The following is a 55488-nucleotide window of genomic DNA, read 5'->3' on the forward strand; positions in this document are numbered from 1 at the left end:
CAAGCAGCAGCCGACCGCGGAGGGCGGTTGGATCGCCACCTACGAGGATGTCACCCAGCGCTACGAGGCGGAAGCGCGGATCATCACCATGGCGCGCAAGGACGCGCTGACGGGGCTCGCCAACCGCATGGTGTTCGGCGAACGCCTGGAGGAGGCCGCCGCGCGTCTTGCCGAAGGGGACGGTGCCGGGTTTGCCACGCTCTGCCTCGATCTCGACCGGTTCAAGGAAGTCAACGACACGCTCGGCCATCCCATCGGTGACGGCCTGCTGCGCAGCGTTGCGGAACGGCTGCAAGGCTGCCTGCGCGAGACCGACCTCGTGGCGCGGCTGGGGGGCGACGAGTTCGCCATCGTCCAGGCCGGCACGCATGCGCGGCGGGATGCGAGCGCCCTCGCCAAGCGCCTGATCGCGGCCTTCCAGCAGCCCTTCCTCCTTGATGGGCACACTGTGACGGTGGGGCTCAGCATCGGAATCTCGCTCGCCCCCGAACACGGAACGAGCCCGGAGAAGCTGCTCAAGAGTGCCGATCTCGCGCTCTACCGCGCCAAGGCGACCGGACGGGGCTGCTGGTCGTTCTTCGATGAGGGAATGGACGTCGAGCTGCGCAAGCGCCGGGCCCTGGAAAGCGATCTCAAGAAGGCCGTCGGCAACGGCGAGTTCGAACTCGTGTTCCAGCCGATCGTCAAGCTCGACCGGGAGCGGATCGCCAGTTGCGAGGCGCTGCTGCGGTGGAGGCATCCCGAGCGCGGCTATGTCTCTCCCGCGGATTTCATTCCCCTGGCGGAGGAAACGGGCACCATCGGCGAAATTGGCGAATGGGTGCTGCACAAGGCTTGCAGTGAGGCCGCGACCTGGCCCGCCGGCATCGGCGTGGCCGTCAACGTCTCCGCCGCGCAGTTCAGGAATGCCGCGGTCGTCCGGGCAGTGATGGATGCGCTCGCCGCGAGTGGATTGCCGGCGCACCGGCTGGAGCTAGAAATCACCGAATCGGTGCTGCTCAACGACAGCGTGACGACACTGGCGACGCTCCACACCCTGAAGCGCCTCGGCGTGCGGGTGGCGATGGACGATTTCGGCACCGGCTTCTCGTCGTTGAGCTACCTGCAGAGCTTCCCCTTCGACAAGATCAAGATCGATCAGTCCTTCGTGCGCAACCTCGCCGCGACCGGCAATGCGCGGCTGATCGTGCGTTCCGTAGTCGGCCTTGGCCGCAGCCTCGGCATGACGACCACGGCCGAAGGCATCGAGACGGAGGCCCAACTCGACCAGCTGCGCCTCGAAGGATGCGACGAGGGTCAAGGCTATCTGTTCAGCCGCCCCGTCCCCTCGGCCGCGATCCGCGAATTGGTCACGGCACTCGGTCGGAAGGCCGCTTGAACCGCGCCGCGATCGTGGCGTGGAGCCCGTCACGCCGCCATTTCGGAACGTTGCGTGCCATCGCTCTTTCTGGCGACGGACGTCGCGATGAACCTCGAGAATCCGCTGATCAAGGTTCAGGAAGCCGCGGCGGTCTATGTCATCGTCGGCGCCGTGGCGGGCGAGAAGGCAGATCGCTGACTCACAGACGAGCTCGACAGCCGCATCGGCTCCGAGCGACAAGACATCGCGTACCCGGCCGAAGGATTTTGGCCCGGTGCGCGGACAGTTCACCAAGCCGTCAGGGCGGCGTTGCGAGCCAGATGACATGGCGGGGCCCGCTCGAACCGCTGGCCGGGCGACGAACCTCCTCGACGGCGAAGCCGAGACGCTGGAGCCGTGCCTTGAACTTGCGGTCGGGCGTCCCCGACCAGACGCCGAGCGTGCCGCCGGGCTTCAAGGCCCATTGCGCCCGCTTTAGGCCCCACTCGTCGTAGAGTCGGTTGTTCGCGCGCCGCAGCAGCCCCTCCGGGCCGTTATCCACATCCAAGAGGATGGCATCCCACCCGGCAGCCTCGGACTGGATCAGGCGGGTCACGTCCGTCTCGCGCAGTTCGACGCGCGGATCGTCCAGGCAGCCGGCGAAGACGGGCGCAAGCGGTCCCCGCGCCCAGGCGGCAACCGCCGGCACGAGTTCGGCGACGACGATACGCGCGTCCGGTCCGAATTCCCGCAAAGCGGCGCGAAGCGTGAAGCCCATCCCGAGGCCGCCGATCAGGATACGCGGCGCCGGCCGGCTCGTCAGCCTGGCACAGGTCAGCGAGGCCAGAGCTTCCTCCGAGATGCCGCGCGTGCTGTTCATCAGTTCGATGTTGCCGACGACGATGGAGAATTCACCGCCGCGCTGCATCAAAGCGAGGCTCTTGCCGCCGCCGGGCACGTCGCTGGTTTCGAGGTGCACCCAATCGTTCATCGCTGCCTTTCCCGGCCGGGCGCCGGGTGCGACCCCGCATGCGTCCGCCGCCATTGCTCTTTCCGCTGAAGGCCGCCTATCAGCGGGCATGTCCAAACGCACCAAATCTCTACCGCAGCAGCGCGGCTTCGTTCTCTTCGACGTTGTCTTCGAAGACGGCACACGCGCCTCGAACCGGCGTGTCCCGATGGAAATTCTCGGTGGGCTCGACGGTGACGAGCCGGCGCGTCAGCTCATCGCCGAGCAGGAGGCGGAAATCGCGCAGAAGGCCGGCCGGGCACCGCGCGAAATCCAGCAGCTCACGCGCTCGCCGATCGCGAAGCCGGTGATCGCCACCTGATGCCATGGCGCTGCCCCCTGCTCGCTGGCTCGTAGCAGCAGGGGAAGCCCGGCTTGTCTGGCAAGCGGGTCCGACCGGCTCACAGGCGCCAGCCCTGGATCGAGCCAAACGAAGAAGGGGCTGGCTCGGCGCCGCCCCCCTCCAGGCCATGCGAAGTTCGATGGTACCACCGCCCCGGCGCGAACCGGGGGGGGGATCCCTGCAGCGTTCCATGAGCAGGATCGGACATGAGCGCGACCCAGACCACCGAACGATCCGCCGCCGAGTTGCGCAGCCCGCTCCGGTTCGAATAGGGCCTCGGCTTGGACGAGACGACAGTGCGGGCGATTTACGAGGCGCTCGGGCGGGAAGGCGCCGCGGCCGGCGTCAGCGAAGCAGCCAGGTACCCACAAAGCAAAGAGCGGCAGAGTAGACGGGATGCCCGTCCTCGTCGGTCACCAGCACCGTAATGGTTTGGCGCTCACCATCCTTCGGCACCTCGTGTCTTGCGATCGCGGGCAGCAGGATCTTGGCCTCCAGCGCCGCGGCCTGCACGTTGTCACAAAGGGTACCCTCGTCGTCGCGCTCGTGGTGACCGTCATGGACGTCGAAAAAAAAGCGCGGCATGTGACTCTCCGCTCGCTGGGCGGGAGCACATCTGTCTCTCAACCGCGGAAAGCCATAATCCGGACCGCGACCGGATCACCTTAAACGTATGCCGGGCGTTAGCTACAACAAAAACGAGTCATGACATCCGAAGCTTCCATCGCACACACGAAGACATCGCTCGCTGAGTTTGAGAGGGTGATCCAAATGATCGGTGGCGATGCGGCGGGGCGAGCCTCGGAGGAGCCGAGCCAGCAGCGCCAGAAACGAAAAACCCCGCTGCGGCTGGGCCGGGCGGGGCAAGGTAGGCGTGTTGGGAAATGAAGTAAAATAAACCAACGAAGTCAACGCCGGTTGCCTAGGTGCGGGATTTCTGCACCCCATGAGCAGCAACGATTATTTTCGAAGCCTCCCGCACCTCAAAGTCCTGTGACGGACAAGGTCGCGCAGCGCTGGCACAGCGTGCAGCCGCCCCCTTCCCGCGACAAGCGGGCGGCAGTAGCGTCAAGATGCGCCGGAGCCGAAATGGCCGCTGGCGAGCGGAGGGGCGAACGGTGCTGCGATTGGTCACGGCAATCATGCTGGCGTCATGCGTCTCTGCGAAGGCGCAAGGCGATTGCTACGACACCGTCCGCTCCGTCTCGACGCTCACCTTCGCCGAAATCGAGTGCCGGGAGGAGTTCGGGGCGAGCGCGGCAGCGGGAGCCGTCCAGTCCTGCGCCACGGCTCTGTCGGAGCCGGATTTCGATCAGACCACCAGGGAAGCCGACACAGCGTTCCGCTCTCGCGTCGTGAAGGAAGGGCTGGCCGCCGTGTGTGCGGACACGCGGCGCTCTGTGGGCCGATAGCGGAGTGGAGGGGGTGGGAGTACGGACCAACTGTACGGTCCCAGGATGTGGTGTGACGGATCAACCCTGAAGCGTTGGGTCTCTTTGGTCCAAGCTTGGCAGAAGTGTTCGTAGCAGCGTCTTGAGGCGGCGGGGGTGGTTGTAGGCATCCACGAAGAGTTGGAGGTGATCTCTAAGCTGATCGTGGCTGTCATAGCCGATGTCGGCCGGGTCGCGACGACGGCGCAGGGGACGCGATTAAATCTCAGCGCGCCCTAGATACAACGGATGAACAAACAACTTCTCAGACGACGCGTCGTCTTCGCACTGCTGAGCGGCGCATGCTGTGGGCTCGTCGCCCTTGGCACTCTCTGGCTGCTGTGGCCGCAGCAGCTTGCGCCACTCCCTCCCATTGCCGTCGCGCTGGCAGGCGTTCTTGGATCAGCCGGCGGCGCGTTCGCTGCCCTCATCGCGCTGAGCCAGACCAAGTCGGAGCAAAGCCAGCAAGAGTGATGTGCGCTGGTGAGGCACGTTTCGGCGCGGTCCGCTCCACGCGCGGCGCCTGCATCACCTCCACGGTCCTTGAGCACACCAAAAAAACACTGCCGCGGCTGAGCCGGGCGGAGCTATGACAGCGCCAGATCAAAAACGCGTCAGAGACCCACTCTCTGATGGATCGCAGGCTCATTCAGCCGCAATGAACGGCCATGAAACAACCTACATCACTCGGCGACATTCTCGTACTGATCGGTGTTGGCGCCATTCTCGCTGGCTTGGCCCTACACGTGCTGCGTAGCGCCCCAGCTTGGGTAGGCGCATAAAAAGCCCCGCCGCAGCGAGCCGGGCGGGGCAAGGTGGATATCGAGATGGAAGGGTCCGCTGATGGGCGGACGTAGTGTAGACGGGCGTCAGCGGCGTTCAGTCCGGCGGGCCTGACCTGCGCTGGACGCGCGACGCCTGCCAACAAAAACCCCGCACGGCGGGCGCCGGCGGGGCAAGTTGGGTCTTACGAAGCCCGCTGGAGGGCGGGCATGAGGCAGACGAGCTGCGGCGGGTAGATAGTCCGGATCAGCGCCCCCAGGCCGATCACTCCTTCATGATCGCCTCTACGTCCGCCAGGGTGCCCCGAGCGGTCTCCGCGCGCTCGTGCGAGGCCGAGTCGAAACCCCATGCATCGTGCGCCTCAATCCCTCCGTGGGTCGGATAGGCCGGATCGGCCGTGGGCCCTTCATCGCGGATGGTTTCGAGAGCGCCGATCGCCTCAGTGAGGGCGCGCTCACACCGATCAGTCGGGGGATCGCTTTCCACATTCGCTGTCGGATTGGTGCTGACCATGCTGCGCCTCCAGCGGCGGGGGCCCGCCTAAGGAACGAGACTGCACAGACAATTGCATGTTGCATAGCGTTCGATCGCACATCCTGTTTCGATGTGCCGCTCACGGCTTTCGTTCAATCTGAACCTTGACCACGTTCTGCCTCCGTGTGATCGGCCAGTAGTATCGCTGCAGCGGGTTACGGGCGTATTCGGGCGCCGCGTAGTACTCGCCGCCGCCCGGCTCGAATTCCTCCGGCACGGCGAAGCATGTCGTGATGACGCGTCGCCCGAGCCCCTGCGATCGCAAGGCCCGGTGTTAGGGCGTCAAATCGCGAATGACGTATCGCTTGGTGCTTCGGCATCGAAAGCAGCGGCCTTTTCGACGCTGGTAGGTGCCCCTTCCATGAGACGGCTCGTCTCTCGAACCACGTCTTCGTAAAGAATCGTGAGCATGCCCGACAGACAATGGTTGCAGAAGGCTCGCGGGCGCTCCGAGCGCAGCACAACGCGGATACTCATCCATTGGCCCGTCGCCGGCCATTCGGGGTTCGCAGCCATTTGGTCAATCCCACATTCCAGAGTGGGACTGAGCAACCTCCCGGAGGGGTAACGCCTGAGCAGATAAGTTCGGACCGACAAAGCAATAAATATATAATTGCCGAATCCAAAACCTCACTTTTGATCGCCTACAGGATCGCTCGTGCTTTATGTTTCTCTTTTCTCGATATTTATATTGAACGACATTCGTACACTTGCCATTACTGTATTATCGGGCCGACGAATGACGATGACCATTGCCCCGCCATTGCTTCCGATCATTTTCGGATTTACCGAATGGATCGCGGCTACGTGCATTGCATGCAACTTCGCCGCCTCAAAGTCTTCAAGTTCCACGCCAACTTTATCTGTTATGTGAGTGCCATCGTGCACATCGAAGTAATAGAGAGGCACTGTTTAAATCCTGCGATGAAGGCAAGAGCACAAACCTCTCTCAGTCGTCGACGCCCGTAGACGTCAGTCGGCGATAACGAATTGTACGCTAGTTATTCGCGTGCATTGGGGCGGGCAGAGTTGAAAACCTTCGTCCATATTGACGCAGTTCCCCCACACCTCACCCTGGAGGCGGTCCGCCGATCCCAAGCACCTCCGTCCGCCACCATTTCCCGACACCGGGCCGGGCCCGTTCGGTTGCGAGGTTGATGTCCGGACGAGTGGCGAAGATGGCTATGGCAGCGGCGTCGATCCCGAACAATCGACCGTTAAGCGTAGCCCCGCCGCTGCCGCTAGAACAACCGCTGGAGCGAGCTGCGGGCAGCCGAGGAGCTATCGACGATCCGCGCAGGGCCGCATCGGAAGTCGTCGGGGATGTGCTCCTGGCTGTACAATGGCCTACGGCCCAACTCCCACGGCGGCCTACGGAAATAGACGTCTTCGAGGTTCACTCTGCGGAAGGCGCCCCTCGGTCCTGGCACGTCCGACAGAAGCAGGCGCTCGTAGTTCAACTCGCACTCGTCCTCATAATCGATCGTGCGGGCCATGGAGAAGCTCGAGCCGGGCGGCGCGCGGGGTGCCGATGGTGGTAGCACCTCGCAGGACCAGCGCCGGGCCCCGGCGACCGCGCCGAAGTAGAGGGCGAAAAGCACGAGGCAGGCGCCGCCGGACGCGATCCAGCAACAATTCGGCATGTTGGGCGGTGCTTGGCCTTCGGGCGACAGGCTTCAGTCAACGGCTCCAACTCAATCCACTGCGCGTCTGACAGCATCACGTCTCCTCACTTGAAAACGAGAAACCGCCAGACTTCGCAATTCGTTCAGACGACGACAGGCCCTAATTTCGGCCGAGAACGAGTTTTCAACGAGATCGATCATCTCCGGACTCTATCCCCAGACCTCATACCACTTAAGAGTAAATGCAGGGCAAGCCCATCCATGCAAGCTATCTGACCCGGCGTGAGATGATCTTATAGCTTCTGCAGGCTCCGGCCGATGATCCTACAGCAGCAACTGCTCTGCACACTCTTGGAGTAGGACGATGACCGGTGATCGGAAAGAAAATCCGACACGGCACCGTTCAAGTGCCCGGCGTGTGGACGTCGATCAACAAGATGCGAACTCCGAGGCCACAGATGGCGCAACCAGGGTGGGAAATTTCCGGCCGCACTACTCTAGATCAGGTTTTACGAATCACGAAAATGGAACATCGGGTGACAGTCTCTGGGTCACACAGCTTCTCAACCAACTGGACAAGGAGCGAGACGCTCGCCGCACAAGGTCGACGCAAGCGAAGCCGGCAGAGAATCGACACACCGATGGGGCAGAGCTGTCGACTGAAGCCAATCGTGAAATCTGCCGCGGAAATGCGGATACGGGAGAAGTAAGTCAGTCACCGACGCTCAGTCAGGAAAGTTTTGCATCTAACGATCGGCGCACGGCATGGCCATACGCGAAGTGCGGCGTAGCCGCTTTAACTCTGGTGTGCGGGATCACTGCTCTCATCGAGTTTAGACGGCAACAAGATACCCTCGACACGACAGATCGTCAGGCGACTCATTCCCCGATGAGCCCAGCACCCGCCACGCCTTCAGCGGGGTTGCGCAAATTGCTGGACATCCCGCTTACCGAGACCGTCACCGTCCTTGCCCCAGAGAAATTTGCTGAAACGGATGCCTCGCCTAGTTCAGCATCAACATTGAACGGCGATGCTATTGAAGTCGCGGCGATCGTGAGCAGCCCAGGCATTTCGCCCGCCGTGTCAGTCCCCCGCCATGCTCGCATATCCCTACCGCAGGGGCCGACCGTGCGGATCCTGGCTCCCCCGAAGCCGCTCATCACGGACGCAAACCTTTCGGTCGAGGTTACGGCGCACAACGCTGCGAGCGAAGAGGGCCCACCAATCGATCGAAGTCCCGGAGGTGTCCGAACGGGAGCCTCGTCTGATGCCGGCTCCTATCGCGAGGCGGGCCGTCCGACGCAGGGCGAACCAACTAGCGAGGCGGCGAGAACCAGCGAAAGATCGAAACCGCTACGGCCTCGCACTCGATCGCACACAGGAATTGGTTTCAGCAAATTACGGCGCGAAGCCAGACCAGCACTTCCGCATCTCGCCAGAGCGGATCGACTAAGAAACTTCACGTTGCCATCCCTCCTACGACCAACGCCGCACTAGACGGACAGATCATCCTGCAAAATGTATAGGATCCGACAAATGCACGCGAAAATTTTGGCCACCGTCATCAACAGCACCTGGGCTGCCTGCTTAATGCTTGCGGTCGGAGCCGGCGAAGCGAATGCTCGGCCGGGTCACTCAACGCCGAGACTGAAAACATACGCGACATGGACGATGCCGTGGCAGTTGAGCCTTTCTTCCGCCGCCTCGCGGGCGAAGGGTGAGCGGACAATAGTGGTCCGGCTGCCGAAATATGGAAAAGTGCGAGGCACGAAAGTTGCGTTACGCTACGTATTCGCGCCGCTGCCAAAAACGCCGGGCCGAAACTCTCTGGTAAATTCTTGTCGTTCGACGGTCGCTAAATCAGCAAGGAAGCTGGGGGCCATACGGATTGATGCCGCATCGGCTGGTCCTGAAAGGCGAACGAACGGCGGTTCCGCCGCACGAGTCGGTTTTCGCCTAATTTATGCAAGTCTCAAGAAGGGCGAGAACCACGAGGTGCGACAAGGCGTACTGACGTGCAAGGCAGATAGAGCCGGCAAAATCGTCGATGCTTACGCCTAGAGCATCATCCCGAAAGTTGGCTTCCAGCTTTCGGAAAAAGATGATGAAAAAGCGAAAGGTTAGAGCATCGTCCTGGATCCGAGATCCAAGACGATGCTCTAGCTTCCATCGGTCGCATCCGGTCGGCAGATCAATCTCGGCGCTGCATCGATCACCCGGTCTCTGCGTACCAGATCACAAAGTTCAAGGCGGTCCGGGTCTGGGGTGAGGGCTTCGGCCCCCGCTTCCATTCTGAAACTGGTTGCGGCGGTCGGATTTGAATCGGCGACTCTCAGGTTGTGAGCCCAGCGAGCTACCGGGGTGCTCTACGCCACGTCGAACCTGTGCTCCCCGCCGACCCATCACTCTCTCAGTAGAGGCTGAGCGCAACAAGGGGATCTGTGCCGAGGTCGATGAGGGAGACTTTGTCACTCTCTCGCGCTTCCGCTGTTACCCGCATCGGGCGCCCCGTTCGCTCACGTCTACGCCAAGCGCCGACGGTCGCGCCGAGAGGGTGGGGGCTTCATCTTCGTGCACCAGCAGGTTCTGGGAGTCGTTGACTGCGCCGAGATCGACGACCGCGATGGGGACGGGCTGAACAACCGCCGCGGAAACCTCCGCCACCTCACCCATGCCGGGAACATACAGCCTTCGCGATCCGCCGCAACGAAGCGAAAATGGACGTCTGGCTCGTCGAGCAGGGCATCGATCCGAACTGGAAGGCGGAACGATAGCTGAACGATATTTGCCGACTGAACAGCAAACCGGGGCCTGAGCGATGACTCAGACCCCGGCTAACTCACTGAATTGTATGGTACCACCGCCCCGGCTCGAACGGGGGACCCCTAGATCCACAATCTAGTGCTCTAACCAACTGAGCTACGGCGGCACGTGAGGGGGGACTTATCCCGAGGCTCGCGGCATTTCAAGCGCCTTCAATGCGCCTCTTCGCGGTTCGCACCACCGATCCACCGATGTTAGACCGCGGGCGCATGGCCGCCATGGTCTGCGATCCGGCCCCAGCCTCCGCGAGTGCGATGAGCCCGTCTCCGCCCACCACCGCCCCGCTCGTCCAGGCTCCGGTCCGGCTTCGAGCCTGGGTGCGGGGGAACGAGATCGCCCTCGTGGGCCTCGCCGCCGTTACGGGATGCGTCGGGGGGCTCGTCGTCGTCGCCATGAGCGGCGCCACCCAGTTCCTGCGCGAAATCCTCTATCGCCTCCCCGCGGGCCAGCGCCTCAGCAGCCTGACGGACCTTCCGGCCGAGGGGCTGATGGGGGTTCCGTTCCTGGCTCCGGCGCTCGGCGGAGCGATCCTAGGCCTGCTGCTCCTTATCGCAACGAGGGGGCGCGGCAAGGCCAAGCGTGCAGTGGTCGATCCGATCGAGGCCAACGCACTGCATGGGGGGCGGATGTCGCTGCGCGACTCCCTCGACGTGGCAGCGCAGAACGTGGTCTCGAACGGCTGCGGCGCCTCGGTCGGGCTGGAGGCAGGGTACACCCAGGTCGCGGCGGGGATCGCCTCGCGGCTCGGCATCGCCTTCGAGATGCGGCGTTCGGACTTGCGTACCTTAGTCGGCTGCGGCTCGGCCGCTGCCATCGCCGCCGCATTCGGCTCGCCCCTGACCGGCGCGTTCTACGCGTTCGAACTCATCATCGGCACCTACACAATCGCGACCCTCGCTCCCGTCGTCGTCGCGGCCCTGTGCGGAAGCCTTGTGGCGCGGGCGCTTACCCCCCAGGTCGCCCTGGTCGATGTCGGTTCCCTGGCGCTGGCCAAGGATACGGCTTTGGTGGCGGGCGACACGCTGCCGTGCCTCGTCCTCGGCCTCGTCTGCGCCGGCCTGGCGGTGCTGCTGATGCGCGGCGTGACGCTGGTGGAGCAGGGCTTTCGCGCCTCGCGCCTGCCCGCGCCGCTGCGGCCCGTCCTCGGCGGGCTGTGCGTCGGCGGGCTAGCGCTCGCGACGACCCCTCAGGTGCTCGCGGCCGGGCATGGCGCGCTCCACATCACCCTCGCGCCCGAGGCGGCGGTGGGGCTCGGATCGCTCGCCGGCCTCATTGTCGCCAAGGCCGCGGCCTCCGCGATGTCGATCGGGTCAGGCTTCCGCGGCGGCCTGTTCTTCGCATCATTGTTTCTCGGCGCGCTGGTGGGCCGCCTGTTCGCCGGGCTCGCGCCGATGGTCTGGCCCGGCTTCGAGGGGTTCGGCCTCGCTCCGGTCGGCTATGCCGTGATCGGCATGAGCGCCTTTGCCGTCGCCATCGTCGGCGGCCCGCTCACCATGACCTTCCTCGCCATGGAGATGACGGGCAGCTTCCCCGTGACCGGGCTCGTGCTCGCTTCGGTGATCGCCTCGTCGCTCACGGTGCGGAAGACCTTCGGCTACTCCTTCGCCACCTGGCGCTTCCACCTGCGCGGGGAAAGTATCCGCAGTGCCCACGATGTCGGCTGGATGCGCTCCCTGACGGTCGGGCGGATGATGCGCAAGGACATCCGGCCGGTGCCCCTCGACACCCCGATGGCGACGTTCCTGCGCGCGCATCCCCTCGGCTCGCCGTCGCGAGTGGTCATCGTGGACGAACACGATCGCTATGCCGGTATCGTGCTCGTGCCTGAGGCGCACGCGCGGGCGGCCGAGAATGGCGGCGAGACGCCCCGGCTCGCCGACGTCGTGCGCTACCCCGGTTCGTTTCTACTTGCCGACATGACCGTCAAGCAGGCCGCGACCGCCTTCGATGGAGCTGAGAGCGAAGAACTCGCCGTGCTTGACGGTTCGCAGAGCCGCCGGGTCATCGGATTGTTGACCGAGAGCCACACGCTCAAACGCTACAGCGAAGAGCTGGACCGGCAGCGACGCGCCATGCTCGGCGAAGCGGCTTGAGGCGCGCCCGTGCTATGGATCGCGGCATGACCCTGCGCACTCACCTTGCCGGCCTCGCCCTTGTTTTCGCCCTCGGCACAGCCGCGCAAGCGGATTCCTGCGATGGGCTGACCGTGCGGTTGATCCGGGAAACGGGCGTCGCCCTGGCCGGAAGCAGCGGCGCCACCGTCGTGTTCCGCGCCGCCGACGCCGACCGGATGAGCCTCGATTGCGCGACACCGCGGCGGCTCGCGTTCCGCTCGGATCTTCGCGAGCCGCCGCGCGGGTTCTTCGTCCTGATCGGGCTCGCCGCGCATACGCTGGCCGGCGCGCCGGCCGACTCCGTCGAGACGCTTGCCCAGCGCCTGCACCAGGACAGCCTGCTCACCGGCGCGCCGCAGCTCGGCCGCGTCGGCGGCGCGGTGGTGCGCTGTGATCCCGGCGACCGGCCGGACGGCTTCGGCGTCGGCAGCCTGTGCCGTCTGGCGGCGGAGAGGCCGAGCCGCGGTCTTTCCCGCGCGGCGGCGCCGGGCTAGACGGGCCCTATGCCCGAGACCGCACAAACTTCCGGCTCCGTCGTCCAGACCGGCGGCGTCGCCTTCGCCAACCATCTGCCGCTGGCGCTGATCGCCGGCCCGTGCCAGCTCGAAGGGCGAACCCACGCCCTCGAAGTCGCTGCCGCCCTCAAGGAGATGGCGGGCCGGCTCGGCATCGGCCTCGTGTTCAAATCGTCCTTCGACAAGGCCAACCGCACCTCCGGCCGCACCGCCCGCGGCGTCGGCCTCGACGAGGCGCTGCCGGTCTTCGCCGAGATCCGCGAGAGCCTCGGGCTGCCCGTGCTCACCGACGTGCACGAGGCCGAGCAATGCGCGCGGGCAGCGCAAGCCGTCGACATCCTGCAGATCCCGGCCTTCCTCTGCCGCCAGACGGACCTTCTGCTCGCCGCCGCCGCCACGGGCCGGGCGGTCAACGTCAAGAAGGGTCAGTTCCTCGCGCCTTGGGACATGGCCCATGTCGCGTCCAAGGTCACCGAGGCCGGCAACCCCAACGTCATCGTTACCGAGCGCGGCGCCTCCTTCGGCTACAACACCCTCGTCTCCGACATGCGCTCGCTGCCGATCATGGCCCGCGTCACCGGCGGCGCACCGGTGGTGTTCGACGCCACGCACTCGGTGCAGCAGCCAGGCGGGCAGGGCGCCACTTCCGGCGGGCAGCGGGAGTTCGTCGCGGTGCTCGCCCGCGCCGCGGTGGCGGTGGGCGTGGCGGGCGTGTTTATCGAGACCCATCCCGATCCCGACCGAGCCCCCTCCGACGGGCCGAACATGGTGGCGCTGTCCGACCTGCCGGCGCTGGTCGAAACGCTGATGGCATTCGACCGTCTCGCCAAGGCGTAGGGCGTGCGCGAACGGACCGGTTTCAGGTTTCGTTCAGGCGAAAGGCGCGATCTTCGCAGCCAATCGAGAACAACGCGGCTCCGCGTTCAGACTTCGACCCCGATCGGAGTGCGCGGGAACTTCCGGCAAAGCTCGGGTGTTTGAACGCCAAGACGTTTCTCGCAAGATGCTTCTGAATCGGAAAGGACGCTATGCGTAAGCTCGCCCTCGTCACCGCCGCCCTGATCTCGGTCGGCACGCTCACCGCCACCTCCGCCGATGCACGCCCCTACGGCCGCGGCTACGGCCATCACCACGGCCATTATCATGGCGGCGGCTACGGCCGGGGTGCCTATTACGGCGGCGGTCGCCGCCGCGGCATCGGCACCGGCGCGGCCGTGGGCCTCGGTATTGCCGGTCTCGCGGCTGGCGCGATCGCCGCCGGCGCGGCGCGCGACGCCTATGCCCGCGACAGCTACTATGGTCGTCCGGCCTACGGCGGCGGCTACGATTACGGCTACTGAGGCCTGAGCCTCATCTGATGCCGACAGGCGGCCGGGCAACCGGCCGCCTTTTTCGTGCGTGCCGTGTTTCAGATCCGTCGAGAGTTCACCATGGGCACGGAGCGAAATGCACGCCGGGATTGCACCCCCGCCGCCGATGCGACACCTTATCCCGCATCGCAACAGCTATGGGGGAATCATGCCTGTCATCGCGGCCGTCGTCGGGGCGTTCATGACCGGCCTGATGTACTATTTCATCTACGGCAACGGGATGGCGCAGCTCGACCACTTCCTCGGTGATCGGCGCAACGCGAAGCTCAGGGCGAAGAGTGAGGCTGCCTTCCGGGCTGCGCCGCTACGCGCGATCCGCGATCCGGCCGACGCGGCCGGCGTGCTGATGATGCTGGTGGCCCTCTCTCGTGGCACCCCGACCCCGGAGCAGGAGGCCGCGATCGAAGCCGAGATGCGCACGATCACCGGGCCCGACGACGACCACGGGACGCGTATGGCCTATATCCGTCACGCCGCCGCCCAGGCCTCCGACGCCAACACCGCCGTCGATCACCTCGCGCCGCTCCTGCGGGACAAGCTTGACGGCTCCGAGCGCGACGTTCTGGAGCGAATGCTGGAGGCTGTCGCCGTCATCCATGGCGGGCCGATCGAGGCCCAGGAACGGTTCATCGCGCGCACCGTCCGCGTGTTGGCCGAGCAGCACTGACGGCAGCGGCACAATCGCTCAACCCCGGCCGCGATAGGGCGCGACCCCCTGATCCGGCAGCCAGACGGATTTGAGCGGCTCGCCCGTCTGCCAGAACACGTCGATCGGAATCCCGCCGCGCGGATACCAGTAGCCGCCGATGCGCAGCCAGCGCGGTTCGAGCACCGCGACAAGCCGGCGCCCGATCCCCACGGTGCAATCCTCGTGGAACGCGCCGTGGTTGCGGAAGGCGCCGAGGTAGAGCTTCAGCGATTTGGATTCCACGAGCCAGCGGTCCGGCACGTAGTCGATGACAAGCGTCGCGAAATCCGGCTGGCCCGTCACCGGGCATAGCGAGGTGAATTCCGGCGCGGTGAAGCGGGCAAGATAATCGGTGTCGGCGTGGGGGTTAGGCACGCGGTCGAGCTGCGCGGCCTCGGGTGAGGCCGGCAGCGGTGTCTGCCGTCCGAGTTGCTGGGCGTGGGTCTCGATCGAATCCATGCGTGCCTATACCCGGCGGCGCCACCCGCGCCTATGGCACCGGGCGAATGCCAGGGATCCTCCGCGCTCAGAACCGTTCCAGGGACCGGTTCCGGGGAACGTTCTGACCAAAAAAATTGTGGCATCGAGCGGATTTTGTGAAACTTGCTTGACCCCAGGGGCCGGTCGAGCGCTTGCCCGTATCCCGAGGTTGGCGGATAAGCCCGCAACGCAGAGCGTCGCAGGACGCGCGGGCCTCGACGGCATCCGCGAGACGACCCCGCCGCGACGCGCCGCCAAGGAGCGCCCATGACCGCGATCACCAATATCGCCGCCCGCGAGATTCTCGACAGCCGTGGCAACCCCACCGTCGAGGTCGATGTCCTGCTGGAGGACGGCTCCTTCGGCCGCGCCGCGGTCCCCTCCGGCGCCTCCACCGGCGCCCATGAGGCGGTCGAGCTGCGGGACGGCGACAAGGGCCGCTACAACGGCAAGGGCGTGCTCAAGGCCGTCGATGCGGTGCAGAGCGAGATCCTCGACGCGATCGGCGGCATGGATGCCGAGGACCAGGTCGCCGTCGACGAGGCGATGATCGCCCTCGATGGCACCCCCAACAAGGCGCGGCTCGGCGCCAACGCCATCCTCGGCGTCTCGCTCGCGGTGGCCAAGGCGGCGGCCGAGACTGCCGGCCTGCCGCTCTACCGCTATGTCGGCGGCGTGCAGGGCCGGGTGCTTCCGGTGCCGATGATGAACATCGTCAACGGCGGGGCGCATGCCGACAACCCGATCGACTTCCAGGAATTCATGGTGATGCCGGTCGGCGCCACCTCGCTCTCCGACGCGGTGCGGATGGGCGCCGAGATCTTCCACACCCTCAAGAGCGCCCTGAAGAAGGCCGGCCACAACACCAATGTCGGCGACGAGGGCGGCTTCGCCCCGAACCTGCCGTCGGCGGAAGCCGCGCTCGACTTCGTCATGGAGTCGATCAACGCCGCCGGGTTCAAGCCCGGCAGCGACGTGGTTCTGGCGCTCGACTGCGCCGCCACGGAGTTCTTCAAGGACGGCGCCTACCGCTACGAGGGCGAGGGCCAGACCCGCTCGATCGAGGCCCAGGTCGATTACCTTGCCAAGCTGACCGAGGCCTACCCGATCCTCTCGATCGAGGACGGCATGTCGGAGGATGACTGGGAGGGCTGGAAGCTGCTGACCGACCGGATCGGCAGCCGCGTGCAGCTCGTCGGCGACGACCTGTTCGTCACCAATGTCGAGCGCCTCGCCCGCGGCATCGAGACGGGCACGGCCAACTCGATTCTGGTGAAGGTCAACCAAATCGGCTCGCTCACCGAGACCCTGGCCGCGGTCGATATGGCTCAGCGCGCCGGCTACACCGCGGTGATGTCGCACCGCTCCGGCGAGACCGAAGATTCGACCATCGCCGACCTCGCGGTCGCGACGAATTGCGGGCAGATCAAGACCGGCTCGCTCGCCCGCTCGGACAGACTGGCCAAGTACAACCAGCTCATCCGCATCGAGGAGGGCCTCGGCGCCCAGGCGCTCTATGCCGGCCGCAGCGCGATCCGGCAGCTTGCCGGCCGCTGATCGGTCACCGAGTTAGCAGTCGGGGCGCGGCAGGCCGAACAGGTCCGCCGCGCTTTTTTCGTTCACGGACCGGAGGTGAGGGTGATCTCGCCGCGCGGAAACCCTTTCTTCACCTTGTTCGAGTGAAGCTCCCGCTGCCATGGTCATTCGTCGCCGCGTCCGCGCCATCGTCGTTCCCGCCGTCCTCTGGACGGTCTCGGCTCTCGTCGTGGGCTACTTCGTGCATCAGGCCGAGAGCGGAAGCCGCGGCCTCGAAGCCAAGCGGGTGCTCAAGGTCGAAGCCTACGGGCTCACCCAGGAGTTGAACGCCGCCAAGGCCGAGCGTTCGACCTGGGAGCATCGTGTCTCCCTGCTGCGCAGCGAGCAGATCGACCGCGATCTTCTGGAGGAGCGCGCCCGTGTCGTGCTCGGCCGTGTCCACGCCAATGACCTCGTCATCATCGGCCCATAAATTTTATTTCTGCAAGACTAGCTACGATAAATATTCGTTTGCACTGTCCTTGCGATTTATCCACCGGTGCAACCGTGACGGTAACAGCATTTGATGGCTGTCAGCCCGCCCCTCGATTTCCGTAAGTCGCTGCCCTAGAACCCTCTCCAACAACGCGATTGCGGGAGGACACCGATGGGTGCGGGCAGCGAGGCGGGGAAACCTGCGGCGGAAACAGACGCGCCGCAACATCGGCCGGCGCCTAATATTCCGCAGTTCACGAAGGACGAAGACCTTCACGCCTACCGCGAGATGCTGAGTATTCGCCGCTTCGAGGAGAAGGCGGGCCAGCTCTACGGCATGGGCCTGATCGGCGGCTTCTGCCACCTCTATATCGGCCAGGAAGCCGTGGTCGTCGGCATGCAGATGGCCGGCGAGGACGGTGACCAGAACATCACCGGATACCGCGACCACGGCCACATGCTCGCTTGCGGCATGGACCCCAAGGGCGTGATGGCCGAGTTGACCGGGCGCCGCGGCGGTTATTCCCGCGGCAAGGGCGGCTCGATGCATATGTTCAGCCGCGAGAAGCAGTTCTTCGGCGGCCACGGCATTGTCGGCGCGCAGGTGTCGCTCGGCACCGGCCTCGCCTTCGCCGACGCCTACCTTAAGAACGGCAAGGTCAGCTTCACCTATATGGGTGACGGCGCGGCCAACCAGGGTCAGGTCTACGAAAGCTTCAACATGGCGGCTCTGTGGAAGCTGCCGGTGGTCTACGTGATCGAGAACAATCGCTACGCCATGGGCACTTCGGTGGCCCGCGCCTCGGCGCAGACGGACTTCTCCAAGCGCGGCCTTTCCTTCGGCATCCCCGGCGAGCAGGTGGATGGCATGGACGTCCGCACCGTCCGCGAGGCGGCGGCGCGTGCCATCCACCACGCCCGTTCGGGTGAGGGCCCCTACATTCTCGAGATGCAGACCTACCGCTATCGCGGCCACTCGATGTCCGACCCGGCCAAGTACCGGACCAAGGACGAGGTCTCGAAGATGCGTGACGAGCACGATCCGATCGAGATGGTACGCAAGCGCCTGCTCGAGGCGCACGGCGTGCCCGAGGCGGAGCTGAAGAGCATCGACGCCAAGGTCCGCGAGATCGTCAACGAGTCGGCAGATTTCGCGACCCACGATCCCGAGCCCGATCCGTCGGAACTCTGGACCGACATCCTTCTCGAAGCCCGCGCCTGACTGTGTCCCTGACACGCCCCCGAGCCGTCTCGGTTCGGGGGTCCTGAGCGACGCATTCGAAAAAAACACGCCCGACCGTCGACGCACCCGGATCGATAGAGCAGCGCATATGGCGACCGACATCCTGATGCCCGCCCTTTCTCCGACCATGGAGGAGGGAAAGCTCGCCAAATGGCTGAAAAAGGAGGGCGATCCGGTCAAGGCCGGCGACATCCTGGCCGAGATCGAAACCGATAAGGCGACGATGGAGGTCGAGGCGATCGACGAGGGCGTCCTCGCCAAGATCCTCGTTGCGGACGGCACCGAGAACGTCGCCGTCAACACGCCGATCGCCATCATCGCCGAAGAGGGCGAGGACGTGGCGGCGGCCGCTGCCAGCGGCGGCAAGGGCAAGCCCGCCGGTGACTCCGGCGGCACGCCCGCTCCGACCCCCGACATGCAGGCCGAGGGCATGGCCGACTCCTCGGCCGCGACGTCCAAGACCGGCGACGACGCGCAGAAGGCTCCGGCCTCGCCCGCCGTCATCACCAACAAGGCGCCAAACCCGGTGATGGAGGAGTTCCCGGCCGACTCGCCGATGAAGACCACGACCGTGCGCGAGGCCCTGCGCGACGCCATGGCTGAGGAGATGCGCAAGGACGACAAGGTCCTCGTGATGGGTGAGGAGGTCGCCGAGTACCAGGGCGCCTACAAGATCACGCAAGGCTTGCTTCAGGAGTTCGGCGCGCGCCGCGTGGTCGATACCCCGATCACCGAGCACGGCTTTGCCGGCATCGGCGTCGGTGCGGCCTTCATGGGCCTCAAGCCCATCGTCGAGTTCATGACCTTCAACTTCGCCATGCAGGCGATCGACCACATCATCAACTCGGCGGCCAAGACCCTCTACATGTCCGGCGGCCAGCTCGGTTGTCCGATTGTGTTCCGCGGCCCCAACGGCGCGGCCGCCCGCGTCGGTGCCCAGCACAGCCACGACTACGCCGCGTGGTACTCGAACGTGCCGGGCCTCAAGGTCATCGCGCCCTACACCGCCTCCGACGCCAAGGGCCTGCTCAAGGCCGCGATCCGGGATCCCAACCCGGTCATCTTCCTCGAGAACGAGATTCTCTACGGCCAGTCCTTCCCGGTGCCGGAGATCGAGGATTTCGTCCTGCCGATCGGCAAGGCGCGCATCCACCGCACCGGTAAGGACGTCACCATCGTCTCCTTCTCCATCGGCATGACCTACGCGCTCAAGGCGGCCCAGGCGCTGGCCGAGGAGGGCATCGAAGCGGAAGTGATCGACCTGCGCACGATCCGCCCGATGGACAGCGCCACGGTGGTGGAATCGGTCAAGAAGACCGGCCGCTGCGTCTGCGTGGAAGAGGGCTTCCCACAATCGGGCGTCGGCGCCGAAATCGTCGCCCGCCTGATGGTCGATGCCTTCGACTATCTCGATGCACCGGTCCTGCGGGTCACCGGCAAGGACGTGCCGATGCCCTACGCGGCCAACCTCGAAAAGCTTGCTCTGCCCAACGTGGCGGAAGTCATCGAGGCGGTCAAAAGCGTCTGCTACAAGTAAATTCAGGTACATGTCGGAAACGTTTGAAGAACTCGAGATCCCGCCCGACGCTCTGGAACAGGGCGGGATCGAGATCGTGCGTGCCTCCATCGTCGATGGTGCCGTGAGCGTGGCGCTCCGTCGCGCCTTCGACGACCCGGCGATCTGGGGCCGCCTGCTCATCGACCTCGCCCGGCAGGCTGCCCGCGCCTACGCGATGGAAACGGACACCTCGGAGGAGGAAGCCTTCGAGCGCATCCGTGCCGGGTGGGAGGCGGAAAGCCTCGATCCCAACAACGCCCTCAACTGACCCTCCCTCTCAAGGCCGCTCGGGAACGATACGATGCCGATCAACGTCCTGATGCCCGCGCTCTCCCCGACCATGGAGAAGGGCAACCTCGCCAAGTGGCTCAAGAAGGAGGGTGACGCTATCAAGTCCGGCGACGTCATCGCCGAGATCGAGACCGACAAGGCGACCATGGAGGTCGAGGCGGTCGATGAGGGCGTGCTCGCCAAGATTCTCGTGGCCGAAGGCACCGCCGACGTCCCGGTCAACGAATTGATCGCGCTGATCGCCGAGGAGGGCGAGGATCCGGGCAGCGTCCAGGCTCCCAAGGGCGGCGCCGAGGCGAAGACCGCCCCCGTCGAGCCGAAGGGCACGCCCGACCAGAACGCAGCGCCCGACGGCGCCCATGCCTCCTACGCGCGGGTCGATCAGGCGCCGGAAGGGGCTAGGCCGAACGGTGCTGCGCCGCCGGCGGGCTCCGGCGACCGCGTCTTCGCCTCGCCGCTCGCGCGCCGCATCGCCAAGCAGGAGGGCGTCGATCTCTCGGCGGTGAAGGGCTCGGGTCCGCATGGCCGCGTGATCCAGCGTGACGTGCAGGCGGCGATCGAAGGCGGCACCGCGCAAGCCGGTGCGGCGGCCAAGCCCGAGGCCAAAAGCGCCCCCGCGCCCGAGAAGCCCGCGCCGAAGGCGGCTTCCGGCGGCACACCGGCCGGTCTCAGCCTCGATCAGGTCCGGGGCTTCTACGAGAAGGGCAGCTTCGAGGAAGTACCGCTCGACGGCATGCGCAAGACCATCGCCAAGCGTCTCACCGAGGCGATGCAGGTTGCGCCGCACTTCTACCTCACCGTCGATTGCGAACTCGACGCGCTGATGAAGCTGCGCGAGACGCTCAACGGCTCGTCCGGTAAGGACAAGGACGGCAAGCCGCTGTTCAAGCTCTCGGTCAACGACTTCGTCATCAAGGCGATGGGCCTCGCGCTCACCCGCGTCCCCGCCGCCAACGCCGTCTGGGCCGAAGACCGCATTCTGCGCTTCAAGCACGCCGAGGTCGGCGTCGCGGTGGCCATCGACGGCGGCCTGTTCACGCCGGTGATCCGCAAGGCCGACCAGAAGACGCTCTCCACCATCTCCAACGAGATGAAGGATTTCGCGGGCCGAGCGCGCGCCAAGAAGCTGAAGCCGGAGGAGTATCAGGGCGGCGTGACCTCGGTGTCGAACCTCGGCATGTTCGGCATCAAGCACTTCACGGCCGTGATCAATCCGCCGCAATCGAGCATCCTCGCGGTCGGCGCCGGCGAGAAGCGCGTCGTCGTGAAGGATGGACAGCCGACCGTCGCTCAGGTGATGACGGCGACCCTCTCCTGCGATCACCGCGTCCTCGATGGTGCGCTCGGCGCCGAGCTGATCGCGGCCTTCAAGGGGCTGATCGAGAATCCGATGGGGATGCTCGTCTAAGGGCAGCCGACTCGCACCGTCGCTCCCCGCGCGTCGGGCGAGCGGGATGGTGGGGCGGCCCGAGCCGAAGCGCTACGGTGCGATCCGCAGCGAGGCGACTGCCTTCGTCATCCCGTCCGTCACCGCCAGCCGAGCGGCCCGATCCTCACTCTCACCCCCTCCCCGCAAGCGGGAGGGGAGCAGGAGGTCTTGATGTCCGAAACCTACGACGTCCTCATCATCGGCGCGGGGCCTGGCGGCTACGTGACCGCGATCCGCTCGGCACAGCTCGGTTTCAAGACCGCGGTGATCGACCGCGAGCATCTCGGCGGCATCTGCCTGAACTGGGGCTGCATCCCGACCAAGGCCCTGCTGCGCTCGGCCGAGATCTACCACTACATGCAGCATGCCTCCGATTATGGGCTCTCCGCCAAGGAGGTCAGCTTCGACGCGGCAGCCATCGTCAAGCGCTCGCGCGGGGTGTCGGGCCGGCTCAACGGCGGCGTCGGCATGCTGCTCAAGAAGAACAAGGTCGATGTGATCTGGGGCGAGGCCTCGATCGACTCCGCCGCCAAAGGCAACGAGCCCGGCAAGGTCACGGTCAAGGAGACCAAGCGCGCCGAGCCGCCGAAGGGCGCCAAGGGTGCGGGCACCTACTCGGCCAAGCACATCGTCGTCGCGACCGGCGCCCGGCCGCGCGTGCTGCCCGGCATCGAGCCCGACAAGAAGCAGATCTGGACCTATTATGAGGCCATGGTCCCCGAGAAAATGCCCAAGAGCCTTCTGGTGATGGGTTCGGGCGCGATCGGCATCGAGTTCGCCTCGTTCTACCGCACGATGGGCGCCGACGTGACGGTCATCGAGTTGCTGCCGCAGATTCTGCCGGTCGAGGATGCGGAGATCGCCGGTCTCGCCCGCAAGCGATTCGAGAAGCAGGGCATCAAGATCCTCACCGGCGCCAAGGTGACGAAGGTCGAGAAGGGTGCCGACTCTGTCACCGCCACGGTCGAGGACGATAAGGGCAAGACGCAGCAGCTCACCGCCGAGAAGCTGATCTCGGCCGTTGGCGTCGTCGGCAACATCGAGAATCTGGGTCTCGAGAAGCTCGGGGTGAAGATCGAGCGCGGCGTCGTCGTCAATGACGGGCTCGGCCGCACCAATGTTCCCGGCATCTACGCCATCGGCGACGTGGCCGGCCCACCGATGCTCGCCCACAAAGCCGAGCACGAGGGCGTCATCTGCGTCGAGACCATCAAGGGTCTGCACACCCACCCGATGGACAAGGCCAAGATCCCCGGCTGCACCTACTGCCACCCGCAGATCGCCAGCGTCGGCGTCACCGAAGGGAAAGCCAAGGAGCTCGGCCTCTCGATCAAGGTCGGCCGCTTCCCCTTCGCCGGCAACGGCAAGGCGATCGCGCTGGGCGAGCCGGACGGTCTCATCAAGACGATCTTCGATGCCAAGACCGGCCAGTTGCTCGGCGCGCACATGATCGGCGCCGAAGTCACCGAGCTGATCCAGGGCTACGTCGTTGCGATGACCCTGGAATCGACGGAGGAAGAGCTGATGCACACGGTCTTCCCGCACCCGACGCTCTCCGAGATGATGCACGAGAGCGTGCTCGATGCGTATGGCCGCGTGATCCACACATGAACCGGAGCGATCGCTCCCCACGAGGGTAACAAAATCGATGGGCGTGCAGGATCGGGCTCGATGCCCTGGCCCTGCGCGCCCGCTTCGTTCTGCACGTGTCTCCACGCGGGTTCGGCCCCGCAGCGTTTCGAGCAAGCGCGAAGAACTTCCCGGTGGAATTCGGTTAGGATGTCGAGTGAAACGCTTCGGTTGAACTTTTGAAACCGAGGCGTGCCGTATACCAGGAGTCGTGCGTCCTGGATGCGGAAGCTCACCCCCTCATGATCCTGCGCGTTCTACTGCTCGGCCTCGGACTCGGTGCGATCTACGCCGCGTTGACGACGTTGAGCGTCCATCTCTACGTCACTCTTCTGATCCTGTTTTTGAGTGCCGGGCCGTTGAGCTACCTCGTTTTTCGAGAAGAGCACGAATAGGCGTCGGAGGGCACGCTGGAGCCCCTCCGATAGGCAAAGGGCGTGACCGCTTCAGCGGTCACGCCCTCTTCACGCAGGTCGAAAACGGAGTGGTTCGGTCAGCGCGGGCCGCCACCGCGGCGCATGGCGATTTCCTGACCTTCCTGATTCACCGCGCCCGAGGGAGCGTTCCGCTCATTGGGGACTGGATTCATGCCCTCGTTTGCGGTGCGCGAGGACGGCCGGCCGTCGGCCGGGTTCCCGGCCGCGCGTTTCAGAGCAAGGGCACGGCGGGCCCCGGAGACCGTCCGGCCGCGAGCGTCGGCGTTGCGGCGGCGCTCATGCTCCTTGCTGACGCGCTTCACCGCCGCGGCGAGCAAAGCGGCCTTCTCGCGGGTGCCGGAGTTGTCGGAGGCCGGGTTTGCTCCGGACGGGGCAGCCTTGCCACGCAGCTCGCGCCTCTGGCGGCGCGACACATCGCGCGCGCGGTCGCGGCGTTCGCGGAGCAGGCGGATCAAGTCGGGCAGGGCCTTGTCGTCTTCCGCATCCAGCTCCGGGTGATGCGAGCGCTTCACCAACTCGGTCTCTCCGGCATCCAGCAGCCGTTCCTCACGGCGTCGCGATACGGACATGGTCTCTCCCGGTTCCTTCAAATCGTCTGCGATGGGAGCGGCGGAGCCCGTAGCGCCGGCGCTCGAAGGCCAACACGTCGGTTCCGCGAAGGTTGCCTCGGCCTGCACTCAAGGATCGCGTCGACGTCATCTCGGCACCGCTGACACGCTCTCCGCTCCATCCGACGCCAAGACGGCCGACTTCCGGTCGCATCCGGAAACCGCCCCATCAGCGCGGCGTTGGTCCCTCACTTGGACGCCAGCCGGCCCGGCACGGAAGCGGGAAACCACCATGACCATCACGCGCACGGTTTGGGTTGGCCTTGTGGTCACGGGCGTCGGCCTTGGCGGTGTACCCGCTCTGGCCCAGACATCCGGCGGCACCGGATTGCCTTCTGGCTTCACCGCGCCCGGCCTTCCCTTCGGCCCGACTTCGTCGGTTGCGACGGTGGCGTCGCCAAGTCCGACCATGGCCCTTGCCAATCCCGGCGGCCTGAGTTTCGGCGGCGCCTCCCGCGTATCCGGCCTCGGCGCGTCCACACCGTCCAGTGGCAATGCCGGGGGTTTGAGCTTCAGTGGCGCGGCCGCGACGGCCGTCGGCGGCTCCGGACTGCGTTCGGCGGGCGGCGGGGCCCTGGGGCGCCGCCCCCTCGACGACGTGGTCGCCAATCCCGGATCGGGCGGGGGAGGGGGTGCGCCGGCAAGTGCCGGCATCGCCGGTGGTGCAGGCTTTTCCCGCAGACCGACCGATGCTTATTTCGACCCGCTCTCCGGCTCCGGCCTGCGCTGACGGCATGGAGTGGTGTCTCAGGCCGAGATGTCCACACTCTGAGCCGGCCTCGGTAAGGTCTCGTTAACCCTATCGATGTGTTCTATCTTCGTTCTCATGCCGAGTCGGAGAAAGATGATGCTCAAGCCCCAGAGTGCCGAGCGGAGCCAAGGCACGTTCACACCCGTGGCAGATCTCGACCCCGAGCGGACCGCCTCCTGCCCCGTGGAGGACATCGCTCAGGCCTATCTCCGTTGCACAAATGGCGACGCAGGCATCGCGTTGCGTTGCGCGATCACCGATGCCCTGTCCGATTTGATGGAGGCCGAGCGGCGCGACCGTGAGAACAGCCGTCTCATCTCGCGCGGCTTTGTCCGCAACACACGGCCGCATTGGTAGCGATTTGGGGCGTGGCGGTGGGACGCACCGCTTGAAGCGTAGCCGGAAGGGGGCATTTCGAGGGAACGATGTTTGGGACAAACGCTATGCGCCTGCCTCTCCTCACAATTCTCGCGAGCTTCTCCCTCGCCGCTGCGTCCTCGGCGGCGCGGGCGGATCTCCTCATCGCGGTCGATAAGGATGCGCAGCGGATGAGCGTGGTCGTCGATGGAACACCGCTCTACGATTGGCCGGTCTCGAGCGGAGTCGCGGGGCACGATACGCCGAACGGCAGCCACCGCCCGTTCCGTATGGAGAAGACGCATTTCTCCCGCGAGTGGGACAACGCGCCGATGCCGCACGCGATTTTCTTCACGCAAGTCGGCCACGCGATCCACGGCACCACGCAGACCCGCCGCCTCGGTCACGCCGCCTCGCACGGCTGCGTCCGCCTCTCCCAGCGCAACGCCGCGACGCTCTTCACCCTGGTGAAACAGCAGAAGATGGCCAACACCCGCGTCGTCATCGAGGGCAGCGTCGGCGATGCCCCGGTTGCCGAGACCCAGCGCCCAGATCGGACGCGTTCGGCCGGCCCGGGCTATGACGAAGGCGTGGTCGCTGTGCGCTCCCGGGGACAAACCTGGGAGGATGAGGCCTATGGCGCGCCGGTGCGCCGCCGCTACCCGAATGCGTTCGACGACGGATATGGCTCGGGCGTCGGGTACGGCGATCTGTATTAAGGGCCGAGCGACCTAAGGCTCCGATGGTCGAACTGATCCCGCCGCAATCGCTGCGTGAAGTCGGCGATCCTCGAGCGGTCGGCGGTGCTCGAACGACGTCTCGCGACGACGGACAGACGAATCGCGCCGTCGTCGCGGGTCGGTCAGGCTGAAAAGTCCGGGTTGTCGCTCAATTCGAGGCCGTCGCGCCCGTCACCCGCCACACCGCATTGCCGACGTCGTCCGTCACGAGAAGCGCACCGGCCTTGTCGATCGCAACGCCGACGGGCCGCCCCTGGGCCTTCTCGTCTGCGTTGAGGAAGCCGGTCAGCACATCGACCGGGGCGCCGGCTGGCTGGCCATCCTTGAAAGGCACGTAGATCACCTTGTAGCCGCTCTTCGGCCGGCGGTTCCAGGATCCGTGCTGAGCGACGAAGAGACCGCTCTTCCAGGCATCCGGAAGGCTCGCTCCCTTCGCGAAAGCAATCCCCAGCGAGGCGGTGTGGGTGCCGACGGCGTAGTCGGGGGCAATCGCCTGCTTCACCTTCTCAGGCTGCGGCGGCTGCACCCGTTCGTCCACGTGCTGACCCCAGTAGCTCCACGGCCAGCCATAAAAGGCACCCTCCTTCACGCGGGTCACGTAGTCCGGCACGAGGTCGCTGCCGATCTCGTCGCGCTCGTTCACCGCGGTCCACAGCTCGCCCGTCACCGGTTCGAAGGCGAGGCCGTTGGGGTTGCGCAGGCCGGTGGCGAAGTCGCGCATCGCCTTGGTGGCGATGGTGTATTCCCAAATCGCGGCGCGGCCCTTCTCGATATCGAGGCCGTTCTCGCCGACATTGCTGTTCGAGCCGACGGTGATGAAGAGCTTTTGTCCGTCGCGGCTCGCGACGACGTTCTTGGTCCAGTGGTGGTTGATGCCGGCGGGCAGATCGACGACCTTTTCGGGCGTCGCCGTGATCTCGTTCTGGCCCCCGGAGTAGGGCACGCGAACCAGCGCGTCGGCATTGGCGACGTAAAGGTCGGAGCCGACCAGCGCCATGCCGAAGGGCGATGTGAGCTCCTTGAGGAAGACGTGGCGCTCCTCGGCCACGCCGTCCCCGTCCCGGTCGCGCAGCAGCACGATGCGGTCCGGGCTCGCACCGCCGGCTCCGGCGAGGCTCTTCACCTTGTCGGCCACCCAATCGGTGACGCCGGTCGAGTGATCGCCGGATTTCGGTGCCTGGCTCTCGGCGACGAGCACGTCGCCATTGGGCAGCACCAGGGGCCAGCGCGGATGGTCAAGACCCGTCGCAAAGGCAGCGACGCTCAGGCCCTCCGCCGCTTTCGGCTTGGCGCCCTCCGCCCAGCGCGCAACGCGGGCGATGTTGACGGTCGGCATCAGCGTCGGGTTCGGGGCCGGCAGGGCCGGGCTCGATCCGCTGCTCGCCGCCACGTCGAGCGAGGCGGATTCCGGGTAGACGACGAAACGCAGGAACGCCGCCCCTCCAAGCAGGACGACGGCGAATGCGGCAAGGCCGACCTTGGCGGAGGTACGCATCGAAAACCCTGCGAAAACGGATCAGGCGGCGGTGGCGGCCGGTCGCACGGCCGCCTCGTCGGCGCCCGGATGGCGGCGGCTCGAATAGTAGAGCCCGATCGCGTTCCAGAACGCGTCGCGTTGCTCGAGGGTGAAGCGTTGGAGCGAGGCTTCCAGCGCCGTGCGCCCGGCCGCAGTCGCTTCCTCGCGCATCCGCTCGTCGAAGGCGGCGGGGGATTCCGAACGCGTTTCCTTCATGGTCCGGCCCTTCGCTGACGTTGCTCCAACGCTGTCAACGCCCAAGGTCGAGACTCCGTTCAATGCCGGTCGCGCGAGGACAGCGGAGGGCAAGCGTGTGCCAAACGACACACCACCCTGGATTCGATGCCCAGGCTTAACAGTTTCTTTGCTCCTGTGGGCGGAATGGTCCAGCTTGGTTACCCAGCGTCGTTAGCCTTCAGGAGCCTGCATGCGAGCCGACCGGACCCTCCGTCTCCTCTGCCTTTCTGGGCTAGCGCTGTCCGGTTCGGGTCTGGGGGGATGCGGTCTGTTCCCGCATCAGGCTGAGCTGACCACGGGCTCGATCGCGGCGAACGCCAAGGTTGTGCAGGCGCCGACCGCCGCCGACAAGGAGTGCCTCGCCCGGGCGATGTACTTCGAATCGAACCGCAGCGACGAGGACGGGCTGCTCGCCGTCGGCACGGTGGTGATGAACCGCCTCGACGCGCCGGCCTATCCCGGCCGGATCTGCGAGGTCGTCGGTCAGAAGCGGCAATTCGCCAACGGCGTGCTGACGAAGCCCGTCCGCGACCAGGACCGGCCGCGGCTGGAGCGGGTCGCCGACGCGCTGCTCTCGGGCAAGCGCCACGACGGGGTGGGGCCGGCCCTGCACTTCCACACCGCGGGCTACAAGTTCCCGTACAACAACATGCACTACGTCGTCGCGGCCGGCGGCAACGTCTTTTACGAGAAGAGCGACCGCGAGGGTTATCTCCCGGCGGTCCAGCCCCGCGCCGTGGTGCAGACCGCCACCGGCCGCCTGATGCCGCTTCAGGTCGCCGCCGCGACGTCGGGCATGATCGGCCTTCCGCTCACCGGCCGCGTCCAGCCGACACTGACCGCCGAGTACACCGCCCCGACGGCACCCGAACTGCGCATCCCCGGCCCGGCCCGCTACGCCTCGGCTCCCGCCCGCGACAAGCATTAAAGAACGATCAATCGACGGGGTTACGGCCGGCAGGGCAATCGCTCGAAGCCGCTGTGGCGGCTTCGCGGTGCGCAGAGCGCCTCACGGAGCGGGCTTTTCAGGACTTTGGTCCTGGAAAGCATCGAGCGGAGCGGAAGCCTGAGCCCGCGGAAGCGGGCGCCGGCGATTGAGGCAAGACAACAAACGAGGGCAATCGCTTCAGGCGATTGCCCTGTTACGGCCGGGGCGGGTTGTCGCCCCCGCCCTATGCGGAACCTCCGCAAGGCCTTAAGTCAGAGGTGCGGCCGGGTTGCCCGGTCCGGCTTCCGTGAGGCTCACCCCGCATCGCCATGGCCGTCGTCCTCGATCTCCTGAACAAAGACACCCGGCCCAAGCTGGATGCGCCCGCGCGTCCGCGCCATCCCGAGAAGGCGCACCGGCCGGACACCGCCATCCAGCGCAAGCCGGACTGGATCCGGGTGAAGGCTCCGGGCTCGAAGCTCTGGGCCGAGACCAAGGACATCGTCCGCGCCAACAACCTCGTCACGGTCTGCGAGGAAGCGGGCTGCCCGAATATCGGCGAGTGCTGGGAGAAGCGGCACGCCACCTTCATGATTATGGGGGACACCTGCACCCGTGCCTGCTCGTTCTGCAACGTGCGCACGGGCCTTCCGGCGGCGCTCGACGAGGCCGAGCCGGAGAAGGTCGCCGAGGCGGTCGCCAAGCTCGGGCTGCACCACGTCGTGGTCACCTCGGTCGATCGCGACGACCTGAAGGATGGCGGCGCCGAGCATTTCGCGCGCACCATCGCCGCGATCCGCCGGGCGAGCCCCGGCACCACCGTCGAGATCCTGACGCCCGACTTCCTGCGTAAGCCCGGCGCCCTCGAAGTGGTGGTCGCGGCCAAGCCCGACGTGTTCAACCACAATATGGAGACCGTGCCCGGCAAGTACGTGACCGTACGGCCCGGTGCCCGCTACTTCCACTCGGTGCGCCTGCTGCAGCGGGTGAAGGAACTCGACCCGACGATCTTCACCAAGTCCGGCATCATGGTCGGACTCGGCGAGGAGCGGAACGAGGTCGTGCAGCTCATGGACGATCTGCGCTCGGCAGAGGTCGACTTCCTCACCATCGGCCAATATCTGCAACCGACCCGCAAGCACCATGAGGTCGTGCGCTTCGTGCCGCCGGACGAGTTCAAAGCCTACGAGACCACGGCCTATGCCAAAGGCTTCCTGCTGGTCTCGGCGACGCCGCTCACGCGCTCGTCGCATCACGCCGGCGAGGATTTCGCCCGGCTGAAGGCGGCTCGTCTGGCCAAGCTCGGGCCCGCACCACTGGCTGCCAGCATCCGCGCCGTCAACGCCTGAGACCGAATGCCATCCTTCCGCATCACGAGGAACGTGCGTCACTCGGCGACGCAGATGTATGACCTCGTCGCCGACATCGAGCGCTATCCCGAGTTCCTGCCCCTCTGCGAATCGCTGCGGGTTCTGCGCGACGCGGAGGGACCGAACGGCACGGTTGTGCGGGTCGCGGAGATGGGCGTCGGCTACAAGGCGATCCGTGAGCGCTTCACCACCCGCGTGAGCCTCGACCGCGAGAACCGCAAGATCGTCGCCGAATACATCGACGGTCCGTTCAAGCATCTGGAGAACCGCTGGTCCTTCCGCGATGCCGAGGGCGGGGGCTGCGAGGTCGATTTCTTCATCACCTACGAGTTCAAGAGCCGGACGCTCGGCCTCCTGATGGGCACGATGTTCGACCGTGCCTTCCGCAAGTTCACCGATGCCTTCGAGGGTCGCGCCACCAAGATCTACGGCGCGCCGGCCTGACACCCTCTCCGATCCGGTCAGCACGACCGATCTCGGCGCGCGAGAAACCGCCACGCCCGCGCTTCGAGCAGGCGCACCAACGCCGGCTCCATGAAGACATAGTCGTCGCGGACATCGAGGCAGACGATCCGGGCATGCCGGAGCGCCGGTCCGAAGCGACGCATCAGCTTGCGCCGATGCGCGCGCTCCATCACCACGATAGTCTCGGCCCAGGCGAGGTGATCGGCCTCCACAGGCTCGTCCGCGTCGTCCGAGACACCCGCCGAGGCCGTCTCCAGGCCTGACACACGCGAAAACACCTGCTCGGCGGTCGGGCTGCGAGCGCGCGCCCGACCGCAGACGAACAGGACCCTCACGCGCTCTCCGCCAGCGCCGATTGCCGCTCGAACAGGGCGCGGTAAGCTCCATTCTGGCGCCGCATCAGCGCGGCGTGCGGCCCGTCCTCGACGACGCGGCCCCGGTCGAACACGAGGATGCGGTCGAGGGCGCGCACCGTCGAGAGACGGTGGGCGATGACGATCGCGGTGCGCCCGCGCATCAGCCGCTCCATCGCCTCCTGCACCAGCGCCTCCGATTCGGAATCGAGGCTGGACGTCGCCTCGTCCAGGATCAGAATCGGCGCATCCGCGAGGAAGGCGCGGGCCAGCGCCACCCGCTGCCGCTCGCCCCCGGAAAGCTTGACGCCGCGCTCGCCCACCAGCGTGGCGTAGCCTTTCGGCAGCCGCGCGATGAAGTCGTGGGCGTTGGCAAGCCGCGCTGCCCGCTCGATCTCTTCGGGCGAGGCGCCGGGCCGGGCGTAGGCGATGTTCTCGGCGAGCGAGCGGTGGAACAGCACCGGCTCCTGCGGGACGATGGCGACCTGCGCCCGCAGGCTCGCCTGCGTCGCCCCCGCCACGTCCTGCCCGTCGATGAGCACCTGCCCGCCGCTCACGTCGTAGAGCCGCTGGACCAGCTTGACGAAGGTCGTCTTGCCCGACCCCGAGCGCCCGACGAGACCGACGCGCTGCCCGGCCGGAATCGTCACCGACAGCCCGTCATAGAGCGGCGTGCCGTGGGTGCCGTAGTGGAAGCGCACCGCGTCGAAGCGGATCGCGCCGCCATTCACGGTGAGCGGCACCGCGCGAGGGCGGTCGGCGACGCCCACCGGCTCGGCTTCGAGGGCGACCAGTTCCTCCATCTCGTTGACCGAGCGTTGCAGGTGGTTGATGTGCCCGCCGATGTCGCGGAGATAGCCGTGCACCACGAAGTAGGTGGTGAGCACGTAGGCGACCTCGCCGGGGCTGGCTTGGCCCTGCCACCACAGCCACAGCGCCGTTGCGACGATGGCGCTGCGGAAGGCCAGAAGCAGCCCGAGCTGAATCGTGCCGCTCCAAGTCACGATCATCCAAGTGCGCCGGGTGCGCCGCCGCCACTTCGACAGGACGCGGGCGAGCCGCGCGTCCTCCCGCACCTCGGCGCCGAACGCCTTCACCACCGCGTTGTTGCCGATCGTGTCGCTGAGGGCGCCGCCGAGCCGCGTGTCGAGGGCATTCGAGAGCGTCGCCGCAGGTGCGATCACCCGCGTCGCCAGGAACACGGCGGTGCCGACATAGGCGAGTGCGCCGATCCCGATCACCGCGCCCATCGCCGGCCATTGTAGGCCGAGCACCACCGTCGTCCCCGCGAGCACGACGACGGAGGGCAGGATCGAGAGCAGCAGAACGTCGTTGAGCCCATCGAGCGCCCACATCCCGCGCGAGATCTTGCGAACGGTGGAGCCCGAGAAGGTGTTGGCGTGCCACTCGGTCGAGAAGCGCTGGACGCGGGCGAAGCTCTGGCTCGCGATGTCGGACATCGTGCCGAGCGTCAGCGGCACCACGAGGCTCCAGGCGACATGGCGCAACAGTACCGTCGCGAGGCTCAGCGCCGTCATCACGGCAAAGGCCGGCAGCGCGGCCTGGAGGGCAGCGTGGCGCTCGGCACCGGCGAGCGCATCGACGAGGCGCCCGGCATAGAGCGGCAGCATCACGTCGGCCAGCGTGGCGAGCGTGATCGCGGCCACAAGGGCGGAAACGAGGCCGAGGCGTTGGCGCCAGCCGCGGACGACGAAGGAGAGGACGCGGCGGACAACGTCCGCGCGCCGGGGAGAAGACAGGGACATGGCAGTGCCCGACGACGAAGCGTCGGCTCCGAAAGACGCGGACGCCGCGAAACGAAAAGCGCGGGCCGGCGAGGTCAGATCGGGGAGGGAGCGTGAGCCGCGAGAGCCGTCAGGCCGGGCGGCGGGGGAATACGCCTAGGCGATTCCGGCAGGTGCTACAGCGATTCCTGCACGACGGAAGACGATGCGGATAACCATGCTGCGCCTCCCTGTTCGAACGCGACCAAATCGACGGGTAACGGACGAAGCTTCGATTCGCAACGTTCAATACGGGTCGGCCCAACCCTTCGACTTTCCGGAGAGCGGCAGAGACGAAATCTGAAACCACGGGCACCCTTGGGCTGTTGCACCGACATCTTCTCGTTTGGCGGCGTGATCCGTCTCCCATCATTGTCTCTGTCCGGCATAGCGGAGAAGATGTTGTCGCCGACCGAGGCGAAGACAGCGCGCGGCAAGCAGGCTACCAGCGGCGCCAAAGGCGATTCGTCATCGTCGAGGAAATCGCTCGACATGACGATTGGGAGTTATGATGACGCGAACCGCAGGTCCCCCGTCGAACCTGACCTGGCAGCCGCTGCAACCGCGTGAGAGACGATGCGCGCAGATGGGGCAGCGGCCGGCCATCGCTTGGCTGACGGGTTTGTCCGGTGCCGGCAAATCGACCATTGCCGATGCGGTCGATCGCGCGCTGACGGAGGCCGGCCGTTGCACCATGGTACTCGATGGCGACAACCTGCGTCAGGGCCTCAATCGCGACCTCGGCTTCACCGCGGCCGACCGCATCGAGAACATTCGCCGTGCCGCCGAGGCCGCACGCCTCATGGCGGAGGCCGGGCTTGTGGTGATCGTCTCCCTGATCTCGCCGTTTCGAGCCGAGCGTGCGGAGGCCCGAGCGATCGCGGGCGACATTCCCTTCCTCGAAGTGTTCATCGACACGCCACTCTCGGTCTGTGAGGCCCGCGATCCGAAGGGCCTCTATGATCGGGCACGAGCGGGCCAGATCCCCAATTTCACCGGAATTTCAGCCCCCTACGAGGCGCCGACCGAACCGGACCTCGCGCTCCAAACCCGCGACCACGCCGTCGCTGAATCCGCCGAGCCGCTCATCACCGCGCTGCTGTGCCTGAGCGCCCACGCACCGGGCGGGGCGGCGTAGCGCGGCTTGCCGTCCCGAAGATGAGCGCGACCATCGGTTCCATCCCCTGGTCGCGCGGGACAGCCGGGCTAATTGAAACGCTTCCAGACAGGATGCGGGCCCGGGAGCCGTCTTTCGCATGACGTTTCGTCTGACGCTGACCGTCAACGGTGAGCCGCGCGCAATCGAACTCGACGATCCGCGCGTCACCCTCCTCGACCTCTTGCGCGAGCGACTCGCCCTCACCGGCTCGAAGAAGGGCTGCGACCGGGGCCAGTGCGGCGCCTGCACCGTTCTGGTGAACGGGCGGCGGGTCAACTCTTGCCTCGCGCTTGCCGTGAGCCTCGACGGGGCGGAGGTTCTGACCATCGAAGGCTTGGCGGTGGGCGATCAGCTCCACCCGGTCCAGGCCGCCTTCATCGATCATGACGGCTTCCAGTGCGGCTTCTGCACGCCGGGGCAGATCATGAGCGCCGTCGGCCTGATCCGCGAGGGCCATGCGGGCGACGATCCCGAGCGGGTGCGCGAGGGGATGAGCGGCAATCTCTGCCGTTGCGGCGCGTATATCGGCATCACCGAGGCGGTCCTCGATGCCCAGGCCCGCAGCGCCGGTATCGGGCAGGGAGACGCCGCGTGAATCGTTTTGATTACATCCGCGCCGGCAGCATCGCCGAGGCCGTTGCCGCAGCTGCCGAGCCAGGTGCGGCCTATCTCGCCGCCGGCACTAACCTGCTCGACTTGATGAAGGGCGGCATCACCCGACCCGGTCGCCTCGTTGATGTCACGCATCTGCCCGGCCTCGACCGGATTGAGCAGGGGCCGGATGGCGGCGTCCGCATCGGCGCGCTCGTGCGCAACAGCGACCTCGCCTACGATCCGCGCGTCTCGAAAGCGTATCCCGCCGTGGCAGAAGCCCTCCTGTCGGGGGCCTCGGCGCAACTGCGCAACGCGGCGACGGTGGCCGGCAACCTGCTGCAGCGGACCCGCTGCCCCTACTTCTACGACCCCGCCAGCGCCTGCAACAAGCGCGAACCCGGTGTCGGCTGCGAGGCGCGCGGCGGCGAGACGCGGCTCCATGCCGTGCTCGGTTGGAGCGAGCACTGCATCGCCATCCACCCCTCCGATTTCTGCGTGCCGCTGGTCTCGCTCGACGCGACCGTCGAGATCGAGGGCAAGGCCGGCACCCGCGAGGTACCGCTCGAAGCACTCTACCGTCTGCCGGAAGACCGGCCGGACCAGGAGACCGTTCTGGAACCCGGCGACCTCATCGTCGCCCTGCGCCTGCCGGCGGATGCCGCGGGCTTTGCCGGGCATTCCCGCTACCTCAAGGTCCGCGACCGCACCTCCTACGCCTTCGCCGTGGTCTCGGCCTCGGCCTCGCTGCGGCTCGACGGCGGCCGGATCGGCGAGGCGCGGATCGCGCTGGGCGGCGTCGCCCTCAAGCCCTGGCGCGCCCGCGCGGCCGAGGCGGTGTTGGCCGGCGCGGAACTGAGCGAGCGGAGCTTCCGGGAGGCGGCCGACGCGGCTCTGGCCGAGGCTCGGCCCTCCGGCGACAACGCCTACAAGATCGAGCTGGCCCGCCGCCTCATCGTGCGAGCCCTGACGCTGGCCGCCGCCGGCACCCCGGAGCGCATGCCGGCGCTTCCGGCCTCTGCCTTCTCGGGAGACGCGCTCCATGCCTGACATCGCTTATGAGCAGGCCCGGCACGGGTCGAGCATCGGCCAGCCGCTGACCCGCCGCGACGGCCTCCTGAAGGTCACCGGGCAGGCGACCTACGCCGCCGACAACCGGCCGGAAGGCTTGCTTCACGCGGTGGTGGCGGTGAGCCGCATCGCCCGTGGCCGGGTGGCCGGTCTCGACGTTGCGGCGGCTAAGGCCCATCCCGGCGTGGTCGAGGTGATGACGGGCGCCAACGCACCGCGCCTCGCCCAGGACCCGGACGCGAAGGACAACCCCTTCATGTTCCGGCTCGATCTGCTGCAGAACGACCGCGTCCGCTACGCACACCAGCCGATCGCTGTGGTGATCGCGCAGACGCTGGAAGCCGCGACCGAGGGCGCCGAACTGCTGGCCCCGCGCTACGAGGTGGATCCGCCGCGCATCGGGCTCGATGCGGAAGAGCCGCAGGAGCCGGAGGGCGTCGGTGCGGGCGACAAGACGATCGTGTCGCGCGGCGATGTCGAGGCCGGGCTGGGACAGGCCGAGCGCCGGGTCGAGGCGACCTACGAGACGCCGGCGCAGTATCACAACGCCCTCGAACCCCACGCCGTCGTGGCGCAATGGGACGGCGACCGGCTCATCGTCGATACGCCGAGCCAGGGGCTCGCCATGGCCAAGATGCGGCTCGCTGGCCTGTTCGGGCTCAACCCGAAGAACATCCTGGTCCGCTCGCCCTTCCTCGGCGGCGGCTTCGGCTCGAAGGGGTTTCTCTCCGGGCCGCAGGTGCTCGGGGTGATGGCGGCTAAACTCGTCGGCCGGCCGGTGAAGCTCGTGCTGCGTCGGGAGCAGATGTTCGGCCCTGTCGGCCACCGCGCCGAGACGCGCCAGACGCTGCGGCTCGGCACCGACGCGTCGGGCGCGCTCACCGCCCTCGACCACCACACGCTGACGGCGACGAGCTGCTTCGACGATTTCTACGAGCCGGCCAGCGCCATCTCCCGCTACCTCTACGCCACCCCCGCACTCTCGACGCGCCATTCCGGCGTTCGGGTCGATACCGGCACACCGCTCTTCATGCGTGCGCCCGGCGAGGCTTCGGGCAGCGTCGCTCTGGAGGGCGCCATCGACGAGATGGCGGAAGCCTGCGGCCTCGACCCGCTCGAATTCCGCCTGAAGAACTACGCCGAGGACGAGCCGATCTCCGGACGGCCCTTTTCCTCGAAGGCCCTGCGCGAATGTTACGCGCAGGGTGCCGCCCGCTTCGGGTGGGACAAGCGCCCCCCGGCGCCCCGCTCGATGCGCGATTCCGCCGGGCGCCTCGTCGGCTACGGCATGGGCACCGCCCTGTTCCCGGCCCTGATGATGCAGGCGGAGGCGCGGGCCGAGATTCGCGCCGACGGCACCGGCACGGTGGCGCTCGGCGCCCACGACATGGGGCAGGGCGCCTGGACCGCGCTGGCCCAGATCGCCGCCGACGGCCTCGGGATCGACCTCGCGCAGCTCGATTTCCAGAGCGGCACCTCGGACCTGCCGAATGCCGGCATCGCCGGCGGCTCGGCCCACACCGCCACCGCCGGCACGGCGATCCATTCCGCCGCCGCCGCGGTGCTGGCGCAACTCGCGGATCTCGCCACCAATGACGAGAGCTCGGCCCTCTATGGCGCCGGCAATGCGGGCGTCTATGCCCGCGGCGGCCGGCTCGTGCGCCGGGACGACGAGGGTCGCAGCGAGTCGTTCTCGGAGATCCTGAACCGGGCCGGCCGCGCGTCGGTCTCCGCGCAGGGGCAGGGCGCCGCCGATCCGGCCGCGCGCGAGGCCTATGCCATGCACGCCCACGGCGCGGTCTTTGCCGAGGTCAGCGTCGATCCCGATCTCGGCCAGATCCGCGTCACCCGCCTCGTTGGCGCGTTCGCGGCCGGCCGAATCGTCAACCCGCGCCTCGTCACGAGCCAGTATTACGGCGGCATGATCTGGGGCGTGTCCTTCGCGCTCCACGAGAACGCCGTGGTCGATCCCCGCTCGGGCCGTGTGATGAATGCCAATCTCGGCGAGTACCACGTGCCCGTGAACGCCGACGTGCCGTCGATCGAGGCGATCCTCGTGGACGAGCACGACCCGCACGTGAACCCGCTCGGCATCAAGGGCGTCGGCGAGATCGGCATCACCGGCACGGCGGGTGCCATCGCCAACGCGGTGTATCACGCGACGGGGATTCGGGTGCGCAAGACGCCGATCACGCTGGATCGGTTGTTGGGATGACGATGCTGAGGGTGGGGCGCCCACTCGCGCCCTCATCCTGAAGTGCCGCGAGGCAGCCTCGAACGATCTTCCAGTCCCCGCGCGATCCCTGGAGGATCCTTCGAGGCCGATTGGCTGCGGACCTCAGGATGAGGATCGGGGTTGGCGAGGCGCGCTCAGATATCTCTATCGGATGGCGTGTCAGGGCGGAGACCGAGGGCATCCTCCAGAAGCCTCAGCGCCTCCGCCACCGAAAGCCGCCGGATCTCGGCCCGTCCCGGATCGCCGAAACGCCGCTCGGCGTGGCAGGTGGCTCCGCCCTTCACGGCGAGCCCGAAATGCACCAGCCCGACCGGCTTGGCGTCGCTGCCGCCGCCCGGCCCGGCAATGCCGGTGACGGAGACTGCCACGTCCGCCCGTGACGCCTTCAGCGCGCCGTCTGCCATGGCGCGGGCCACCGGCTCGCTCACCGCGCCGTGCGCCGTGATGAGGTCCATCGGCACGCCGATCGACTCGGCCTTCGCTTCGTTGGAGTAGGTGACGAAGCCGCGCTCCACCACCGCCGAGGAACCGGGCACCGCCGTGAGCAGCCCCGCCACGAGACCGCCGGTGCAGGACTCGGCGGTCGCGATCTTTTTGCCAGCCGCCGCATAGGCCCGCACCAGCGCCTCGGCGCGGGCGAGCAGGGCGGCGTCTTCGATCACGAACGGCGCTCGCTGGTCTCCGCCTCGGTCTCCAGCTCCGTGCAGACTTCCGGCAGCCGCACCGTCGCGGCGGCCTGGGCGGCGAGGCCCTCGGCGCGGCCGACGAAGCCGAGCTTTTCCGTGGTCGTCGCCTTGATCGAGACGGAGGAGAGCGGCACGCCCGCGATCTCGGCGATGCGCGCGCGGATCGCCTCGCGGTGCGCGCCGATACGCGGGGCTTCCGCCAGCACCGTGATGTCGAGATGATCGATCTTGCCGCCGCGGGCGCGCACCAACTCGCAGGCGTGGGCCAGGAACTGGTCGGAGGCCGCGCCGCGCCACTTCTCGTCGGAGGGTGGGAAGTGGGTGCCGATGTCGCCGTCGGCGATGGCGCCGAGCAGCGCGTCGGTGAGTGCGTGCAGCGCCACGTCACCGTCGGAATGGGCGAGAACGCCCCGGTCGGCGGGGATCTTCACGCCGCCGAGCCAGACATGGTCGCCCTCCGTGAAAGCGTGGACGTCGAAGCCGGTGCCGAGGCGGGTCACGTAAGTGGTCATGGAGTCATCCGATATCGCGGGCGTGAGCTCAGAGAAAGCCCGTCCGGAGAAGGTCCGGTCGGCCTCGATCAGGTCCGCCGCCTGGGTGATCTTGCGGTTGCGGGCATCGCCCTCGAACACCACGACCGGCAGCCCAGCCCATTCGGCGAGCGCCCCGTCATCGGTGAAGCCGTCGCGGCCCTCGGCGACGGCGCGGCGATGCGCGTCGAGGAGCAGGCTGAAACGGAAGCTCTGCGGGGTTTGCACCGCGCGAAGATTTTCGCGAGCCGGGGTCTCGTGGACGCGGCCGATGCCGGGCGCGATATCTTCAACGAGCTTGATCGTGTCGGAGACCGCGATGCCCGGCACCGATGCGCCGTGCTCGGAGCCGGCCGCGACCGCGCGGGCGATCAGCGCCTCGTCCACGAAGGGACGCGCTGCGTCGTGGACAAGCACGAGGTCGGGCGCACCGGAGCGGGCGAGCCCTTCGAGCCCGGCCGCCACCGATTGCTGGCGCGTCGCCCCGCCCGGCACAGGTTCGGCGAGTTTTTCGCGATGCGCTGGTTCGAGGTCAGCGAGGCATTCGCGGTAGAAGTCCCTCGCGTCCGGCGCGATCACCGGCTGGATGCGGGTGATGCGGGGCGATTGCGCCAGCGCCGCCAGCGTCCGCGTCAGGACGGCCCGGCCGCCGACGCGGCGATATTGCTTGGGCAGGTCGCCGCCGACACGCAGGCCCTTGCCGGCCGCCACCACGACCGCCGCCACCGATTTAGTCCCCGGCTCCTGCCCATACGGCCGTGCGGCGTGGTCGGACATGCTGGGCCTCGAATGGAAATCATCTGGGGATGGATGGGGATCGCCGCGTCCTTATGCGTCAAGATGCGCGAAGGCAAACGCAGCAGGCGCTTGCGTCCGCCCGCCATTTGGCTACTTATTGGGCACAATGACACGTGACCATTATTTGAGCGCGCTGCGCGGAGCCGACGATCGGGGGGTGATGAGCCCGCCGGTTCTGCTGGCGCCGCTCTCAGGCGTCACCGATCTGCATATGCGGCGCCTCGCTCAGCGGCTCGGCGCCAGCGCCGTGGTCTCGGAGATGGTCGCGGCGGCCGAGCTGGCGAAGGGTGACGCCGAATCGCAGGTCCGGGCCGAGGGCGCCGGGGTGAACCCGCACGTGGTGCAGCTCGCCGGCTGTGCCCCCGAACCGATGGCCGAGGCGGCCCGCATCGCTGTGGCGAACGGGGCGGATGCCATCGACATCAATATGGGGTGCCCGGCCAAGACCGTGACCGGCGGCGAATCGGGTTCGGCGCTGATGCGCGACCTCGATCACGCCGTGCGCCTTCTCGCGGCTGTGCGCGGCGCGGTCGATGTACCGGTGACCGTGAAGATGCGGCTCGGCTGGGACCACGCGAGCCTCAACGCCGCCGAACTGGCACGGCGCGCCGAAGCGATCGGGCTCGACGGCGTGACGGTTCACGGCCGCACCCGGCAGCAATTCTACAAGGGCCGGGCCGATTGGTCGGCGATCCGTCCCGTGGTCGAGGCGGTGCGCATCCCCGTCATCGCCAACGGCGACATCACAGGCGTCGAGGAGGCCCGTGCCTGCCTCAGCCAGTCCGGTGCGGCGGGCGTGATGGTCGGGCGCGCGGCGGTCGGGCGTCCCTGGCTCGTCGGCGAGATCGCCGCCGGGCTCGCCGGACGCGTGGCTCCGCCGCTCTCGGCCGAGGAGCGGGCGGCGGCCGCGGCCGAGCATTATCAGGGGCTGATCGCGCTCTACGGCGCGGCGATGGGCGTGCGCCACGCCCGCAAGCATCTGGCCGCCTATGCCGACATCGCCGGTGGTTTGCCCCCGGACGACCGGCGCCGTCTCGTCACCACCCACGATCCGGCGGAGGCGCTCCGCCTCCTGCGGCGCGCGTTCCTCGAACCGGCCGGGGCGGCGACCACGCCCCTCGGCGAGGCGGCCTGATGCCCTTTTCCGACGAGCCCGCTCCCGAATCCCTGCCGCCGGCCGAGGCGGTGCTCAATTCACTGCCGCTGCCGGTCCTCACCATCGGGCCGGACGAGCGGATCCTGCGCGTCAACCACGCCGCCGAGCTGTTCTTCGACGCCTCTGCCCGGCTGATGCTGCGCGGGCGGCTTCGCGACATCATCCCGTTCTCTTCGCCGATCATCGCATTGGTGACCGAGGTGCGCCGCCGCCGCTCCTCGGTCTCGGAATACCGTGTGGAGCTGGTCCAGCCCCGCTCGGGGACCGAGCGCAGCGTCGATGTCTTCGCCACGCCCCTGCGCGACGAGGACGACTCGGTGGTGCTGATGCTGCAAGAGCGCACCATCGCCGACAAGATGAACCGGCAGCTCACCCATCGCGGTGCCGCCCGCTCGATGGTGGCGCTCGGCGCGATGCTCGCTCACGAGATCAAGAACCCGCTCGCCGGCATCCGCGGCGCGGCGCAGCTTCTCGAACAGGAGAGCGACGAAGAGGACCGGCTGCTGACCCGCCTGATCTGCGACGAGTCGGATCGGATCGTACGCATCGTCGAGCGGATGGAGCTGTTCGGCGACGAGCGGCCGGTGGAGCGAGGCCCCGTCAACGTTCACGGCGTGCTCGATCAGGTGAAGCGCTCGGCGCAATCCGGCTTTGCCCGTCACATCCGCTTCATCGAGAACTACGACCCCTCGCTGCCGCCCGTCCTCGGCAATCGGGACCAGTTGATCCAGGTGATCCTGAACCTCGTGAAGAACGCGGCCGAGGCGATCGGCACGGACACGGTCGAGGGCGAGATCACACTCTCCACCGCCTTCCGCACCGGCCTGCGCCTCCAGATTCCCGGCTCGCGCGAGCGCGTCAGCCTGCCGATCGAGGTCGCGGTGCGCGACAACGGGCCAGGCATTCCGCCCGATATGCTGTCGGACCTGTTCGACCCCTTCGTCACCACCAAAGTGCAAGGCTCCGGCCTCGGACTTGCATTGGTGGCCAAGATCGTCGGCGACCATGGGGGCATCGTTGAATGCGATCCCGTCCCCCGCCGCACCGCCTTCCGGATCCTCCTTCCCATGTCGAGCGCCCGCGACGGGCGTGAATCGGCCGCGGAGCGCTGAGTCGAGAGCCATGCCCAACGGCCACATCATCGTCGCGGACGACGACGCCGCGATCCGCACCGTGCTCAACCAGGCCCTGTCTCGGGCCGGCTACGAGGTTCGCACCACCTCGAATTGCTCGACGCTCTGGCGCTGGGTCGCCCAGGGCGAGGGCGACCTCGTCATCACCGACGTGATGATGCCGGACGAGAACGTGTTCGACCTGCTGCCGCGCATCAAGCGCGTTCGGCCGGAACTGCCGATCATCGTGATGAGCGCGCAGAACACCTTCATGACCGCGATCCGCGCCTCCGAGCGCGGTGCCTACGAGTACCTGCCCAAGCCCTTCGACCTGAAGGAGCTGATCGCGATCGTCGGCCGCGCGCTGTCACGCCCCCGCGGGACGCCCGCCCCGGGAGCCGGGCCGGAGAACGAGGACATCCCGCTGGTGGGCCGCTCGCCGGCCATGCAGGAGATTTACCGGGCGCTGGCCCGCCTGATGCCGACCGACCTCACCGTGATGATCACGGGCGAGTCCGGCACCGGCAAGGAGCTGGTCGCCCGCGCGCTGCACGATTACGGCCGCCGCCGCACCGGGCCGTTCGTGCCCGTCAACATGGCGGCGATTCCCCGCGACCTGATCGAATCGGAGCTGTTCGGCCACGAGAAGGGCGCCTTCACCGGCGCGCTCTCGCGCTCGGCAGGCCGGTTCGAGCAGGCGGAGGGCGGCACGCTGTTCCTCGACGAGATCGGCGACATGCCGATGGAGGCGCAGACCCGGCTGCTGCGCGTGCTTCAGCAGGGCGAGTACACCACCGTCGGCGGGCGCGTGCCGATCAAGACCAACGTCCGCATCATCGCCGCGACCAACAAGGATCTGCGCGTCTCGATCCAGCAAGGCATCTTCCGCGAGGACCTGTTCTTCCGCCTCAACGTCGTGCCCCTGCGCCTGCCGGCGCTGCGCGAGCGCTCGGAGGACGTGCCGGACCTGATCCGCCACTTCTTCGTGCTGGTGGAGCGCGAGGGCCTGACCCGGAAGACGCTCGACGCCGACGCGATGGAGCGGCTGAAGCGCTACCGCTGGCCCGGCAACGTGCGCGAGTTGGAGAATCTCGTTCGCCGTCTCGCCGCGCTCTACCCGCAGGAGACCATCACCGGTCCGGTCATCGAAGCGGAACTCGACACGCTCCCTCTCGCCCAGCCCGCGGCCAACGGCAACGGCGCGGCCCGCAAGAACGCGAACGGGGCCTCCGACAGCGAGACTTTGTCCGGCGCGGTCGAGCGGCACCTCGCCGACTACTTCTCGGGGTATCGCGACACGCTTCCCCCGCCCGGCCTCTATCACCGCATCCTGCGCGAGATCGAAGGCCCGCTGATCGGCGCGGCTTTGGCCGCCACCCGCGGCAACCAGATCCGCGCGGCCGAGCTCTTGGGCGTCAACCGCAACACCTTGCGCAAGAAGGTGCGGGACCTCGATCTGCAAGTGTTTCGCACGTCGCGGTGACCCGTTCCGCACTTCGCGACGACCTGTTTCGCACCGCGCGGTGATCCCCCTCTGTTCTCCTCGGCCGCGCTTCGCTAAAGGCGCGCCATGCTGCGCCTTCGCGAGTACCAGCGCGCCGCCCTCGACGCGCTCGATCATCACTGGGACGGGGGCGGTGGGCCCGGCCTCGTCGTGCTGCCGACCGGCGCCGGCAAGGCGCTCGTCATTGCGGCCCTGATCCGCGAATGGCTGGATCGGGCGCCAGACGCGCGGATCTGCGTCGTCACCCATGTCCGTGAACTCGTGGTGCAGAACCACGGCGAATTGCTCGCCTACTGGCCCGGGGCGCCCGCCGGCATCTTCTCCGCCGGTGTCGGCCGTCGGGAGGCGCACGCGCAGGTCGTATTCTGCTCGATCCAATCGGTCCGTGACCGGGCCGAACTGTTCGGCGCCATCGACCTCATCGTCATCGACGAGGCCCATCTCGTGCCGCGTGCGAGCGAGACCGGCTACGGCCGCTTCCTCGCCGCGGCGCGGGCGGGCAACCCGGATCTGAAGGTCGCCGGCTTCACCGCCACGCCCTACCGGCTCGATTCCGGCCGGCTCGACGAGGGCGAGGGGCGGGTGTTCGAGCGGATCGTCTACGAATCATTGGTCGGCGACCTGATCCATCGGGGCTATCTCGCGCCCCTCGTCTGCAAGGCGACCGCGCTCGCCCTCGACGTCACGGGGGTGCCGAAGCGCGGCGGCGATTACATCCCCTCGGCGCTGGAGGCGGCGGTCAACCGCGAGTGGATCACCCGCGCGGCGGTCGAGGAGATGGTGGGCTATGGCCGCGAACGGCGGGCGTGGCTCGCCTTCTGCGCCGGGCTCGCGCACGCCGCCTCCGTGTGCGACGCGATTCGCGCGGAGGGGATCTCCTGCGAGACCGTCACCGCCGAAACCGGCAAGCGCGAGCGGGACCGGATGGTCCGCGAGTTCCGGGCCGGAAAGATCCGCTGCCTCGTCTCGGTCGGCGTGCTCTCGACGGGCTTCAACGTGCCGGAAGTCGACCTCATCGCTCTGCTACGTCCGACCCAATCGGCCGGGCTCTACGTGCAGCAGGTTGGCCGGGCCCTGCGCCGGGCGCCGGGCAAGTCGGATGCGATCGTGCTCGACTATGCCGGATTGGTGCGGATGCACGGCCCGGTGGATGCGGTGACCGCCCGCAGCGTCGCGCTCGGGCCGGCACCTCTCGGCTTCGCGCGGGCCAAACCCTGCCCCGGCTGCGGCGCGCTGATCGCCCTCAACGCCAGCACCTGCGAGGCCTGCTGGGTGGAGCCCGAACCGGAGGACGAGGAGGCGCCCCACGCCGCGAGCGCGGAGGACGCCATGCCGATCCTGTCCGAATCGATCTCCCACTGGCGCGACGTGACCGGCTGGCGCCTCGACCCTGTCCCCGGTGGTTCGGGCCCAGACCGGCTCGAAGTGTCGTTTCGCTGGCGCGGCGGCGGATGCCGGGTCGAGGTCTGCCTCGAACATTCCGGCCATGCCCGCGAGAAGGCGGTGCAATGGTGGCGCGCCTTCGGCGGTGCCGATCCGGTGCCGATGTCGGTCGCCGCGGCCCTGGAACGGGCCGACGAGTTGGAGCGGCCGGAGACCCTGCGGGTCGAAGCCGCCGGCCGGCTCTCCGAGAGCGTGACGGTGCGGTTTTCCGACGGTCGGCGGTTCCGAGACGTGCGCCGCTGGGGCACCCTGGCCGCCTGATCGGCGCCTCGATCGGACTGATTCGTATTAATTTCGCCACACTGATGTGGCCCCGCATCAGTGATGCCGCTTCTGTCGCGACGTTCTCAAAAGGTGCCGTCCGATGCCCCGTCCGCCGAGGACGGCGCCGAGGCGGTCGCGCGCCGGTTCGATTCGCCCCCGCGCGGTCCGGGCTGGATCGGGGCGGCGGTGGTGCTCACGGCGCTGATCTCGGCGTCGGTCACCTTCCTCATCCTCGCCGGCATCATCCAGATCACGCGGACCCCGACCTCGGGCGTGGTGCTCCTCGCGGTCAACGCCGCGCTGGTTCTCGCGCTCGTCGTCGTGATCGCCTGGGAGGCGCGGGTCTTCCTGCATGCCCGGCGCACCCATGCCTCGGTGGCGCGGCTGCACACCCGCATCGTCGGGCTGTTTAGCCTGATCGCGATCCTGCCGACGATCCTGCTCGCCATCGTCGCCTCTGTGACGATCGATGTCGGCCTGTCGCTGGGCTTCACCGACCGGGTCCGCGACGTGGTGCTGAAATCCGTGCAGGTCGCGGACGCCTACCAAGAGAATCACTGCCAGTCGCTCGCCCGCGAAATCCGCATCTTCGCCGACGACCTGACCCGCGCGCGGCCGAATTTCGACGTGAATCGCGAGTGGTTCGAGGGCTTCATGACCACCCGCGCCCAGGCGCTCGGCCTACCGATCGTCAAGATCATGCGCGGGCCGAACGAGGTGGTGGCGCGCGCCAATATCGACGTGCTCAAGCAGACGCGCCTGCCCTCGGCCGCCGCCTTCGAGGATGCGGCCAAATCGAGCGACCCGATCTGTCTTCTGCCGAACGAGGGCCGGGTCTTCGCCGCCCTGATGCGGATGCCGGCCTACGACAACGCCGTGCTGCTGGTGCAGCGCGAGGTGAGTCAGCTCGCCATCGACTTTCCCGGCGTCGCCCGCGCCGCGGCGGCCGAGTACCTGACCTTCGACGAGCTGCGCCGCTACGTGCAGATCGCCTTCGCTTCGGTCTTCATCCTGATCGCCCTGATCACGCTGCTCTCGGCGGTGTGGTTCGGGCTCAACTTCGCCAACCGCTTCGTTGCGCCGATCCGCCGGCTCATCAACGCCGCCGACGAGGTCGCCGCCGGCAATTTCTACGCCCGCGTGCCGGCCCGGAAATCCGACGGCGACCTCGCCCATCTCGGCGAGAGCTTCAACACGATGACGCTGGAGTTGCGCCGCCAGCACGACGGGCTGCGCGCGGCCAACGACCTGATCGACCGCCGCCGCCGCTTCACCGAAGCCGTGTTGTCGGGCGTCTCACCCGGCGTGATCGGTGTCGATGCCGACGGCGTCATCACCATCGCCAATCCCGGCGCGGAACGGACGCTCGGTCTCACCGCCAAGGAACTGGTCGGGCAGCCGCTCACGAACGTCGTGCCGGAGATCGCGGCGCTGTTCCCGGAGGCGGAGGGACGCCACCGCGCCCTGCAGCAGCAGATCCAGCTCGTGCGCGGCGGCCGCGAGCGCACCATTGCCGTCCGCGTTACCAGCGAGCAGGCGCAGGGCGAGGCGCGCGGCTACGTCGTGACGCTCGACGACATCACCGATCTCGTCACGGCGCAACGCACCTCGGCCTGGGCGGACGTGGCCCGCCGCATCGCCCACGAGATCAAGAACCCGCTGACCCCGATCCAGCTCTCGGCCGAGCGCATCCGGCGCAAGTACGGAAAAGTGATCACCACCGACAAGGACGTCTTCGAGCAGTGCACCGCCACGATCGTGCGGCAGGTGGATGAGATCAAGCGGATGGTGGACGAGTTCTCCTCCTTCGCCCGGATGCCGAAACCGGCGATCACGCAGCAGGATCTGGCCGAGATCGCCCGCCAGAACCTGTTCATGCTGCGCATGGCGCATCCCGACCTCGACTTCCCGTTCGAAACCGTCGGCGAGGACGAGAAGGGCCGCGTCGTCGCTGCCTTCGACGTTCGGCTGTTCTCCCAGGCGCTCACCAACATTCTCAAGAACGCCGTCGAGGCGGTTCAGGCGGTGCCGGAAGACGTGCTGACGGCCGATGGCGGCAAGGGTCAAGTACGCCTGCAACTCCTCGTCGAAGACGCGTTCGTGGTGATCGAAGTCACCGACAACGGAAAAGGCTTTCCGGCAGAGGGGCGCCAGCGCCTGCTCGAACCCTATATGACGACCCGCGAAGGCGGGACCGGCCTCGGGCTCGCGATCGTTTCCAAGGTGCTCGAGGAGCATGGCGGGGGGATCGAGCTGAACGACAACCCGGAAGGGCGCGGCGGACTGGTCCGCATGCGGCTGCCGCGGGAAGTCGGACGGCCGGACGAACGGAATTCCGGGACCGGTGCGGGACAGGAGCGGGATCGCTCCGCGGCACCGGACGCGCGTGACAGGACAACGATGGATAAGAACACGGAGGACGCCATGGAAGCGCGACGCGTCGCGGAGGTGCTGCCATGAGCGCCGATATCCTGATCGTCGACGACGAAGCCGACATCCGCGATCTGGTCGCGGGCATCCTGGACGACGAGGGGCACCGCACCCGAACCGCGGCCGGGTCCGACGAGGCACTGGCGGCGATCGAATCGCGCCGGCCCCACCTCGTCTTCCTCGACATCTGGCTCCAGGGCTCGCGCCTCGACGGGTTGCAGGTGCTCGACCTCATCAAGGCGGGCCATCCGGACCTGCCGGTGGTGATGATCTCGGGCCACGGCAACATCGAGACCGCGGTGGCGGCGATCAAATCCGGCGCCTACGACTTCATCGAGAAGCCGTTCAAGGCCGACCGCCTGATCCTCGTCGCCGAGCGGGCGCTCGAAGCTTCGCGCCTCAAGCGCGAGGTGCGCGACCTCAAGGTCCGCTCAGGACAGGCCAGCCGCATCGTCGGCGCCTCGGTCGCGGTCAACCAGCTCCGCCAGACCATCGAGCGCGTAGCACCGACCAACGCCCGGGTGATGATCTCGGGCGCGCCGGGTGCGGGCAAGGAACTCTCGGCGCGCACCCTGCACGCCGCCTCCTCGCGGGCGAGCGGGCCCTTCGTCGTCATCAACGCGGCGACGATCACGCCGGAGACGATGGAAGCCGAGCTGTTCGGCGTCGAAGGCGGAGAGGGCCGGGTACGGCGCGTCGGCGCCCTGGAGGAGGCCCATGGCGGCTCCCTCTACATCGACGAAGTCGCCGACATGCCCAAGGAGACGCAGAGCCGGATCCTGCGCGTCCTCGTCGATCAGAACTTCCAGCGTGTCGGCGGCACCGCCCGCGTCCACGTCGATGTCCGCATCGTCTCGTCCTCCTCCCGCGACCTGACCGAGGAGATCGCCGCCGGGCGCTTCCGCGAAGATCTGTTCCACCGCCTCTCGGTGGTGCCGATCCGCATTCCCTCGCTCGCCGAGCGGCGCGAGGACGTGCCGGAACTCATCACCTTCTTCATGGAGCAGATCTCGGCGGCCACCGGACTGCCGCGGCGGCGCATCGCCGAGGACGCGATGGCGGTGCTCCAGTCGCACGACTGGCCCGGCAACGTCCGTCAGTTGCGCAACAACGTCGAGCGGCTGATGATCCTGACCCAGAGCGATCCGGAGCAGGAGGTGACGTCCGAGATGCTGCCGACCGAGATCGGCGCGCTCGTGCCGACGACACCGACCGGTGCGGGCGGCGAGAAGCTGATGAGCCTGGCCCTGCGCGAGGCGCGCGAGATCTTCGAGCGGGAATACCTCATCGCGCAGATCGCCCGCTTCTCCGGCAACATCTCCCGCACGGCCGAATTCATCGGCATGGAGCGCTCGGCTCTCCACCGGAAACTGAAGTCGCTCGGCATCGGGCCATAATGGCCGGCCGCCGCCCGCCTCTCGGGAGGACGGGCGGCGGGAGCAGTTGCAAGGGGTGGATATTGACGCTTTGCGCTGCGGGGGACCTCTTGCATCGCGGCAAGCTTCGCCCTGTAATGGAAACGGCCCGGCAGAGCGGTCCCAACACGTGAGAGCGCCGCCCCGCGCTTCAGCCACGGGACCCTGCTGATCCGTGGCGCGGGTCTCGAAACTAAGGATAAAAAGAAATGGCGGGCGAGCGCGCTCAGAACCTCCAGGATACGTTCCTGAATCATGTCCGCAAGAACAAGATCCCGCTGACGATCTTCCTCGTCAACGGGGTCAAGCTTCAAGGTGTCGTGACGTGGTTCGACAACTTCTGCGTCCTGCTTCGTCGGGACGGGCACTCCCAGCTCGTCTACAAGCACGCGATCTCGACGATCATGCCGGGTCATCCGGTGCAACTGTTCGAGCCGGACGAAACGGCGCCTGAAAAAGCCTGACTGTGCGAAGCGAGCCGGTTTCCGCCATTTGCGGACGTCGACGGATGTAAAATGGTGTCATCGTTCCAACATAAGGGAGCGATGACACGGAGACGCCATGACTGAAATCCTTCCGCCCGGCGAAGCACGCTTGCAGGCGAAGGCCGCCCCCGAGGGCGAGATTGCCGCCGCGACCCGCACGCTGGTTCTCGGCCCCTATCTCACACGCGCCGCTCAGCGGCTTGCCCCGGGACAGACGGAGACCGTGCGCTCCGACGAGGCGCGGCTCGACGAAGCCGTCGGCTTGGCCGCCGCCATCGAGCTCGACGTGTTCCGGGCGATCTCGGTGCACATCCAGCGCCCGCGTCCCTCGACCTATCTCGGCAAGGGCCGGGTCGAGGAGGTCACCGGGCTCATCAAAGCCGAGGAAATCGGCCTCGTGGTGATGGATTGCGCCCTCTCGCCGGTGCAGCAGCGCAACCTCGAAAAGGCTTGGGGCGCGAAGGTCATCGACCGGACCGGCCTGATCCTCGAGATCTTCGGCCGGCGCGCCTCGACCCGCGAGGGCACGCTTCAGGTCGAGCACGCCCATCTCGCCTATCAAAAGTCGCGTCTTGTGCGGTCGTGGACCCACTTGGAGCGGCAGCGCGGCGGCTTCGGCTTCCTCGGCGGGCCCGGTGAGACCCAGATCGAGGCCGATCGGCGGATGATCCAAGAGCGGATGACCCGGATCGAGCGCGACCTCGAAGCCGTGACCCGCACCCGCGGCCTCCACCGCAAGAGCCGCGCGCGGGTGCCTTATCCGATCGTGGCACTGGTCGGGTACACCAACGCTGGCAAGTCGACGCTGTTCAACGCCCTGACCAAGGCTGAGGTGCGGGCGCAGGACATGCTGTTTGCCACCCTCGACCCGACCGCGCGGGCGACCAAGCTGCCGCACGGCGAAACGGTCATCCTGTCCGATACGGTCGGCTTCATCTCCGACCTTCCAACCTCGCTGATCGCCGCCTTCCGCGCCACGCTGGAGGATGTGATCGAGGCGGACATCCTGCTCCACGTGCGCGACGTCTCGCATGGCGACACCCAGGCCCAGGCCGAGGATGTCGAGGGCGTGCTGCGCGAACTCGGAATCGAGGCGGATGCGGACCGGATCATAGAGGTGTGGAACAAGGCCGACCTGCTTGACGACGGCGAGCGCACGCGCCTGCTCAACTTGAGCGCGGCGCATCGCGGTGCCGGGCCGGCTCCGATTCTCGTCTCGGCTCTGACGGGGGAAGGTCTTCCGGAACTCACCGAGCGGATCGAGGGGCAGGTGGCGCGGGCGCGATCGACCTTCGCCGTGACGCTTCCGCCCGAGGACGGCGCCGCCCTCAACTGGCTCTACGAGAACGCCGAGGTGCTCGACCGCCAATCCGAGACCGGCGGCGCGATCGCGCTCAAGATCCGCATCGCCCCGGAGAAGGAGCCCCGCTTCCTCAACCGGTTCGAGGCGGCGCAGCGCGTCGGTGGTCCGCAGACTTCACCCGCCGCATAAAGCCTCGCCCATTTGCGGGTTAGAATTCTTCGAAGAGAAGATTCCAGCAAACGAAAAGGCCGGAGCCGCTCATCGCGGCTCCGGCCTTTTCCCGTTTCAGAGCATCGTCCCGAACGCCGGTAGCCCGCTTTCGTGACGATGCTTTTGCGTTTGCGTCAGTCCTTCGGCGCAGCGTGGGCCACCATCGCGAGGCTGTGGTGCAGGCCGCTCGCGCCGCCGCCCACGACTTCGACCCTCGACCCGGTCTTGGCTCGCCGCGTAGCCCATTCCCGGATCATCTCCAGGCAGGTGTGATCGACATGGCGCAGATCCTGCGCTTCGAGCCGGACCGGCGAGCCTTCCGGAGTCCCCTCCAGCGCCGCCGTGAGGTGCGGCAGTTGCAGGAAGGTCGCCGAGCCCGAGAGCCGCAGTTCCGGCACCGCCTGAAGCGCTCCACCCTGCACCGCCTGCGCCGCGCCGCCCTCGATCTTGAGCGGGCCGCGGATGTAGTGCGGGATCACCTGCAGCAGGCTGAGCGCGAGGCCGGTGAGCACGCCGGTGAGCAGATCGGTGGCGACGACCATCACCATGGTGGCGAGCCAGATCGCGGCGGTGGGCAGGCCGTAGCGCTCGTGCAGGTGGAAGGCGTGGGCGGGGCTGACGAGGCGCCAGCCGGTCACGACGAGGATGCCGGCGAGGGAGGCGGTCGGCACGACCTTCAGAACCATCGGCAGGACCAGCAGGAAGGCGAGGATCCAGGTGCCGTGCAGGATGGTGGAGGCCCGCGAGGCCGCACCGGCCTGGACGTTGGCCGAGGAGCGGACGATCACGCCGGTCATCGGCAGGCCACCCGCGAGGCCGCAGAGGATGTTGCCGATACCCTGAGCACCGAGTTCGCGGTTGTACTGCGTGCGCGGGCCGTCATGCATCCGGTCCACCGCCGCCGCCGAGAGCAGGCTCTCGGCGCTGGCGATGACCGCGAGGGTAACCGCCATCAGGATCATCGCCGGCTCGGCCAGGCGGCTCCAGTCGCCCATACCGGGCATGGTGACGGCGGAGAAGATGTTTTCCGGCACCTCGACGCGCTTGACGTCCATGCTGCCCACGACCGCGACGATCGTACCCGCCAGGACGCCCATCAGGGCGCCCGGGATCAGCTTGAGCTTGGCCGGACGGATCTTCTCCCAGCCGATCATCGCGACGATGGTGGCGAGGCCGACGATGACGGCTCCGGGGCGGTTGCCTTCCGGACCGGAGACGAAGTTGAAGAAGGCGGCGGGGATGGCGATGAGGTTGTCGAGGCCGCTGGCCTTGGGCAGGGCGTCGGTCAACACGTGGATCTGGGCCAGCACGATCAGGATGCCGATGCCGGCCAGCATGCCGTGAACGACCGCCGGGGAGATCGCCCGGAACCAGCCGCCGACCCGGAGCGCCCCGGCGAGAAGCTGGATGGCGCCGGCCGCGACTAGGACCGGCCCGAGGGCGTCGATGCCGTACTCACGCACGAACTCGAAGACGATGACGGCGAGGCCCGCGGCCGGGCCGCTGACCTGAAGCGGCGAGCCGGCGAGGAAGCCGACAACGATGCCGCCGATGATGCCGGTGATGAGACCACGCTCGGCCGGCACACCGGAGGCCATGGCGATGCCCATGCAGAGGGGCATCGCCACGAGAAAGACGACGAAGGAGGACGGGAGATCCCGACCGATAGTGGACGGCATCAGCCGGGCGAGGGAGGCGCGCATAGCAAATTCTACTCCGCTGCGATGGCGTGAGGGCCGGCGAATTCCGGCGTGGCGATCCGGGATGCCGAAGCCTGGGCGACGGGGACGCCCGTGGCTTCATCGATGGGGACGAAGCGGCTGCGCTCGCCGCAATAGGCGAGCACCTGGCCACTCTCGATTTCGAAGAACCAGCCGTGCAGGCGCAGCTTGCCGCGGGCCAACGCCGTCGCCACGCTCGGATGCGTGCGCAGATTGCTGAGCTGCACCACAACATTCTCGAGGGCGATCGCGCGGTGGCGCTCCTTCGGGCCCATTCCCTCGGGATAGGCTTCGCAGACGATCTGTTTCGCCGCATGGCTGTGGCGCAACCAAGCCGCCACGTTGGGCATGTTGCCGAGCGCCTCGGGATTCATGAGGCCCTTCATCGCGCCGCAATCGGAATGCCCGCAGATCACGATGTCGAGCACGCCGAGGGCGACGACCGCGTACTCGATCGCGGAGGACACGCCGCCGTTCTGCTGCGAGAAGGGTGGCACGATATTGCCGGCGTTCCGGCACACGAAGAGGTCGCCGGGACCGGATTGCGTGATGTGCTCGGGCGAGACGCGGGAATCGGCGCAGGCAATGATCAGCGCCTGCGGCTGCTGGCCGTCGCGCACCAGCCGCTGATACATCTGCTGCTGGCCTGGGAAGACCGATCCTCGGAAGTTCGAGAGGCCTTGGATGATGCCGTCCACGTCAAACCCCGCTGTCCGTCACCACGCGTGAGCCGACACGCCGGGACGCATGAGATGCTGGCTGGATGACGGGCGCGTTCCGCCCGCCGATCCGCGAAGTCCAATCAGGCAAGACGCGGTGATGCCGGCGCCTCCGTCAGGCACGAGGCAACCAGCGCCGTCGCATGGCCTGCGACGACGTGTGAGCCGGCTCGATGTCGTCCGGGAATCCGGTCGGCCCGAGGCGGCGCGGCCGGAGATCGGATAGCAGGGACGTGGCCGGCGGCGCGGGTTGAGCGCCGCCGCCGGACAAGCCTTCGTTAGCGGGCCCGGCGCGGAGCGGTGCCGGCGGACCAGCGCGGCTGCACCGTACCCTGACGCAGAGCGGCGGTGGGGACTCCGCCCTTGGCGCCAGCGTTCTCACTCAGCATCGGCGCGCCGAGGATCTGGCCCGAGCCGGCACGCTGCGAGTGGAGCGAGCGGGGGTCGTGGTAGGGATCGTCCACGTAGCTGCTCATGAAACCGCCGCCAGCCTGCTGGCGGCTGCCGTTTCCACCGTCCTGCGCCTGCGCCGTGAGCGGCAGGGCAACGGCCGCAGCCGCCAGGAAACCGAGTGTCACAATGCGCTTCATGTCGAACATCCTCTCGTAATCCCTGAGTGGCGAACTTTTTTTCGTCTTTTTCAGGTGTCGCAATAAGACAGTAATTCCCGGAATTATATTTGGAAAGTGCGTTTTATCACCGGAATATACTTTCAGTTTAATCCTGGCAGATTGTTTGCTTCGTGCGCTACGGCACATTTCGGCGATAAACTAGCCGTGATCGACGGATGAAAATTTATCGGAATTGTCCAGGATTAAATCCAACTGCACTTTGAACAGTTTCTCTGATCGTTCATCGACGACGTGAATAGCGGTCGATCCTCAATGTCAGTGGACCCGCAAGACGTCGTAGCGTTTGAACGAGGGTAGCGACCACCACCGCGATTGGACCAAGCAGTCGTCGGACAGTCGGATCGGATCGGCGGACTTGACGCGACCAGCCCCGCATTGGAGCAAAGCGATGGGCTGCAAAGAGCAGAACCGCAGAGGAGTAAACATTAAAATATATTTATAATTATATCAGCACACGCTGTAAATCGGTCATCTCTCGACTAAAAATCTAGTAATACACATATATTTGGATCTCACTCACATACATCGAATCGTAATTTATCTTCCTCAAGCGATCTCGAAGAAAATTTATTGCGATATAATTTATTCGCCTGGAGCACGGCCTCCGCCCCAAACCTTGTAGACCTGCGCTATTCCAACACTCTCGTTGACCCGTCACATTGAGATCTGGCGCGAGATCCCAGCCTCGAAGCGTCTCGGACGGTCGATCCCGTGGCATCGATCGAGCGGAATGCTTCGAAGCCGAGCAGTTTCAAGAACCGCCATGTTCTTGGAAGCGATCTGGCGACAGCCTCTCAGCGGTGCCCGGCGGCCTGCTTGCGCCTGAGGAAGGCTTCCATCTGCGCGATCTCCGTGTCCTGCGCCTTCACGATGTCTTCGGCGAGCTTGCGGATCTCGGGATCCTTCGAGTGTTCGAGAGCGATCTTCGCCATATCGATCGCGCCGCGATGGTGCGGGATCATCCCGCGCACGAAATCGACATCGATGTCGTTGGTGTAGCGGATGTCCATCTCGCGATGCATGCGCGCGTCGGCCGCGCGAAAGGCTTTGGTCGCCGCGCTGTCATTCGCCGCGGCCTTCGCGTCCGGTCGACCATGGCCGTGATGGTGGTGCGGGTCCTGGGCGAAGGCTGCACCGGCCAGCATGCAGACGAAGAGACCGGCGGGGATTGTTTTCGGCATCGAGAATGCTCCTGGATCGGGGACGGAAATCAATCGAAGCGGGCGCTGGCGGTGACGCCGCCGGGCCCGGTGATGCGCACGG

At 67.1% G+C, this 55488-nt stretch carries 55 protein-coding genes, 1 tRNA gene and 1 pseudogene (2 of these 57 running past the window's edge); 35 read left to right on the forward strand and 22 right to left on the reverse strand.

From position 1 onward, the window contains the following. Positions 1 to 1378, forward strand: the end of a protein-coding gene (locus tag MKK50_RS12200; RefSeq protein ID WP_499022558.1) for an EAL domain-containing protein. The gene continues 1475 nt to the left of window position 1, outside the view; the window shows 1378 of its 2853 coding nt (coding positions 1476-2853); its start codon lies off the left edge, out of view; its stop codon occupies positions 1376 to 1378. A 280-nt stretch (positions 1379 to 1658) separates the two neighbouring features. On the opposite strand, the gene MKK50_RS12205 is transcribed toward MKK50_RS12200, so the two are convergent. Continuing rightward, positions 1659 to 2330 (reverse strand): spermidine synthase, encoded by a 672-nt coding sequence (locus MKK50_RS12205; protein ID WP_499022561.1) that lies wholly within the window; start codon positions 2328 to 2330, stop codon positions 1659 to 1661. An 88-nt stretch (positions 2331 to 2418) separates the two neighbouring features. Here MKK50_RS12205 and MKK50_RS12210 point away from each other — a divergent pair, with 88 nt between their 5' ends. Next, positions 2419 to 2670 carry a hypothetical protein gene (locus tag MKK50_RS12210; protein WP_004446489.1) on the forward strand — a complete coding sequence of 84 codons (252 nt, stop codon included), beginning with the start codon at positions 2419 to 2421 and terminating at the stop codon, positions 2668 to 2670. Positions 2671 to 3036: 366 nt separating this feature from the next. Here MKK50_RS12210 and MKK50_RS12215 read toward each other — a convergent pair whose 3' ends face one another. Beyond that, positions 3037 to 3276 carry a DUF6894 family protein gene (locus tag MKK50_RS12215; RefSeq protein WP_253371773.1) on the reverse strand — a complete coding sequence of 80 codons (240 nt, stop codon included), beginning with the start codon at positions 3274 to 3276 and terminating at the stop codon, positions 3037 to 3039. Between the two features lie 533 nt (positions 3277 to 3809). Here MKK50_RS12215 and MKK50_RS12220 point away from each other — a divergent pair. Then, positions 3810 to 4103 (forward strand): hypothetical protein, encoded by a 294-nt coding sequence (locus MKK50_RS12220; protein WP_499022565.1) that lies wholly within the window; start codon positions 3810 to 3812, stop codon positions 4101 to 4103. A gap of 29 nt (positions 4104 to 4132) precedes the next feature. Here the strand turns inward: MKK50_RS12220 and MKK50_RS12225 are convergent. Then, positions 4133 to 4298, reverse strand: a pseudogene (locus MKK50_RS12225) (IS481 family transposase); the annotation flags it as partial. 72 nt (positions 4299 to 4370) lie between these two features. Here MKK50_RS12225 and MKK50_RS12230 point away from each other — a divergent pair. Then, positions 4371 to 4595 carry a hypothetical protein gene (locus MKK50_RS12230; RefSeq protein ID WP_253371769.1) on the forward strand — a complete coding sequence of 75 codons (225 nt, stop codon included), beginning with the start codon at positions 4371 to 4373 and terminating at the stop codon, positions 4593 to 4595. A 573-nt stretch (positions 4596 to 5168) separates the two neighbouring features. Here the strand turns inward: MKK50_RS12230 and MKK50_RS12235 are convergent. From MKK50_RS12235 to MKK50_RS12255, 5 genes are all read right to left on the reverse strand, one after another. Next, positions 5169 to 5417: a hypothetical protein gene (locus MKK50_RS12235; RefSeq protein ID WP_499022567.1), complete on the reverse strand. Its 249-nt coding sequence runs from the start codon at positions 5415 to 5417 to the stop codon at positions 5169 to 5171. 303 nt (positions 5418 to 5720) lie between these two features. Then, positions 5721 to 5954, reverse strand: a complete 234-nt coding sequence (locus tag MKK50_RS12240) for a hypothetical protein (protein WP_499022570.1) — start codon at positions 5952 to 5954, stop codon at positions 5721 to 5723. A 147-nt stretch (positions 5955 to 6101) separates the two neighbouring features. Next, complete coding sequence (locus MKK50_RS12245; protein WP_253371764.1) at positions 6102 to 6347, reverse strand: DUF6894 family protein; 246 nt, start codon at positions 6345 to 6347, stop codon at positions 6102 to 6104. Between the two features lie 332 nt (positions 6348 to 6679). Continuing rightward, entirely contained in the window at positions 6680 to 7081 is a 402-nt protein-coding gene (locus MKK50_RS12250) for a hypothetical protein (protein ID WP_499022737.1), read from the reverse strand. A gap of 2835 nt (positions 7082 to 9916) precedes the next feature. After that, a tRNA-His gene (locus MKK50_RS12255) sits at positions 9917 to 9993 on the reverse strand. Between the two features lie 49 nt (positions 9994 to 10042). Here MKK50_RS12255 and MKK50_RS12260 point away from each other — a divergent pair. The 5 genes from MKK50_RS12260 to MKK50_RS12280 all read left to right on the forward strand — a co-directional run bounded on the left by MKK50_RS12260 (position 10043) and on the right by MKK50_RS12280 (position 14553). Further along, the gene (locus MKK50_RS12260; protein ID WP_499022573.1) at positions 10043 to 11980 is read left to right on the forward strand and encodes a chloride channel protein; all 1938 of its coding nucleotides are present in this window, start codon (positions 10043 to 10045) and stop codon (positions 11978 to 11980) included. Between the two features lie 26 nt (positions 11981 to 12006). Further along, positions 12007 to 12495: a hypothetical protein gene (locus tag MKK50_RS12265; RefSeq protein ID WP_499022577.1), complete on the forward strand. Its 489-nt coding sequence runs from the start codon at positions 12007 to 12009 to the stop codon at positions 12493 to 12495. A gap of 9 nt (positions 12496 to 12504) precedes the next feature. After that, complete coding sequence (kdsA, locus tag MKK50_RS12270; protein ID WP_499022580.1) at positions 12505 to 13353, forward strand: 3-deoxy-8-phosphooctulonate synthase; 849 nt, start codon at positions 12505 to 12507, stop codon at positions 13351 to 13353. Between the two features lie 191 nt (positions 13354 to 13544). Next, positions 13545 to 13856 carry a hypothetical protein gene (locus MKK50_RS12275; protein ID WP_253371752.1) on the forward strand — a complete coding sequence of 104 codons (312 nt, stop codon included), beginning with the start codon at positions 13545 to 13547 and terminating at the stop codon, positions 13854 to 13856. Positions 13857 to 14034: 178 nt separating this feature from the next. After that, on the forward strand, positions 14035 to 14553 hold the full coding sequence (locus MKK50_RS12280; protein ID WP_499022582.1) for a hypothetical protein: 519 nt from the start codon (positions 14035 to 14037) through the stop codon (positions 14551 to 14553). 18 nt (positions 14554 to 14571) lie between these two features. Here MKK50_RS12280 and queF read toward each other — a convergent pair whose 3' ends face one another. Further along, the gene (queF, locus tag MKK50_RS12285; RefSeq protein WP_253371749.1) at positions 14572 to 15033 is read right to left on the reverse strand and encodes a preQ(1) synthase; all 462 of its coding nucleotides are present in this window, start codon (positions 15031 to 15033) and stop codon (positions 14572 to 14574) included. A 288-nt stretch (positions 15034 to 15321) separates the two neighbouring features. Here queF and eno point away from each other — a divergent pair, with 288 nt between their 5' ends. The 8 genes from eno to MKK50_RS12325 all read left to right on the forward strand — a co-directional run bounded on the left by eno (position 15322) and on the right by MKK50_RS12325 (position 23609). Continuing rightward, on the forward strand, positions 15322 to 16611 hold the full coding sequence (eno, locus tag MKK50_RS12290; protein WP_499022585.1) for a phosphopyruvate hydratase: 1290 nt from the start codon (positions 15322 to 15324) through the stop codon (positions 16609 to 16611). A 139-nt stretch (positions 16612 to 16750) separates the two neighbouring features. Further along, positions 16751 to 17062: an FtsB family cell division protein gene (locus MKK50_RS12295; RefSeq protein WP_133088416.1), complete on the forward strand. Its 312-nt coding sequence runs from the start codon at positions 16751 to 16753 to the stop codon at positions 17060 to 17062. Positions 17063 to 17236: 174 nt separating this feature from the next. Next, positions 17237 to 18286 (forward strand): pyruvate dehydrogenase (acetyl-transferring) E1 component subunit alpha, encoded by a 1050-nt coding sequence (gene pdhA, locus MKK50_RS12300; RefSeq protein WP_499022590.1) that lies wholly within the window; start codon positions 17237 to 17239, stop codon positions 18284 to 18286. Between the two features lie 109 nt (positions 18287 to 18395). Further along, positions 18396 to 19844, forward strand: a complete 1449-nt coding sequence (locus tag MKK50_RS12305) for a pyruvate dehydrogenase complex E1 component subunit beta (RefSeq protein WP_499022593.1) — start codon at positions 18396 to 18398, stop codon at positions 19842 to 19844. Between the two features lie 10 nt (positions 19845 to 19854). After that, a complete protein-coding gene (locus MKK50_RS12310) occupies positions 19855 to 20133 on the forward strand; it encodes a DUF5076 domain-containing protein (protein ID WP_499022595.1) in 279 nt (92 codons plus the stop codon). 33 nt (positions 20134 to 20166) lie between these two features. After that, a complete protein-coding gene (locus MKK50_RS12315) occupies positions 20167 to 21564 on the forward strand; it encodes a pyruvate dehydrogenase complex dihydrolipoamide acetyltransferase (RefSeq protein WP_499022597.1) in 1398 nt (465 codons plus the stop codon). 192 nt (positions 21565 to 21756) lie between these two features. Continuing rightward, positions 21757 to 23196 carry a dihydrolipoyl dehydrogenase gene (lpdA, locus tag MKK50_RS12320; protein WP_253371737.1) on the forward strand — a complete coding sequence of 480 codons (1440 nt, stop codon included), beginning with the start codon at positions 21757 to 21759 and terminating at the stop codon, positions 23194 to 23196. A gap of 260 nt (positions 23197 to 23456) precedes the next feature. Then, positions 23457 to 23609, forward strand: coding sequence for a hypothetical protein (locus tag MKK50_RS12325; RefSeq protein WP_499022600.1), 153 nt, complete (start codon positions 23457 to 23459; stop codon positions 23607 to 23609). A 98-nt stretch (positions 23610 to 23707) separates the two neighbouring features. Here the strand turns inward: MKK50_RS12325 and MKK50_RS12330 are convergent, their stop codons facing one another. Beyond that, positions 23708 to 24220, reverse strand: coding sequence for a hypothetical protein (locus MKK50_RS12330; protein WP_499022735.1), 513 nt, complete (start codon positions 24218 to 24220; stop codon positions 23708 to 23710). Between the two features lie 271 nt (positions 24221 to 24491). On the opposite strand from MKK50_RS12330, the gene MKK50_RS12335 reads away from it, so the two are divergent. The 3 genes from MKK50_RS12335 to MKK50_RS12345 all read left to right on the forward strand — a co-directional run bounded on the left by MKK50_RS12335 (position 24492) and on the right by MKK50_RS12345 (position 26086). Next, complete coding sequence (locus tag MKK50_RS12335; protein ID WP_499022603.1) at positions 24492 to 24989, forward strand: 1,3-beta-glucanase; 498 nt, start codon at positions 24492 to 24494, stop codon at positions 24987 to 24989. A 117-nt stretch (positions 24990 to 25106) separates the two neighbouring features. Next, a complete protein-coding gene (locus tag MKK50_RS12340; protein ID WP_499022605.1) occupies positions 25107 to 25367 on the forward strand; it encodes a hypothetical protein in 261 nt (86 codons plus the stop codon). Between the two features lie 86 nt (positions 25368 to 25453). After that, entirely contained in the window at positions 25454 to 26086 is a 633-nt protein-coding gene (locus tag MKK50_RS12345) for a L,D-transpeptidase (RefSeq protein WP_499022607.1), read from the forward strand. A 169-nt stretch (positions 26087 to 26255) separates the two neighbouring features. Here MKK50_RS12345 and MKK50_RS12350 read toward each other — a convergent pair whose 3' ends face one another. Together MKK50_RS12350 and MKK50_RS12355 are read right to left on the reverse strand one after the other, a co-directional pair. After that, the gene (locus MKK50_RS12350; protein ID WP_499022610.1) at positions 26256 to 27602 is read right to left on the reverse strand and encodes a PQQ-dependent sugar dehydrogenase; all 1347 of its coding nucleotides are present in this window, start codon (positions 27600 to 27602) and stop codon (positions 26256 to 26258) included. 21 nt (positions 27603 to 27623) lie between these two features. Next, on the reverse strand, positions 27624 to 27839 hold the full coding sequence (locus MKK50_RS12355; RefSeq protein ID WP_499022611.1) for a hypothetical protein: 216 nt from the start codon (positions 27837 to 27839) through the stop codon (positions 27624 to 27626). A gap of 211 nt (positions 27840 to 28050) precedes the next feature. On the opposite strand from MKK50_RS12355, the gene MKK50_RS12360 reads away from it, so the two are divergent. The 3 genes from MKK50_RS12360 to MKK50_RS12370 all read left to right on the forward strand — a co-directional run bounded on the left by MKK50_RS12360 (position 28051) and on the right by MKK50_RS12370 (position 30602). Then, positions 28051 to 28788, forward strand: a complete 738-nt coding sequence (locus MKK50_RS12360; RefSeq protein WP_499022612.1) for a cell wall hydrolase — start codon at positions 28051 to 28053, stop codon at positions 28786 to 28788. A 329-nt stretch (positions 28789 to 29117) separates the two neighbouring features. Then, positions 29118 to 30137 (forward strand): lipoyl synthase, encoded by a 1020-nt coding sequence (lipA, locus tag MKK50_RS12365; RefSeq protein ID WP_253371723.1) that lies wholly within the window; start codon positions 29118 to 29120, stop codon positions 30135 to 30137. A 6-nt stretch (positions 30138 to 30143) separates the two neighbouring features. Further along, positions 30144 to 30602 (forward strand): type II toxin-antitoxin system RatA family toxin, encoded by a 459-nt coding sequence (locus MKK50_RS12370; protein WP_499022615.1) that lies wholly within the window; start codon positions 30144 to 30146, stop codon positions 30600 to 30602. Positions 30603 to 30619: 17 nt separating this feature from the next. Here the strand turns inward: MKK50_RS12370 and MKK50_RS12375 are convergent, their stop codons facing one another. From MKK50_RS12375 to MKK50_RS12385, 3 genes are all read right to left on the reverse strand, one after another. Beyond that, the gene (locus MKK50_RS12375; protein ID WP_499022618.1) at positions 30620 to 30958 is read right to left on the reverse strand and encodes a low molecular weight protein tyrosine phosphatase family protein; all 339 of its coding nucleotides are present in this window, start codon (positions 30956 to 30958) and stop codon (positions 30620 to 30622) included. Continuing rightward, on the reverse strand, positions 30955 to 32742 hold the full coding sequence (locus MKK50_RS12380; RefSeq protein WP_499022620.1) for an ABC transporter ATP-binding protein: 1788 nt from the start codon (positions 32740 to 32742) through the stop codon (positions 30955 to 30957). The genes MKK50_RS12375 and MKK50_RS12380 overlap by 4 nt, the downstream gene beginning before the upstream one ends. 155 nt (positions 32743 to 32897) lie before the next feature. After that, entirely contained in the window at positions 32898 to 33254 is a 357-nt protein-coding gene (locus MKK50_RS12385) for a hypothetical protein (RefSeq protein WP_499022623.1), read from the reverse strand. Positions 33255 to 33346: 92 nt separating this feature from the next. Here MKK50_RS12385 and cysC point away from each other — a divergent pair, with 92 nt between their 5' ends. From cysC to MKK50_RS12405, 4 genes are all read left to right on the forward strand, one after another. Beyond that, positions 33347 to 33898, forward strand: a complete 552-nt coding sequence (cysC, locus tag MKK50_RS12390; protein ID WP_499022624.1) for an adenylyl-sulfate kinase — start codon at positions 33347 to 33349, stop codon at positions 33896 to 33898. A gap of 118 nt (positions 33899 to 34016) precedes the next feature. Beyond that, a complete protein-coding gene (locus MKK50_RS12395; RefSeq protein WP_253371713.1) occupies positions 34017 to 34514 on the forward strand; it encodes a (2Fe-2S)-binding protein in 498 nt (165 codons plus the stop codon). Beyond that, positions 34511 to 35560: an FAD binding domain-containing protein gene (locus MKK50_RS12400; protein ID WP_499022625.1), complete on the forward strand. Its 1050-nt coding sequence runs from the start codon at positions 34511 to 34513 to the stop codon at positions 35558 to 35560. The genes MKK50_RS12395 and MKK50_RS12400 overlap by 4 nt, the downstream gene beginning before the upstream one ends. Next, complete coding sequence (locus MKK50_RS12405) at positions 35553 to 37796, forward strand: xanthine dehydrogenase family protein molybdopterin-binding subunit (protein WP_499022627.1); 2244 nt, start codon at positions 35553 to 35555, stop codon at positions 37794 to 37796. Before MKK50_RS12400 ends, MKK50_RS12405 begins: the two co-directional genes overlap by 8 nt. Before the next feature lie 155 nt (positions 37797 to 37951). Here MKK50_RS12405 and MKK50_RS12410 read toward each other — a convergent pair whose 3' ends face one another. Together MKK50_RS12410 and MKK50_RS12415 are read right to left on the reverse strand one after the other, a co-directional pair. After that, positions 37952 to 38479 (reverse strand): CinA family protein, encoded by a 528-nt coding sequence (locus MKK50_RS12410; RefSeq protein ID WP_499022629.1) that lies wholly within the window; start codon positions 38477 to 38479, stop codon positions 37952 to 37954. Next, positions 38476 to 39810 (reverse strand): bifunctional 2-C-methyl-D-erythritol 4-phosphate cytidylyltransferase/2-C-methyl-D-erythritol 2,4-cyclodiphosphate synthase, encoded by a 1335-nt coding sequence (locus MKK50_RS12415; RefSeq protein WP_499022631.1) that lies wholly within the window; start codon positions 39808 to 39810, stop codon positions 38476 to 38478. Before MKK50_RS12415 ends, MKK50_RS12410 begins: the two co-directional genes overlap by 4 nt. 127 nt (positions 39811 to 39937) lie before the next feature. On the opposite strand from MKK50_RS12415, the gene dusB reads away from it, so the two are divergent. From dusB to hflX, 8 genes are all read left to right on the forward strand, one after another. Then, complete coding sequence (gene dusB / locus MKK50_RS12420; protein ID WP_499022633.1) at positions 39938 to 40966, forward strand: tRNA dihydrouridine synthase DusB; 1029 nt, start codon at positions 39938 to 39940, stop codon at positions 40964 to 40966. Then, on the forward strand, positions 40966 to 42099 hold the full coding sequence (locus MKK50_RS12425) for a two-component system sensor histidine kinase NtrB (RefSeq protein ID WP_253371702.1): 1134 nt from the start codon (positions 40966 to 40968) through the stop codon (positions 42097 to 42099). Before dusB ends, MKK50_RS12425 begins: the two co-directional genes overlap by 1 nt. A 10-nt stretch (positions 42100 to 42109) precedes the next feature. Continuing rightward, the gene (gene ntrC / locus MKK50_RS12430) at positions 42110 to 43582 is read left to right on the forward strand and encodes a nitrogen regulation protein NR(I) (protein ID WP_003600273.1); all 1473 of its coding nucleotides are present in this window, start codon (positions 42110 to 42112) and stop codon (positions 43580 to 43582) included. A gap of 87 nt (positions 43583 to 43669) precedes the next feature. Then, a complete protein-coding gene (locus MKK50_RS12435) occupies positions 43670 to 45307 on the forward strand; it encodes a DEAD/DEAH box helicase (RefSeq protein ID WP_499022636.1) in 1638 nt (545 codons plus the stop codon). Positions 45308 to 45370: 63 nt separating this feature from the next. Next, positions 45371 to 47770: a sensor histidine kinase NtrY-like gene (locus MKK50_RS12440; protein ID WP_499022639.1), complete on the forward strand. Its 2400-nt coding sequence runs from the start codon at positions 45371 to 45373 to the stop codon at positions 47768 to 47770. Continuing rightward, positions 47767 to 49137: a nitrogen assimilation response regulator NtrX gene (gene ntrX / locus MKK50_RS12445; RefSeq protein ID WP_253371697.1), complete on the forward strand. Its 1371-nt coding sequence runs from the start codon at positions 47767 to 47769 to the stop codon at positions 49135 to 49137. Before MKK50_RS12440 ends, ntrX begins: the two co-directional genes overlap by 4 nt. A gap of 227 nt (positions 49138 to 49364) precedes the next feature. After that, complete coding sequence (gene hfq, locus MKK50_RS12450) at positions 49365 to 49619, forward strand: RNA chaperone Hfq (protein WP_003600267.1); 255 nt, start codon at positions 49365 to 49367, stop codon at positions 49617 to 49619. Between the two features lie 97 nt (positions 49620 to 49716). Further along, positions 49717 to 51132: a GTPase HflX gene (gene hflX / locus MKK50_RS12455; protein ID WP_499022641.1), complete on the forward strand. Its 1416-nt coding sequence runs from the start codon at positions 49717 to 49719 to the stop codon at positions 51130 to 51132. Positions 51133 to 51287: 155 nt separating this feature from the next. On the opposite strand, the gene MKK50_RS12460 is transcribed toward hflX, so the two are convergent. From MKK50_RS12460 to MKK50_RS12480, 5 genes are all read right to left on the reverse strand, one after another. Further along, positions 51288 to 52856, reverse strand: a complete 1569-nt coding sequence (locus MKK50_RS12460) for a SulP family inorganic anion transporter (RefSeq protein WP_499022644.1) — start codon at positions 52854 to 52856, stop codon at positions 51288 to 51290. A gap of 8 nt (positions 52857 to 52864) precedes the next feature. Then, complete coding sequence (locus MKK50_RS12465) at positions 52865 to 53572, reverse strand: carbonic anhydrase (protein WP_499022646.1); 708 nt, start codon at positions 53570 to 53572, stop codon at positions 52865 to 52867. 299 nt (positions 53573 to 53871) lie between these two features. Then, positions 53872 to 54183, reverse strand: a complete 312-nt coding sequence (locus tag MKK50_RS12470; RefSeq protein ID WP_253371689.1) for a hypothetical protein — start codon at positions 54181 to 54183, stop codon at positions 53872 to 53874. An 836-nt stretch (positions 54184 to 55019) separates the two neighbouring features. Continuing rightward, on the reverse strand, positions 55020 to 55406 hold the full coding sequence (copM, locus tag MKK50_RS12475) for a CopM family metallochaperone (RefSeq protein WP_499022649.1): 387 nt from the start codon (positions 55404 to 55406) through the stop codon (positions 55020 to 55022). 29 nt (positions 55407 to 55435) lie between these two features. Next, positions 55436 to 55488, reverse strand: the 3' portion of a protein-coding gene (locus MKK50_RS12480; RefSeq protein ID WP_499022650.1) for a hypothetical protein. It continues 331 nt past the right edge of the window; 53 of the gene's 384 nt are visible here — the last part of the coding sequence; its start codon lies off the right edge, out of view; it ends in the stop codon at positions 55436 to 55438.

It is taken from the genome of Methylobacterium sp. J-043 (assembly GCF_022829505.1).
GTDB classification, from domain to species: Bacteria; Pseudomonadota; Alphaproteobacteria; order Rhizobiales; family Beijerinckiaceae; genus Methylobacterium; species Methylobacterium extorquens_A.

Excerpts from the sequence above, each read along its gene's own strand:
- MKK50_RS12205 (WP_499022561.1), bottom strand. The coding sequence starts at position 2,330 with ATGAACGATTGGGTGCACCTCGAAACCAGCGACGTGCCCGGCGGCGGC.
- MKK50_RS12210 (WP_004446489.1), top strand. The coding sequence starts at position 2,419 with ATGTCCAAACGCACCAAATCTCTACCGCAGCAGCGCGGCTTCGTTCTC.
- MKK50_RS12215 (WP_253371773.1), bottom strand. The coding sequence starts at position 3,276 with ATGCCGCGCTTTTTTTTCGACGTCCATGACGGTCACCACGAGCGCGAC.
- MKK50_RS12230 (WP_253371769.1), top strand. The coding sequence starts at position 4,371 with ATGAACAAACAACTTCTCAGACGACGCGTCGTCTTCGCACTGCTGAGC.
- MKK50_RS12235 (WP_499022567.1), bottom strand. The coding sequence starts at position 5,417 with ATGGTCAGCACCAATCCGACAGCGAATGTGGAAAGCGATCCCCCGACT.
- MKK50_RS12240 (WP_499022570.1), bottom strand. The coding sequence starts at position 5,954 with ATGGCTGCGAACCCCGAATGGCCGGCGACGGGCCAATGGATGAGTATC.
- MKK50_RS12250 (WP_499022737.1), bottom strand. The coding sequence starts at position 7,081 with ATGCCGAATTGTTGCTGGATCGCGTCCGGCGGCGCCTGCCTCGTGCTT.
- MKK50_RS12260 (WP_499022573.1), top strand. The coding sequence starts at position 10,043 with ATGCGCCTCTTCGCGGTTCGCACCACCGATCCACCGATGTTAGACCGC.
- MKK50_RS12265 (WP_499022577.1), top strand. The coding sequence starts at position 12,007 with ATGACCCTGCGCACTCACCTTGCCGGCCTCGCCCTTGTTTTCGCCCTC.
- kdsA (WP_499022580.1), top strand. The coding sequence starts at position 12,505 with ATGCCCGAGACCGCACAAACTTCCGGCTCCGTCGTCCAGACCGGCGGC.
- MKK50_RS12275 (WP_253371752.1), top strand. The coding sequence starts at position 13,545 with ATGCGTAAGCTCGCCCTCGTCACCGCCGCCCTGATCTCGGTCGGCACG.
- MKK50_RS12280 (WP_499022582.1), top strand. The coding sequence starts at position 14,035 with ATGCCTGTCATCGCGGCCGTCGTCGGGGCGTTCATGACCGGCCTGATG.
- queF (WP_253371749.1), bottom strand. The coding sequence starts at position 15,033 with ATGGATTCGATCGAGACCCACGCCCAGCAACTCGGACGGCAGACACCG.
- eno (WP_499022585.1), top strand. The coding sequence starts at position 15,322 with ATGACCGCGATCACCAATATCGCCGCCCGCGAGATTCTCGACAGCCGT.
- MKK50_RS12295 (WP_133088416.1), top strand. The coding sequence starts at position 16,751 with ATGGTCATTCGTCGCCGCGTCCGCGCCATCGTCGTTCCCGCCGTCCTC.
- pdhA (WP_499022590.1), top strand. The coding sequence starts at position 17,237 with ATGGGTGCGGGCAGCGAGGCGGGGAAACCTGCGGCGGAAACAGACGCG.
- MKK50_RS12305 (WP_499022593.1), top strand. The coding sequence starts at position 18,396 with ATGGCGACCGACATCCTGATGCCCGCCCTTTCTCCGACCATGGAGGAG.
- MKK50_RS12310 (WP_499022595.1), top strand. The coding sequence starts at position 19,855 with ATGTCGGAAACGTTTGAAGAACTCGAGATCCCGCCCGACGCTCTGGAA.
- MKK50_RS12315 (WP_499022597.1), top strand. The coding sequence starts at position 20,167 with ATGCCGATCAACGTCCTGATGCCCGCGCTCTCCCCGACCATGGAGAAG.
- lpdA (WP_253371737.1), top strand. The coding sequence starts at position 21,757 with ATGTCCGAAACCTACGACGTCCTCATCATCGGCGCGGGGCCTGGCGGC.
- MKK50_RS12325 (WP_499022600.1), top strand. The coding sequence starts at position 23,457 with ATGATCCTGCGCGTTCTACTGCTCGGCCTCGGACTCGGTGCGATCTAC.
- MKK50_RS12330 (WP_499022735.1), bottom strand. The coding sequence starts at position 24,220 with ATGTCCGTATCGCGACGCCGTGAGGAACGGCTGCTGGATGCCGGAGAG.
- MKK50_RS12335 (WP_499022603.1), top strand. The coding sequence starts at position 24,492 with ATGACCATCACGCGCACGGTTTGGGTTGGCCTTGTGGTCACGGGCGTC.
- MKK50_RS12340 (WP_499022605.1), top strand. The coding sequence starts at position 25,107 with ATGCTCAAGCCCCAGAGTGCCGAGCGGAGCCAAGGCACGTTCACACCC.
- MKK50_RS12345 (WP_499022607.1), top strand. The coding sequence starts at position 25,454 with ATGCGCCTGCCTCTCCTCACAATTCTCGCGAGCTTCTCCCTCGCCGCT.
- MKK50_RS12350 (WP_499022610.1), bottom strand. The coding sequence starts at position 27,602 with ATGCGTACCTCCGCCAAGGTCGGCCTTGCCGCATTCGCCGTCGTCCTG.
- MKK50_RS12355 (WP_499022611.1), bottom strand. The coding sequence starts at position 27,839 with ATGAAGGAAACGCGTTCGGAATCCCCCGCCGCCTTCGACGAGCGGATG.
- MKK50_RS12360 (WP_499022612.1), top strand. The coding sequence starts at position 28,051 with ATGCGAGCCGACCGGACCCTCCGTCTCCTCTGCCTTTCTGGGCTAGCG.
- lipA (WP_253371723.1), top strand. The coding sequence starts at position 29,118 with ATGGCCGTCGTCCTCGATCTCCTGAACAAAGACACCCGGCCCAAGCTG.
- MKK50_RS12370 (WP_499022615.1), top strand. The coding sequence starts at position 30,144 with ATGCCATCCTTCCGCATCACGAGGAACGTGCGTCACTCGGCGACGCAG.
- MKK50_RS12380 (WP_499022620.1), bottom strand. The coding sequence starts at position 32,742 with ATGTCCCTGTCTTCTCCCCGGCGCGCGGACGTTGTCCGCCGCGTCCTC.
- MKK50_RS12385 (WP_499022623.1), bottom strand. The coding sequence starts at position 33,254 with ATGTCGAGCGATTTCCTCGACGATGACGAATCGCCTTTGGCGCCGCTG.
- cysC (WP_499022624.1), top strand. The coding sequence starts at position 33,347 with ATGGGGCAGCGGCCGGCCATCGCTTGGCTGACGGGTTTGTCCGGTGCC.
- MKK50_RS12395 (WP_253371713.1), top strand. The coding sequence starts at position 34,017 with ATGACGTTTCGTCTGACGCTGACCGTCAACGGTGAGCCGCGCGCAATC.
- MKK50_RS12405 (WP_499022627.1), top strand. The coding sequence starts at position 35,553 with ATGCCTGACATCGCTTATGAGCAGGCCCGGCACGGGTCGAGCATCGGC.
- MKK50_RS12415 (WP_499022631.1), bottom strand. The coding sequence starts at position 39,810 with ATGTCCGACCACGCCGCACGGCCGTATGGGCAGGAGCCGGGGACTAAA.
- dusB (WP_499022633.1), top strand. The coding sequence starts at position 39,938 with ATGACACGTGACCATTATTTGAGCGCGCTGCGCGGAGCCGACGATCGG.
- MKK50_RS12425 (WP_253371702.1), top strand. The coding sequence starts at position 40,966 with ATGCCCTTTTCCGACGAGCCCGCTCCCGAATCCCTGCCGCCGGCCGAG.
- ntrC (WP_003600273.1), top strand. The coding sequence starts at position 42,110 with ATGCCCAACGGCCACATCATCGTCGCGGACGACGACGCCGCGATCCGC.
- MKK50_RS12435 (WP_499022636.1), top strand. The coding sequence starts at position 43,670 with ATGCTGCGCCTTCGCGAGTACCAGCGCGCCGCCCTCGACGCGCTCGAT.
- MKK50_RS12440 (WP_499022639.1), top strand. The coding sequence starts at position 45,371 with ATGCCGCTTCTGTCGCGACGTTCTCAAAAGGTGCCGTCCGATGCCCCG.
- ntrX (WP_253371697.1), top strand. The coding sequence starts at position 47,767 with ATGAGCGCCGATATCCTGATCGTCGACGACGAAGCCGACATCCGCGAT.
- hfq (WP_003600267.1), top strand. The coding sequence starts at position 49,365 with ATGGCGGGCGAGCGCGCTCAGAACCTCCAGGATACGTTCCTGAATCAT.
- hflX (WP_499022641.1), top strand. The coding sequence starts at position 49,717 with ATGACTGAAATCCTTCCGCCCGGCGAAGCACGCTTGCAGGCGAAGGCC.
- MKK50_RS12460 (WP_499022644.1), bottom strand. The coding sequence starts at position 52,856 with ATGCGCGCCTCCCTCGCCCGGCTGATGCCGTCCACTATCGGTCGGGAT.
- MKK50_RS12470 (WP_253371689.1), bottom strand. The coding sequence starts at position 54,183 with ATGAAGCGCATTGTGACACTCGGTTTCCTGGCGGCTGCGGCCGTTGCC.
- copM (WP_499022649.1), bottom strand. The coding sequence starts at position 55,406 with ATGCCGAAAACAATCCCCGCCGGTCTCTTCGTCTGCATGCTGGCCGGT.